This is a genomic window from Rhodococcus sp. 05-340-2, assembly GCF_002258915.1.
Lineage (GTDB): Bacteria > Actinomycetota > Actinomycetes > Mycobacteriales > Mycobacteriaceae > Rhodococcoides.
Genome location: NZ_NOYU01000022.1, coordinates 1 through 56,736, shown reverse-complemented (window position 1 = coordinate 56,736; position 56,736 = coordinate 1). Strand labels below are relative to the sequence as shown.

Genomic DNA, 56,736 nt, shown 5'->3' with positions numbered 1-56,736 from the left:
GACTCCAGATCGATCGGGCTCTTCTCCCAGTACCGGCGCTTCGGCTCGAAGAACAGGACCGGGTCGTCGCTGGCGATGGCCTGCTGAATCATCGAGTAACCGTCGGCGGCATTGCTGCAGGTGACGACGCGAAGGCCTGCGGTCTGCGCGAAATATCCTTCGGGAGACTCCGAATGATGCTCGACGGCACCGATTCCGCCACCGTAGGGCACTCTGATCGTCATCGGGATCTTGACGTTTCCACTGGTGCGGTAGTGCAGTTTGGCGACCTGCGAGACGATCTGGTCGAACGCCGGATAGATGAAGCCGTCGAACTGGATCTCGCACACGGGGCGGAATCCCCGCATCGCGAGTCCGACTGCGGTGCCGATGATGCCCGATTCGGCCAGCGGCATGTCGAGTACACGACCGGGGCCGAAGTCCTTCTGCAGGCCGTCGGTGATGCGGAAGACGCCGCCGAGCTTGCCGATGTCCTCGCCCATCAGCAGGACTTTCGGATCGTTCTCCATCGCTCGTCGCAGACCTGCGTTGATGGCCTTGCCCAACGGAAGACTGGTGGGCCGTTCCAGGGTGGTCATGACATGGCTCCTTCGAATCCGGCTTGGTACGAGGCGAACTGGGCTCGCTCGTCGTCCAGGAGGGGGTGGGGATCGGCGTAGACGTTGTCGAACACCGACATCGCAGCCGGTTCGACTGTCTCCAGGCATCCGCGACGAAGCTCGGCGGCGACGTCGTCGGCCGTGCGCTTCACCGAGGCGGCGAACGCGTCGTCGAACACGCCGATTCGCTTGAGCAGCTTCTCGATTCGGTCGATCGGATCCTTGGCGCGCCATTCGTCGTCGGTGGCACCCGAGCGGTATCGCGTCGGATCGTCGGAGGTGGTGTGCGGGCCCATGCGGTAGGTGACGGCCTCGATGAGCGTCGGGCCACTGCCTTCACGCGCCCGCGCCAGCGCTGCCCTGGTCACCGCCAGAACCGCGAGGACGTCGTTACCGTCGACGCGCACCGATGGTATTCCGTAGCCCTCACCACGAGCGGCGATCGTCGCCTTCGTCTGCACCGTCACCGGTTCGGAGATCGCCCACTGATTGTTCTGACAGAAGAACACCACCGGTGCATGGAAACTGGCGGCGAAGCCCAGCGCCTCGGAGATGTCGCCCTGGCTGGTCGCGCCGTCACCGAAGTAGGTGATGGCTGCGCCCTCGGCGCCCTCGAGCTGCATACCGATCGCGTAACCGGTCGCGTGCAGACCCTGCGATCCGACGATGATCGCCGGTGTAGTCATGCGGTACTCGTACGGGTCCCAGCCGGACAGTGTCGATCCGCGCCAGAACCGCAGCATCTGGGTGGGGTCTACTCCGCGACAGTAAGCGACACCGTGCTCGCGGTAGCTGGCGAACACGAAGTCCTCGGTGTCGAGCGCACGAGCGGATCCGACCTGTGCTGCTTCCTGCCCGAGCAACGGAGCCCACAAGCCCAGTTCGCCCTGTCGCTGCAGTGCGGTGGCCTCGGAATCGATACGCCGGACGACAACGAGATCGCGGTACATCTCCATCATCGCGGCCGTGTCGATGTCGGCGACGAGGGGCGAGTAGGTCTCGTTGCGCACCACTGTTCCCGATTCTTTGATCAGCTGAACCAGCGAGTTGGTGTTCATGGTCGTGGCACTCTCCGTCCTGATGTGATGTCCTTCACAAGGACACCACCGACATCCACACTGCACAAGCGATGACTTCAGAACTGCGCAGCGTGCACAATATTGGGTAACGACCGAGCGACAGGAAGTGCGCAATGACCGATTTGGACAAGACCGACGCCCGGCTCCTGCTCGCCCTCTGCGCGAGGCCACGAGCCACCGGTGTCGAACTCGCCACCACACTGAACCTGTCTCGCAACACCGTCCAGGCACGCCTCGGTCGATGGGACGACAAAGGATCACTGACCCCGATCGATCACCGCATTCCGCCGAAGTCGCTGGGACGCCCGCTGCAGGCATTCGTCACCGCACAGGTCAACCAGCACACCCTGGCGGCGGTCACCGAACACCTGCGCACCATTCCGGAAGTGCTCGAGGTGTTCGGGCTGTCCGGGGCTGCGGACATGCACATCCGCATCGCCGCCGTCGACGCCGACGACCTGTATCGCATCGCAGGTCTCATCCTCGACATCCCCGGCGTCGAGCGCACCAACATGTCCATCGCGATGTCGGAGCTGATCCAGTACCGCACCAAGCCGTTGCTCGAACAGCTCGCCGAGGAGGGCCGACGCTGAGCAGCCAGACCAGCTCTGCCGAGTCGATTCACGCGCCACAGTGCAACATGCACGTTCTCGGTAACGGTGGTTGACCAGCGTGCACGTTCACGGCACTCTTCGACGGACATGTTCCCGGACACCATCCATTTCCGGGTACCGCCGCCTCATCACCGAAAGAGACTGCCTGTGTCCATCGTTGCCGACCACCCCGCCGTCGTACCCACCCCGAACGATCCCCTGCCGACGGGCGTCTTCGATCGTCCCGACATGCCGCGCGACTCCGCACACGAGCGCGTCGTGTTCTGCCAGGATCGCGACACCGGGTTGCGCGCGATCATCGCGGTCCACTCCACTGCGTTGGGACCCGCTCTCGGCGGAACGCGCTTCTACCCCTACGCATCCGAGCAGGATGCGTTGACCGATGTACTACGGCTCTCCCGGGGAATGACCTACAAGGCCGCCGTTGCGGGCGTCGATCTCGGCGGCGGAAAAGCGGTGATCATCGGCAACCCCAACGCCATCAAGACCCCGACGCTACTGGGCGCGTACGGCCGGTTCGTCGAGTCGCTCGGCGGAACATACGTGACCGCAGGCGATGTGGGCACCAACAGCGACGATCTCGACATGATCGCCGAGGAGACGGCGCACGTAGTCGGCAAGAACACCACCGCAGGCGGCACCGGCGACAGCGGCCCCCAAACCGCGCTCGGAGTCTTCCTCTCTCTTCTGGCCGCAGCCGAATCGACCTGGGGCTCCGACGATCTGACCGGCAAGCGCGTCGGCGTCGAAGGTGCGGGCAAAGTGGGCTACAACCTCGTCGCACTGCTTCGCGAGGCAGGTGCCGAGGTGATCGTCAGCGACTCCTACGCGCCCGCCCTCGATCGCATCGTCACCGACTTCCCCGGTGTCACCGTCGGATCCGACATCATCGGTGCCGACATCGACGTCTATGCGCCGTGCGCCATGGGTGCCACTCTCGACGCCTCGTCGGTGGCCCGGCTGTCGGCGTCCATCGTGTGCGGCGCAGCGAACAATCAACTCCTCACACCCGATGTCGAAGCCATGCTGGCTGCGCGCGGGATTGTCTGGGTACCCGACTACGTTGCCAACGCCGGCGGCTTGATCCAGGTGGAAGGCGAACTGCGCGGCAAGGATTCGACCGAGGTGATGGCCACGATCGGCAAGATCCGCAGCACGGTCGCGGGCATCTTCGCCATCGCTCGCGCCGAGGGCATCCTGCTGGGAGCCGCAGCCGATCGCCTGGCCGAGGATCGAATCGCCGCCGCGCAGAACTGACCGCCGGCTCGCACCCTCTCGCTCCACTCCCGGCCGAAAGTCGCGGATTCCCGCGCCCTCGGTCGCGGAGTGGAGCGATACGCGCACCGCTACCTGAGCGCGATGTACTTGGTCTCGAGGTATTCCTCGATACCCTCCGACCCGCCCTCGCGTCCGAAGCCCGATTCCTTGACACCACCGAATGGGGCTGCGGCGTCGGAGATCGCACCGCGATTGACGCCGACCATGCCGGTGTCCAGTGCTGCCGACACCCGAAGGGCGCGGTCGAGGCTCTCGGTGTAGAAGTACGCCACCAACCCGTACCTGGTGTCGTTGGCTGCGGCCACGGCCTCGTCCTCGGTGTCGAATCCGACGATCGCTGCGACCGGGCCGAAGATCTCGTCCTGCAACAGATTCGCGTCGGCCGGGATGCTGTCGAGAACCGTCGGCGCGTAGAAGAATCCGGGCCCCTCGGGTGCAGCTCCGCCGGTGCGCACCCGTGCTCCCTTCGCGACGGCGTCGTCGACGAGGGCGGTGACAGTTCGACGCTGCTTGTCGTTGATGAGCGGCCCGATGTCGGTGCCCTCGCGGTCACCCGGACCGACCGTCAGTGCCTCGATCCGCGCGGTCAGCTTCGCGGTGAATTCCTCACGCACGGAGTTCGCGACGTACAGGCGGTTGGCCGCCGTGCAGGCCTCGCCGCCGTTGCGCATCTTGGCCAGCATCGCTCCGTCGACAGCGGCGTCGATGTCCGCGTCGTCGAACACGATGAACGGAGCGTTGCCACCGAGTTCCATCGACGTCCGCAGCAGTCGATCTGCTGCGTTGCGCACCAACAGCTTTCCGACTCCGGTCGATCCGGTGAACGTGATCTTCCGCAGCCTCGGATCGTCCATCAACGGGCCCGTGACGGAGGCGGCGTCGGAGGTGGGAAGTATCGACAACACACCACTCGGCAACCCTGCGTCGGCGAACACCTGTCCGAGCAGAAGCATCGTCAGTGGGGTGTCCTCGGCCGGTTTGACGATGACGGTGCAGCCCGCCGCCAGTGCCGGGCCGATCTTGCGTGTGCCCATGGCCAGCGGAAAGTTCCACGGGGTGATCGCCAGGACCGCGCCGACCGGCGACTTGGTGACCAGGATCGAGCCGTTACCCGCAGGGGCGGGGGTGAACCGTCCACCGATTCGGACGGCTTCCTCACCGAACCAGCGTAGGAATTCGCTGCCGTACTTCACCTCACCGTGACTCTCCGCCAAAGACTTTCCCATTTCGAGGGTCATCAGCAGAGCGAAGTCGGCAGCACGCTCCTGCAGCAGGTCGAAGGCGCGCCGCAGAATCTCGGCTCGCTCACGAGCGGGCGTTGCCGCCCATCCCGGTTGCGCCTCGGCGGCACGGTCGAGCGCGGTGATGCCATCGGCCGCGGTCGCGTCGGCGACGGTGGTCAACTCCTCGCCGGTCGCCGGGTTCAGCACGGCAAATCGTGCACCCGACGCAGAGGTCGCTTGCACGCCGCCGAGCCACAGATCGGTGGGCAGCGAGGAGATCAAGGCGGAAGCCGACATGTCAGTTCCCCTGTGCGACAGCGCGAAGCGCATCTTCGAGGACGGTGAGCGCCTCGCTCAGCAAGTCGTCGGAGATCACCAGTGGCGGCAGCAACCGGATGACATTGCCGTAGGTGCCGCACGTCAGCACTATCACCCCGGCCTCGAGTGCCGCCGCCGCAACGGCTTTGGTGGCCTCCGCGTTGGGCTCACGCCCACCCGGCAGGACGAGTTCGATCGCAAGCATGGCTCCGCGACCACGCACCTCACCGATGATGCCGATCTCGGTACGCAACGCATTCATTCGCTCGAACACGATGCGTTCGATGTCGCGGGCGCGTGCATTGAGGTCGAGTGTCTCCATCTGCTCGATGGACGCCAGTGCCGCGGCGCAGGCGACGGGGTTGCCGCCGTAGGTGCCACCGAGTCCACCGGGGTGCACGGCGTCGATCAGATCGGCACGGCCGGTGACCGCGGCCAGCGGCATACCTCCTGCGATACCCTTCGCCATGGTGATCAGATCCGGCACGATGCCCTCGTGTTCGCTCGCGAACCACGCACCGGTGCGGGTGAATCCGGCCTGCACCTCGTCTGCGATGAACACGACGCCGTTCTCGCGTGCCCAGTCCGCCAGTGCCGGGAGGAATCCTTCTGCGGGCACGATGAAGCCGCCCTCGCCCTGGATCGGCTCGATCAGGATGGCCGCCAGATTACCCGCGCCGACCTGCTTCTCGATGACGGAGATCGCCCGGGCCGCAGCCTGGGCACCGGTCACCGCGGAACCGTCGGCGTTCAGGCCCTCCCTGAACGGATACGACATCGGCGCTCGATAGACCTCGGGAGCGAACGGCCCGAACCCACTCTTGTACGGCATCGACTTGGACGTCAGCGCCATCGTCAGATTGGTACGACCGTGGTACGCGTGGTCGAACACGACGACAGCCGACCGCCCGGTGGCGTGACGTGCGATCTTGACCGCGTTCTCGACGGCCTCGGCACCACTGTTGAACAGAACGCTGCGCTTGTCGTGATCGCCCGGCGTCAACTCGGCCAGCTTCTCGGCGACCTCGATGTAACCCTCGTACGGCGCGATCATGAAACACGTGTGGGTGAAGTGTCCGACCTGATCCTGCACTGCAGCAACGACTGCCGGGTTGGACGCACCGACTGTCGTCACGGCGATTCCGGCCCCGAGGTCGATCAGCGAATTCCCGTCGACATCGACCACGACGCCACCGTCCGCGTCGGCCACGTACACCGGCAACGTCGACGCCACGCCTGCACCGACGACGGCCTTGCGGCGCTGCGCCAACGCCGCCGACTTCGGCCCGGGGAAGGCGGTGACGATCTTGCGCTCCTGCGGAAGTCGGTACTCGATCGAGGCCATGGTCGCACCTTTCGTGTGGGCTGGTCCAGCAAGTATGCGACCGGTCGACCGCCCAGGCCTGCTGCCAATTCGTCCATACGAAGGGCAGGTTGCACTCCATTTCGTCGACCCGGGGTTTACAGTTCGACAGGTGAGCGTGCAGATGTCCTGGCTGCTGAGGCAACGACACCTTCGACTGAGTCACCGCGGAGGACCCGAACGCAGCGCCGTACCCATCACCTTCGCGCAGGCGACCGAGCTCACCGACCCCAGCCCGTGGCTGTCCGGCGGTGAGCTGATTCTGACGACCGGGCTCGGGTTCGACTCCGACGGCCCCGCGCTGTCCACCTACGTCCGCACCCTCGCCACCGCTGGTGTCGCCTGCCTCGGTTTCGGAGTCGGACTGTCCCACAGCACAATTCCGCGACACATCCTCGAGACCGCCGAGGATGTGGGCCTTCCCGTTGTGGAGGTCCCCTACGACATTCCCTTCGCCGCCGTCATTCGCGCGGTCATGAAGAGAATCTCCGAGCAGGAGTACGAGCAGGTCGTTCGCGCGGCCTCCGTGCAGAACCGCATCACTCGGGCAGCACTGCACGGCGGCGTGAACGCGATCGTCCGTGAACTCGCCGTTGCCACGTCGACATCGGTGGCGCTGATCGGCCGGCGCACCGAGCCGTTTCATCCCGCAGACGCATGCGACCTCGTCGAGCAGGCCCGCGAGATCGCCCGCAGCATCCGGCCGTCGTCCTCTCCCGCCACCGTGTCGGCGAGCGAACCGGGGCGCACAGTGACCCTGCATGCGGTTGCGATCACCGGTGGCGCTCCGACTTTCCTGGCCATTCGCACCACAGGGCCGATGACCGGGGTCGAGCAGATCCTGCTGGGACACGCGGTATCACTGGTGACGCTCGACCTCGAGAAGCCGGCACGACTGCGCGCGGAGCAGTCCAGGCTCAACACCCTCGCACTCGGGTTGTTGCTCGACGGGCACCTCCCGCCCACCGACGACACGGCCCTACCGAGCTATCTCGCCGATGCTGCCGACGACGACTCCCACATCAGGGTTGCGGTGATCCGCGGACCGTCCGAACGCATCGCCGAAGCAGTCGATGCCGAGTGCCGGCTCCGCGCGCGGCCGACCTACGCCCGTCGCACCGACACCGGCTGCGAACTGCTGCTGCGCGGCTCCGACGACACCCGGTTCGTTGCTCACCTCGTCGAATCACTACCGCGGTCGACGTGTGCAGGCATCAGTTCCCGGCTGCACATCGACGAGTCACCTGCGGCGCTGCGGCAAGCCACACTCGCCTGCGCGGCGGCGGGTCCCCACGACCGGATCGTCGAATTCACCGGATCGATGCTGCTGGCCTCCGAACCGGTACAGGAGTCGTTGCGCGCCATGGCTGCAGTGACCATCGCGGTACTGGCCGAGTACGACCGCACCCATTCCGCCGATCTGGTGGGATCACTTCGGGCTTTCCTCGAGGCGAACGGGCATTGGGAAACCGCTGCGGCACACCTGTCGGTTCATCGTCACACGCTGAGAAACCGGATCACGCGGTGCGAGGAATTGCTCGCGGTGGATCTGACGTCGGCGCGGGTGCGAGCCGAATTGTTGCTCTCGCTGCTTGCCGCGACAACGTGAATATCGGCCTTCGTGTCAGGATTTCCCGATGACCACGCCTCGTCCCGAACCCCATACCGCCGTCGCCACTGCGAAGTCGGTTCGGCTCGGAGTACTGCTGGCGGCAGTCGGTGGATTCCTCGACGCGTACACCTACATCACCCGTGGCGGAGTGTTCGCCGGCGCGCAGACCGGCAACGTGGTGCTGCTCGGCGTCGATGTCGCCGGCGGCCGCTGGGTCGAGGCACTGGCGTTCCTACCCCCGTTGGCGGCCTTCGTCCTGGGCGTCGCGACCGCGGAGTTCATCGCGCTGCCCGCGGTTGCGAAGATCGTGCGACGACCGGTGCGGGCAGTGCTGGTGTTCGAGATCCTCCTGGTCCTCGTCGTCGGATTTCTGCCGGCGACCGTGCCCGATGCGGTGGTCTCGGTGATCCTCGCTCACGTTGCAGGCGTGCAGGTGACCACCTTTCGCGTGCTGGTGGATTCGCCGTTCAACACCACCATGACGACAGGCAATCTCCGCAGTATGGCGATGGCTGCATTCCATCGAGTGGTCGAACACGATCTGGAGGCCGGCACCCGCGCCCGACGGTTCGGCGCAGTGATCTCGGGATTCTTCGGCGGGGCGCTGCTCGGCGCAGTCGCGGTCGAGCTGTTCGGGCTACGGGCGATCTGGGTGGTTGCCCTGATGCTGACCATCGCTCTGGCACTGTTCGTGTTCGACGAGCGCACACCCAGGTCGCTGGCCCCGAAAGGTCAGTCGCCCAACCGAAGCGGAGCAATCGACTCGAACACATCGCCCGGTCCCGGGTTGCCTTCTGCCGACGAACCGCCCAAGTGATGCACGACGCCCCACACCGCATTCAGCGCGGTGTGGATGGCACCCTCGGCCCAGCCCGCGGTCCACGAGATGTCGTCACCGGCAAGGAAGATTCCTCGGTGCCTGGGGTCGAGCTGGTGCTGGACGAAGTGGGTGAACAGTCTTTCCTGGTAGCGGTAGTGGCCGGGCAGATTGGCTTTGAAGGCACCCATGAAATCGCGTTCGGTTTCCCAGGACAGTGTCACCGGGGTCGAGATGATGTGGCTGCGGAAGTCGACGCCGGGATAGATCTCCTCCAGTGAGCGCAGCATGATGTTCATGCGCTCGGTCGGGTCGAGGGCCAGAAGTTTGAGCGAATCGTCGGACCACGTGTAGGACAGGCAGATCAGCCCGGGCTTGCCCTCGCCCTGGTCGAGTAGGTAGGTGCCGCGACTCATTCGATCGGTCAGCGTCATGCTGACCAGGTCTCGACCGGTGACCGGATCCTTGTCCTTCCAGAACGGCCGATCGACGAGTGCGAACACTTTGGTCGACCCCATGTAGTGGGTGCGTTCGATGGCGGTCCAGTGGTCGATGGGGAACAGATCGTCGTCACATCTGATGTTGCTGAGCAACATCCAACTCTGTGCGGTCACCACGGCGGCAGCGTAGGTGCGGATGTTGCCGCGGTCGTCGTGGATCGTGGTGCCGCCGTCGGTGCGCCTGATCTCGGTGACTCGCGACATCGTGGTGCCGCCGTTCAGCGAGGCCACCGAGGTACCCGCGGGCCAGTGCGCCATGGTCGCGGGCGGGTCGGTCCACAGCCGCAACGGCAGTTGCTGTGATCCGCCGACGATTCCGCGATGGTGATCGTCCGCTGCGGTGATGACGACACGAAGGATCTCGAGAATGGAGTTGGGATAATCGGTGTCCCATCCGCCCGTTCCGAAGCCGACCTGGCCGAACAACTCTCGCATTCGGAACGACGAGAAGTGCTCGGACGCAGCGAGAAATCCGTAGAAGGTCTGATCATCGAACTTCACGATCAGCTCGTTCCAGATTCGCTTGATCGTCTCCACGTCCCGCCTGCGGATGGCACGTTGCAGGGGAATCAGTTCGGCGTGATCCTCGAGCGTCCTGTTCCACGCCTCGGCCACCTCGGCGAAGATCGGCGGAAGGTCGTCGAGTTTCTGCGCGTAGTGACTCTCGCCCTTCAGATCGATCACCGTACTCGGGGTCACCTCGGCCAGCGGGTTCGGAAACGGCGTCGTTTCGAGCCCGACGGCGTCGAGGTAGTGGAACAGCGCGGTAGACGACGGTGGAAACCGCATCGCGCCCATCTCGGCCACCACACCCGGGTGCCCGTCGAACGGCACCGAACGCATGCGCCCGCCGATCCGATCGGACTCGTACACAACGGGTTTCAACCCGAGTTCGAGCAGCTCGCGCGCAACGACCATACCCGCGAGACCACCCCCGATCACCGCGACCTCGGTACCGAGGGCAGCGTCGGGAACGCTGCCGAGGCCGGCCGGGTGCGCCAGGTAATCGTCGTAGGCGAACGGGAAGTCCGGACCGAAGATCGTGAGCGGCTGATCGTCCTCGGATTCGATTGCGCTGTCCGGGGTGACGGGTGTGGTCATCGGTCGGTCTCCTGCTCGGCCCGCGAGGGTCCTGTCGGGTAGAGGTCGGTTCGGCGATCGGCCAGGTGGGTGTTGACGGCGCGTGATCGTTGGAGTTCGGCCGGATCCAGATCCACCGTCAGCAACTGTTCGTGCGCGCCTGCACGCGCGAGGTCGGTGCCTCCCGGCGCGACGGCGCAGGTCAGTCCGCAGTAGGTCAGACTCGTCTCCGTGCCACAGCGGTTGACGTAGGTGAGGAACAGCTGGCTCTCGTACGCCCGAGTCGGGACGACGTGGGTTGCGATGATCTCGAACGGGGTCATCAGGCCGGTCGGGACGATGAGCCACTGCGTTCCGGCGTCGGCGTGCGCGCGAACGGTTTCCGGAAATTCGACGTCGTAGCAGGTGAGCAGGCCGCACCGCAGTCCACCGAAGTCGAACTGCACCAACAGTTCCGGCCCGGGAGTGAAGTGAGCGCGATCGAGTTCACCGAACAGGTGGGTCTTGCGGTAGCGCGCCACCGACCGACCGGATGCATCGACCACCTGCACCGCATTGAACACCGCCTCGCCACCGAGCTTCGAATGACTGCGTTCGGGATATCCGTAGACGATTGCGACGCGGCGAGATCGAGCAATTGCGGACACCTTCTCGAAGATCGGACCGTCGAACGGTTCGGCTCGTTCGAGCACCAGATCGCCGATGTCGTACCCGCTGACCGACATCTCCGGAGTCACCAGGATGGACGCGCCGGCCGCGGCCGCGCTCCTCGCTGCGTCGTCGAGTGCGGCGAGGTTCGCGTCGACATCGTCGGCGTTCTCCGGCCCTTGGAACAGCGACACAGTGACGGTCATTGCGGCAACTCCTGTTTCCTCGTCGGCAACTCCTCGGGCAGTGCGGGTGCCAACACCCACAGGACCTGAGCACCGCCCCTGCCTTCGGCTCGAAAACTGTGCCTGCGACGCGGCGAGAAGGTGAACGCATCTCCAGGACCGAGCAGCACCTCGTCGCCCGCGAACGTACCGTCCGCTTCGGCCTCGAAGCTCACCCGCAACTGACCCGTGATCACGTGTACGAACGTGACGTCGAGCGGGAGGCTGTACGCCTCGGCTCCACTCCCGCCGCCGGCGTCGATGCGGCTCAGCAGCACCTGCACCCGACGCTCCCCCACCGGTGTCAGCAGGTACTCGGTCATCGACTCTCCGCCGAACATGATGCGCGGCAACGACTGCGCCCGAACCACCTCGCCGGACGGGGCGTCGTCGAACAGGGAGCCGACCGGAAGCTCCAAAGCGGCACAGACCTTGACCAGCGACGCCACCGACGCATTGACCTGGTCGCGTTCGAGCTTGGACAGATACCCCTTGGTCACTCCACAGGTGTCGGCGAGTGCATCGAGAGTCAGTCGCTTCTTCTGCCGCGCCTCCTTGAGCCGCGCACCGATACGCGGCGCATCACCGACGATCGCGGTAGCTACCGACACCGCTCCACCTTTCAGGAAACACGTGTTGACAAGACCGGGCATCAGCGTAACGCTTGGCGGGCGACATGGTCGACCCCACGGTGACCGGTCACCTCGACTTCGGAAGGAATTCTCGATGAACCCGAGCAATCCCGAGCACGGACCGATCGGCCCGGTCGACGCCACGAAGGTGCCCCGGTACGCCGAGCCGACCACCTTCGCACGGCTGCCCAGGCTCGACGAGGTGTCTCGCGCCGACGTGACCATCCTCGGCGTCCCGTTCGATTCCGGAGTGAGCTACCGGCCCGGCGCACGCTTCGGCCCGGGACACATCAGGGCAGCGTCGAAACTGTTGCGGCCCTACAACCCAGCGCTGCAGGTCTCTCCCTTCGCCCGCCAACAGGTGGCGGATTTCGGTGACATCGGCGTCAATCCGTTCGACATCACCGAGGCACTGACCACGGTGCACGACGCGGTGACGGACCTGCGCGCCGACGGTTCGTCGGTTCTCACCCTCGGCGGCGACCACACCATCGCACTACCCATCCTGCGTTCGCTCGCGCGCGATCACGGGCCGATCGCGGTGCTGCACTTCGACGCGCACCTCGACACGTGGGACACGTACTTCGGTGCTCCCTACACACACGGCACCCCGTTCCGACGAGCGAGCGAAGAGGGTCTGATCGATCTGGAACGCTCACAGCACATCGGCATTCGCGGCCCGCTCTACAGCGAGCAGGACCTCGAGGACGATCGTGTGCTCGGCTTCCAGGTGATTCGGTCCGACGACTACGAGGTCGACGGCGTGGCCAGCATCGTCGAACGGATGCGCCGACGTCTCGACGGCGGCCCGGTCTACGTCTCGGTCGACATCGACGTTCTCGACCCGGCACATGCGCCGGGTACCGGCACTCCCGAGGCCGGTGGCATGACGTCCCGAGAGTTGCTCAACACCCTGCGCGGACTCGTCGGCCTGAACGTGGTCGGTGCCGACATCGTCGAGGTGGCACCCGCCTACGATCACGCCGAGATCACCGGAATCGCGGCGGCACATGTTGCCTACGAGCTGTTGTCGGTGCTGGCCCTCAACCGATGACTCGCCCGCATCTCACCGCCGTGGCAGCACCAGGATCGGCACCGGTGAGTGCCGGATGATCTTGGTCGCCCGCGACCCGAGGAACACTCGGGCTATCGGCCCCAGTGGCCCGGACGATCCGATGGCCAGCACTTCGCCGTCCTGCCAGTGAACTTCGTCGAGAGCCTCGCGCCAGCTACTTGCCATGGCCAGTTCGGTTGTCACCTGTTCGGCCGGAAGCCCTACTGCGACTGCGTCGTCCATCGCTGCGGTCAGGGCCTCGCTCAACCCGACGGCGAGTTCGGTGGCGACGTCGTCCTCGACGCGTAGGCCGACTTCGGGCGGATACATCGTCGCCCCGCGGACGACGAACGACGCGAGGCGGAGCGGAATGCCCGCGTCGCGGGCGAGTTCGGCGGTCGGGCCCACGACGCGCGAGGCCTCGCTGTCACCGGAGAACGCGCACGTGATCCGGGTCAGAGTGGCGCGTTCGCGCATCCGATAGCCGCGAGGAGCGAGCGCCACGGTCACCGGGGACGAATGCAGCAGCTTGTCTGCCGTCGACCCGACGACCACCTGCCCCAGAGCGCCGTCGCCCGAGGACCCGAGAACCAGTACCGAGGCCGAGATGCTCTCGGCCGCCTCGGTCAACGCCGTCGACACCGAGCGGTGTGCGAATCGATGGAACGACGCGGCGATGTCGGGTGCTCGATCTTCGAGGTAGTGGCGCGCTTTCGCCTCCGACTCGGCTGCGGTCGTCGCAGCCCAGTCGGCGAACTCCGCATCGACCCGTGCCATCGACGGAGTCGACCACGGCTTGGGAACCACCGTCGCCACATCGATGTCGGTGCCCGTCGACCGAGCGAGCTGGGCACCGAGATCGAGGGCACCGACGCTGCCTTTCCCCGGTGCGAAAGCGATCAGGACGCTCATCGTGCGCCCTGCTCTTCACCACGCAGCGTCGAGTGGTGCCGACCCCAGAAGTAGTAGAACGTCAACACCACCGCGAGCCAGAGTCCGAACCAGAACCACGTGGTCCAGTGCAGTCCGGACAGGATGTACAGGCACGCGAGGACCGACAGCACCGGAGTCACCGGGTATCCCGGAACCTTGAACGGCCGTTCGAGATCGGGCATCGAGCGGCGCAGCACGATCACTCCGATGGACACGACGATGAACGCGACGAGGGTGCCGATCGAGACCAGGTCCGCCAGCTTGTCGAGCGGAATGAACGCGGCGAGGATCGAGATCACGACGGCGACGACGATCGTGTTGTTGACCGGTGTGTGCGTACGAGGACTGACCTTGGCAAAAGCTTTGGGCAACATGCCGTCCCGACCCATGGCGAACAGGATTCGAGTCTGTCCGTACATCGTCACCAGGGTCACCGAGAAGATGGAGATGACCGCACCTGCGGCCAGAATCGTTGCCGGCCAGGCTTGCCCGGTCACGTTGCGCAGGATCTCCGCCAGCCCGGCTTCCTCCTGGCCGGCGAAGTCGGTCCAGGGCTGAGTCCCCAGGGCGGCCACGGCCACGACGAGATAGAAGACGATGACGACGATCAGTGCCGCAATGATGGCTCGCGGCATGGTCTTCTGCGGATCTTTCACCTCGTCGCCCGCGGTGGACACCGCGTCGAGTCCGATGAACGAGAAGAAGATCGTGCCCGCGGCAGCCGTCACACCTGCTGCGCCCAAGGGCATGAAGTCGGAGAAATTGCCGGAGTCGAAGGCAGTGAACCCGACGATCGCGAACAGAGCCAGCACACCGAGTTTGATGACGACCATGACGGCATTGACGGCCGCCGACTCGCTCGCACCGCGAATGAGCAGAACTGCGCACAGCACGATCAGCACAACCGCAGGCAGATTCATGATGCCGGGGTCGGCGTCACCCGGCGCAGCGGACAACGCGTGCGGGATGGTGAAGCCGAAGAGGTTGTTCAACAGCTCGTTGAGGTACCCGCTCCACCCGACGGCGACGGCAGCGCTGGACACTCCGTACTCGAGCAACAGGCATGCGGCGACGCCCATCGCGACCACCTCGCCCATCGTCACGTACGCGTAGGAATAGGTCGAGCCCGAAACCGGCACCGCCGATGCCATTTCGGCGTAACAGATGGCGGCGAGCCCGGCCGCGATACCCGCGGCCAGGAACGAGAGCACCACTGCGGGACCGGCTTCGGGAACCGCGAGCGACAGGACGAAGAAGATGCCGGTACCGATGGTGGCACCGACGCCGAACATCGTCAGTTGGAAGGTGCCGATGGTCCGTTCCAGTCCGCCACTGCTCTGCTGGTCCGGATCCACGATCGGCTTCTTACGAAGCAGTTGCGATCGCAGACTCGATGCAGGTCTGTTCGACGAGGTCATGTAGGCGACTCCCAACCTGGAGAGAAACTCTCGAATCAACCGGTTCGGCTGATTCTGCTCCCCGATCGAGTGATTCGCACACCGAACCGACTCGCACATTTCCGCGAGCACTCCAGGTCGTTCTCAGCTCAGGTGGTGCACCGACGAGCACAGTGCGTCCAACAGATCCGCGTCGTGGCTGATCACGAGGACACCGACCCCCGAATCGACGGCCTGACGCTGCAGCACCCTCGCGATCGACGCCGTCGTCGCCGCGTCGAGCATCGACGTCACCTCGTCGCAGATCAGATAGCGCGGCCGTTGGGCCAACGCCCGTGCGACACAGGCGCGCTGCAGTTGCCCATCGCTGACCTGGTGCGGCCGACGGGTCAGCAGATCGGCGGTCAGACCCACCTGCTCTGCCAGATCCGCGACATCGACTGTGCGCCCGACGATGACCCCCGGTTGCTCGATGATCGATCGCAGGGTCATCCGTGGATCGGTCGCCTGCCGCGGAGACTGGAACAGCAACGCGATCTGTGCACGCGAGCTCGCGGGTGCCGAATATCCGACGCCTCGCACGGCGGTTCCGTCGAGCAGCACCGTTCCGGTGTGGGGTTTCTGCAGCAACGCAAGCACTCTCGCGAGGGTTGTCTTTCCGCTACCGGACGGGCCGGTCAGTCCCGTGATCGTTCCCGGCTCGACAGAGACGGTGACCTCCGTCAACACATCACAGCCACCTGGGTAGCCGGCGCTCACGGCCACCGCATCGAGGCTCATCGGTGCACTCTCGTTCGGTACGACCGCGCGCCGACCGTCACTATTTCCGTGGGTCCACCGGACTGTGAAGACAGTGGACGGCGGAGGTGATAGACGCATTCGTCGGGTAGGTCCGTCAACTCGGGCGGCGATCCCGGTAGTGGAGTCATCCCTCGGGTCGGCAGCGCGCCCAGCAGGTCCCGGGTGTACTCGTGCAGCGGTTCCTCGAGCACCGACGCGGCAGGGCCCGTTTCCATGATTCGTGAGGCGTACATGACGGCGATGCGGTCGGCGACTTTCGTCCTGATCAACGACGACAGGTCGTGGGTGATCAGCAGTACGGCTGCGCCGTCGTCGGCGGCCGCCCGCAGCAGGGCGAGCACGTGGTCGGCGGCGGCGCGGTCGAGGTTCGAGGTGGGCTCGTCTGCGACGATCACCGTGGGATCCGCGGCCAGCGCTCCGGCGAGAGCGACCCGCTGCGCCATTCCGCCGGAGAGTTGATGCGGGTAGCGATCGAGGTGTGCCGGAGCAAGCCCCACCCGCTCCGCCAGCCGATCGGGCGTGGACGAGGCTCCGTGTGCGGCGATCGTTTCGTCGAGTTGCGATCGGGCGGTACGGGTGGGCGTGAGATGCGTTGCCGCGGACTGGGGAATCAGCGCGACGTCTCTGCCCCGAAACCCTGCCGCTCTCGTCACGTCGAATTCTCGCTCCGCGGTGGTGACCACGACCGACCCGCTCACGGTGGTCCCGACCGGCAACATCGCCATCACCGTCGCCGCGAGAATCGACTTGCCACAGCCCGACTCGCCGACCAGCGCGGTCACCGTCCCGGCCGGTACCTCGAGATCGACATCGGAGGCAGCGTGCACCCACCGTCGACCGATCGGAATGCGGACGGACAGGCGTCGGACGGAGAGGCCACGAGTCACAGGCGAAGCTCCGACGGCCGCGCCGGCGTCACCCGCGCCCGTAGTGCCGAGCCCAGTACGGCTACGGACAGCGTGGCGACGAGCAGGATCGCGGCGGGGAACACCAAGGTCCACCAACTCCCCAGCAGCAGTGAACTGCGGGCTTCCTCGAGCAGAGTACCCAGGCTCGGCTCGTGCGGAGGCAGGCCGAACCCCAGGAAGGACAGCGTCGATTCGTGCCATACCGCGTGTGGGAGCAACAGGACGACGGCGATCATGGCCTGGGGCAACACGGCGGGAACGAAGTGTCTAGTCGCCACGTGAAACCGACTGGCTCCGGCCACGATTGCCACGTCGACGAACGCGCGCTCGCGCAGCCGAAGGATCTCCGATCGCACGATGCGAGCCACCTGCGTCCAGTGTGTCAATGCGATCGACGCCACGATGGCGACGACGCTACCGCGAAACATCGCCACGATCACGATGCCGAGCAGCAGGTGGGGCAACGCGTTGACGGCGTCGGTGCTGCGCATGACGATTCGATCGACCCGCCCACCCCACACCCCCGCGGCCAGACCGACGACGCAGCCGAGGACCGTCGCCAGTACCGCGCAGGCCACCGCGACGAGCAACGATGTGCCGATGGCCGATGCACTGCGCACGAACAGGTCTCGGCCGGCCGAGTCGGTGCCGAACGGATGCTGCGCCGAAGGGCCGAGCCTGGCCGACGAGAAGTCGACGACCCGATCGTCCACCCCCGCGAAGATGGGGACGAAGATCGCGTACACGGCCAGAGCGGCGAGGGACCCGCCCGCGATTGCCGTTCGCCTATCCATCCGCGCGCACCCTCGGATCGAGACGCACGACCAGTACATCGGCGAGCAGCGAGCCGAGCATGACGGCAACGGTGGTCCCGAGAGTCAGGACGGCCAGCAACGGCATGTCCAGATCTCGCGCCGACTGCACGACGGCTCCTGCGACCCCCGGCCACCCGAATATCTCTTCCACCAGCACTGCCCCGACGACCAACTCGGGCAACCGAACTCCGACGACGTTGACGAAGGGGGCCGATGCGGCAGGCACGATGTGTCGGCGAGTGATCTGCGCGGTGGGGATGCCGCGAGCTACCGCACCGGCCACGAAGTCCTCACCTCGTGCCGAGACGATCGACTCGCGAACCGACAGCAGCAGCCACGGAACCTGTGAGAGGGCCAGAACCGATGCAGGAAGCAGTAGATGGCGGAGCACTCCGCCGACGGTGGGATCGCTGCCACCGTCGGCGATTCCGGCCACGGGCAACCACCCGAGACCGAGCGAGAACACGGCGATCGCGGCGAGCGAGAGCACGAACGGCGGCACCCCCTGGACGGTGATGCATGCAGTGCCGACGAGGCGGTCCAACCGGCCACCGGCACGGATGCCGGCAACGATGCCGACCGTGAAGGCAATCGCAACTGCAGCCGACAGCGCGACTCCCGCCAACAACATCGTCCACGGAATACGTTCGACGAGAACCTGACTCACCGGTTGTCCATAGGATCGCGACTGCCCGAGGTCTCCTGTGACGACACCCTGCAACCACTGCCAGTAGGCGACGAACCACGGCCGATCGAGGCCGAGGGCAGCCGTCATCGATGCCTTGTCCGCCTCTGTCGTCGTCGTGTATCGGGTTCCGAGGTAGCCGACGAGTGGATCGAACGGGGATACCGCTGCGGCGGCGAAGAGACCGAGCGAGACGACGCCGCACACCGGAATCAGCAGCATCAGTCGACGGCGAACCATCACGCCGATGCCGCGCGAGGTCGTGAAGTGCCGCTGATCGACGGTCACGAAGAGCGAGTCCACGTCTGCAACGACCACCACGGACCCCACGTGACGCCATGGGAATGCGGCTCGAGCACCGGTCCGGACATCGTCCAGTCCGAATCCTTGGATACGTAGGTGTGATCGAGAAAGACGAGGAAGACGTATCCCGGATCGGCCACGTAGGCGCGCTGCATCTCCCGATACGCCTCCGCGCGCACCGCGGGATCGAGGCTGCGCCTGCCGGTGTCCAGGGCGGCGTCGACCGTCGGGTTCGAGTAGTCGGCCGCGTTGTCGTAGATACTTCCGACGCCCGGCGCGACGAACGACGAGTCGAGCGCGCGATAGGCCTGAGTATCGGCATCGTAGGGCTCTTCTCCACCGCCGAGCAGCGTGGAATCGACGCCGATTCTGGGGTCGATCCGGTCCCAGGACAACGCTTCGAGGGTGACCTCGACCCCCACCGCCACCGCATCGGACGCGAAGGCCTGGGCCAGATCTCGCCGTACGGTATCGGTCGAGTTGTACATCACGGTGATCTCCGCGCGCTGCCCACCACGCGCGCGAATGCCATCGGGACCGGGGATCCAGCCGCCGTCGGACAGTATCTGCCGGGCAGCGGCCGGGTCGTACTCGAACACTGCAGTCGGCTCGTAGGACTCGCCGAACACGGACGGTACGGGGGTGGCCGCCGGTCGGCCGTATCCGCCGAGTACCCCGTCGATCATCGCCTGTCGATTCACGGCGAGATTGAGGGCGAGCCGCATGTCTCGGTTTCCGGTGACCGGTGAGTTCGTCGGTAACGACACCCCCCGCCAATCGGCGGAGACGTTGGACGACAACGTCATACCTTCACGTCCGTCCAGACTCTGCGACAGAAGCGGCGGCAGGTTCGTCCCGTCGATGTCGCCTGCCGCCATCCGCTGGGCTCTGGTGTTGTCGTCCGGGACGTACAGCAGGGTGAGTTTCTTCACCTCGGGCGCTCCGCCCCAGTAGTTTTCGTTGGCCTCGAATTCCGCTCGATCCGGTGACAGATCGACCAGGACGTAGGGGCCGGTTCCGACAGGAGCGCGGTTGAGTGGCGATTCGGCGGCGAGCCCGGGCTCCGCGACGGCCTCCGACGGGACGATTCCGATGAGCAACTTCGTCGGAAACGGCGCGTACGAGTACGCAAGTCGAAATTCGACGGTCGAATCGTCGATCGCGACGACGTCGTCGATCATGTCGAACGACGACCGCGCCTCCGACGCCGAAGCCGGATCCAGAATCGCCTCGTAGGTCGCGACGACGTCTGCTGCGTCGAACGTGGACCCATCGGAGAAGACCACTCCATCGCGGAGCGTCGCAGTCCATACCGTGGCATCGTCGTTGGCCGTCGGAACCTCGACTGCGAGTGCGGGTTCGAGCGGTGGCAGACCGTCGCCGCCGCCGATGCGCAACAACCCGTCGTACATCTTCGCCTCGCCGGCAGCGCCGTACCCGGCGACCGGGTTGTACCCGCCGAGTTCGTAGCCGTCGGCCAACACGAGTCCGTCCGAGGACGCGAGTCCCGATTGCGACGGTGCCGAGCACGCAGTCGAGAACAGCGCACACGAGATCGCGACGATGGCTGTCGAGCCGAGCTTGATCATCTACCTGCCTAAGTCGAACGTCGAGTCGAGCGCAACGATGCTTCCACACCCGTGTAACCGATCGGTTTCGGCGGCTTACCATGATGGGAGTCGACGAGGAGCAAGACACCACATGGCCACACAGCGGGACGCGGTACCGCTCGACACGGTCGCCGCGCTCGCCGCGTCGGACGCAGGCGGACTCGACGTCGCGTTACTGGGCAGCTTTCTGCACGTTCTCACCGACGCGGTGGATGCGGGCGTCCCCCTCAGACGCAAGCAGCTACGCGAATTTCGTGCGCAGGGCGATGCCGCGGCGCGGGCGGGAGTCGCATTGCGAGCCTTGCTCGATCTGTATCTGAGCTCCGCGTGGCGGTTGTGGCGCGAGCTGCCCGCCGTCGACGCGGCCGCCGAGGATCCCTCCGGCGTCGTCACCGCGGGCGAAGTGATGCTGCGTGCCGTCGACGACGCGGTGGCCGAACTGGCCGAGGGCTATCAGCTCGCGCGTCGCACTCTGGTGCGCGCCGAGGTGCTCGCCCGACGCGAATTCGTCGACGATCTGCTCTCGGGCACCTCCGATGTGGCCGGGGTGCTCGGGCGTGCACAGGCCTTCGGGCTGGACCTGTCGAGTCCACATGCGGTGGCCGTCGTGACCTCGACCACTCCGTTCACCGACGCCAGTTCCGCGATCGGCCTCGTCGAGCGCACCGTGCAGGGGAGCAAGGGCGATGCCGAACTACTCGTCGCGACCAAGCAGGACCGTTTGATCCTCGTGTTTCCGGCACCCGACCTGGACGCCGTCGACCACGTACTGACCCGGGTGGGACGCGCCCTCGGCACGCCCGCCCTCGCGTCGAACGAATCGGTCGATCTCCGCCGGGCGGGCGAGTACGGCCGGACACAGATCGGGGTCGGCCGCGCTCGAGGTGGAGCTGTCGGTGTTGCGGCGTCCTACCGAGAAGCGCTCGACGCACTCGAACTGGCCTCGGCACTCGGGCTCGACGCACCCGTTGTCGATGCCCGCGATCTGCTCGTCTATCGGGTGCTGATCAGTGATCGCGCGGCTATCGCCGACCTGGTGGACACGTTGCTGACCCCGCTCCTGGTCGCCCGCGGTGGAGCAGGTCCCCTCCTCGAGACATTGCAGGTGTACTTCGACACCGGCGCGAACTCTGCGTCGACTGCGCGCCGCATGCATCTGTCCGTGCGCGCGGTCACCTACAGATTGTCGCGAATAAAGGATTTGACCGGGCAAGATGTGGGCAACCCCGTCGAGGCATTTGCGCTGCACACAGCGGTGCTCGGCGCAATGTTGCTCGACTGGCCGTCCACCCGTCTGTCATCTTGACCTAGCAAAGATGCTTACATTGCCGGAATCCGGCAACCAAATGCGACAGAAGATGTCCGCAAAACGACCATGCCTGCAGGAAAGTGAACAGTCACACTGGAGTAGTCGAGGTCGAAGCCGCACGAGTGGAGCCCGCGGAACGACTTGTCGAGCCGCACCGGGTCCACTCGCGGCCAGTAACACCATCGAATTCGGACGTACGAGAAACGTAAAGGAGCATGTGACAGATGTCGTTGACACAGAAGCTGACATCGTTCGCTCGCAGCCCGCAGGGCAAGAAGATGATCGATCAAGCACGTCGGTACGCGACCAAGCCCGAGAATCAGGCGAAGTTGAAGCAGCTCGGCAGCAAATTCACTAGTAGAGGTGGCCGTTCATGAACGTCGTCCCGTGGTGGGCATGGGCGGCATTCGGTGCCGTCGTCCTGATCCTGTTGGCCATCGACCTGTTGGCGCACCGCGGTGCCCACATCATCGGCTTCAAGGAAGCCGCGTGGTGGAGCGCCCTGTGGGTCGGTGTGGCCATCATCTTCGGCATCGTGGTGTTCTTCACGTTGGGAACCACGGCCGGAGTCGAATACACGACGGCTTGGTTGCTGGAGAAGAGTCTGTCCGTCGACAACCTCTTCGTCTTCGCGCTGATCTTCGGTTACTTCAAGGTTCCGCGTGAGTACCAGCACCGCGTGCTGTTCTTCGGTGTGATCGGTGCCCTGGTCTTCCGTGCGATCTTCCTGGCCGCCGGTGTGGCCATCGTCAGCAAGTTCGCTGCCGTTCTGTTCGTCTTCGCAGCCATCCTCCTCTACAGCGCTTACAAGCTGATGAAGGACGAGGACGACTCGTACGACCCGAGCACCTCGATCGCAGTTCGCCTGCTTCGCAAGATCATTCCTGTCCGCGACGAATACGAGGGCACCAAGTTCTTCGTCAAGGAAGCCGGCAAGCGGGTGGCCACGCCACTTCTCGCCGTCGTGGTGGCGATCGAAGCCGCCGACCTGGTCTTCGCAGTGGACAGCGTTCCTGCCGTTCTCGCGGTGACCGACGACCCGTTCATCGTCTACTCCTCGAACGCGTTCGCCATCCTCGGCCTTCGCGCCCTGTACTTCCTGCTCGCAGGGTTGCTCGAGAAGTTCCACTACCTGTCCAAGGGACTGGCGATCATCCTCGCCTTCATCGGCGTCAAGCTGATCCTGCAGGCCGGACACAAGGTGATCAGCACCTCGATCCCCGAGATCCCCTCGCTGGTCAGCCTGGTGGTCATCATCGTGGTCCTGGCAGGCTCGATCATCCTGAGCCTGAAGAACCCGCCGAAGGAAGACGACGAAGCAGGCAAGATCGACGAGGTCGCCGCCAACAGTCCGATCGTCGATCCGACGGATGGAACATCCACCGCCGGCACGTCGCCGACGGGAACCTCCGGTACGGATTCACCGAGACTCGACAAGTAGAAGCACCGCACGAGACATGCCCCGCCGATCTGTTCGGCCGGGGCATGTTTGTGTTCCGGGGCGTTGGGGCAATCACTGATCATGGCTGAAAAGAACTCGTACACCGTTCCCGGACTCACCTCGGAAAAGGGCGCGCGCGTCGCCGAGATCTTGCAAGATCGACTGAACGCGTACAACGACCTCCATCTGACGCTCAAGCACATTCACTGGAATGTCGTCGGACCCAACTTCATCTCGGTACACGAGATGCTCGACCCGCAGGTCGAGGCTGTTCGTGGCTTCGCAGACGATGTCGCCGAGCGCATCGCGACCCTCGGCTCCTCCGCCAAGGGCACACCGGGCACCATCGTCTCCGAGCGCACCTGGGACGACTACTCGATCGGTCGCGCGACGGCCATCGAGCACCTCGGAGCTCTCGACCTGGTCTACACCGGTGTCATCGAGACCACCCGCAAGAACATCGAAGAGGTCGGCGAGATCGACCCGGTGACCGAGGACATGCTCATCGGCCAGAGCGCGCAGCTCGAACTCTTCCACTGGTTCGTGCGGGCACACCTGGAGAACTCCGGTGGTCAGCTGTCCACCGCCAACGCGACCAGCGAGGTCGACGCGGCGAAGCAAGCAGGCTAGACACTCACACTCCAGCACCGACCTCGCCGTCAACCGGCGGGGTCGGTGCTTTTTCGTGAACCGGCGGTCAGTCGGCCGGCCTCGCTTCGTGCCCGCTGCGGCCGTGGGTTCGACGCTTTTCCTTCATCTCGGCCTCGAAGACGTGGCGACGTCCGTCGAGCAACTCGTCCCGGACGGCCCTCTCGTGCTCGCGCAACGGACTCCAGTACCCGTCGTCGAATTCTTCGACGAGCTGGAACGTCCAACGCCCCGGTGCGATGTTTCGACCGATCATGTCGTCGTCGATTCGCTGCGCGATCGCGTCGTGATCTGCATCGGCAAGTGCCTCGACGGCCTCGCCCAGCAGCAGGTCGGAATGTCCCATCAGTTGGTGGAACGAGTAGAGATGTCCCCGGGCCCGCTCCACGCACTCGAGCGCCTCGGACATCTTTCCCACTGCGGCCACGGTCGCGTCGTCCACGCCGCTCGGGCGCCGATGTTCGGCCGATGGGGTCTCGTGTGACGGCTGTGCACCGATCTCTGTATCCATTGGCGAGGACTACCCCGATCACCCCGGCACTACCCGCGCGCGCTTCGATGATTACTGCGGGCTGTCACGGGTATAGCTCCTCGTGAACGGATAGAACAATCGATTTCGAGGAGTTCACCATGGCTGATTTCATCGACAAGGCAAAGCACAAGGCAGAAGAGCTCGTGGGCGAAGCCAAGGAAAAGATCGGCCACAAGACCGACAACGACGACCTTGCTGCCGAAGGCGCAAAGGATCAGGCGTCGGGCAAGACCAAGCAGGTCGGCGACGACGTCTCGGACGCCGCAGGCAACATCAAGGACAAGTTCACGAACTGATCGTCTCGATCGGTCGTACCGAAACCCCGCACCAAGGCCGAGGCCGTGAAGGTGCGGGGTTTCCTCGTCCCTTGGCCACTCGTCACATCGGCGGATTCGGCAGCGGCATCGGACGGCCGAAGAGCCAGCCCTGACCGAGGGTTGCTCCCAGCGACACGGCTCGACGTAGATGCCTAGGGGTTTCGATTCCTTCGGCCAGCAGAACGGCATCACTCGACCGAACATAGGCCCGCACCTGCCGCACCGCGGCACGTGAGCGATACGGGGACCGGACGATCGACGCGTCCAGTTTGACGATGTCCGGCGCGACCGAGTCCAACAGTTCCAACGTTGCAGGTGTGGCACCGACATCGTCCATGGCCACCGACATGCCGCGAGCGCGGGCTCCTCGAACCAGGGTCATCAACAACGGGACGTTTCGGTCGAGGTCTCGCTCGGTGATCTCGAGGACGACGTCGAGGTCGTCGCCGATCGCATCGAGGTGGACATCGACGTCGCGTTCGTCGACGAAACAGCCCGGCTCGATGTTGATAAAGAAGCGCACCCGACGCGAGTACGCGCGCTCGCGCGCCGCGCGGAGTGCAGCGGCGCGGCACGCGACATCGACGCGACCCACCATCCCGCGCTCTCGCGCCAGCGCGAACACGTCCTCGGGTACGGCCAGACTAGGAGACGGCCACCTGGCCAGAGCCTCGTATCCGACGACTGCCCCGGTGGCCAGTTCTACGACGGGCTGAAACAGAGCCGCCACGGACTCCACCTGATCGAGCGCCGCCGACGCTGCGAGCACCGCGCCGTCCGGCGCGGTCACAGTGATCGCTCGTCCACCGGGCGGCGGGCTTCGAGGCGGTCTGCGATCAGAGCAGCGTGCAGCCTTCGCAGACCGGACGGCTTCATCGGATCGAGTCCGGTGAGCTGCTCCACCCTCTTCAAGCGGTAGTCGACGGTGTTGGGATGCACCGTCAGCCAGGTGGCCGTCTTCTTTCGGTTGGAGTCCGAGTCGACGAACGCTTGCAGAGTCGGCAACAGGTCGACCGAATCGCGCAGCGGATCTATCAGTGTCACAAGATGTTTGCGACCCAGGCCCGGCCTGCTCACCTGGTACTCGAACACGAGATCCGAAATCCGGTACGTCCCGGGTGCGTACCGGAGGCGACGCACGAGACTCAGCAGTTCGTACAGGTGGGGCGAGGTCGTGGCGATGTCGTCGATCGCGGCCGACCCGGTCGTCGCGGTCACCGGCACCTGGCCCGCTTCGGCCAGACGATCGACCAGTTCGCCGATGTCGACACCGGGGACGTCGGGCAGCAGGACGGTACCGCCGGTGGGACCGATGGACGCGATGGGCGCGCAGGTCGCGTCGAACGTGGCCAGCGCAGTGTGGATTCTTCGTAGCTTTCGAGCCGCCATCATCGCGGCGTCGATCCGTCGGCCACCTTCGTCGACGTGGGTCGGAAAGTGCAGGGCGACAACGTGATAGTCCTCGGCGAGCAGCGTACCCATCCGGTCGGCGATCTTGCGGGCCGTGCCGTCACCGGTGAGCAACGCGTCGAGCAGTTCCACGTCGTGACGGGGACCGTTCTGAGTCAGCGTCCTGAATTCGGCCAGGTAGGCGTCGGCCACGGCTGCGGTGACGACATCCAACAGCTCCATGATCAGGACGGTTCCGTCGACGAGCCGATCGTCGGCACCCTCGTCGACCGCGCGCGGTGCCTGTCGCACAGCCAGTGCGCAGCCCTCGTTGATCGCATGTTGAATACGGCCGAGCGGTACGCCGTCACGCGCCCACCGGGTTGCTGCGTCGCGAAAGACGTCCATCGCACCGGGTATCGGCAGCCGACCGGACTCGAGGACTCCGATCGCCAGCTCGCAGCAGGTCGTCGTCATGTCGTCGAGCTCACCGCGGGCGCACTCGCGCGGCGGTGGTGTGTCCTCGGGTTCGCCGAAGTGCTGATCCAGCATGCGTGCGGCCGTCTCTCGCGGCGTCCGCAGACGATCGGACGCCCGTCGCCCACTGACGAACTCCTCCTGCGACACCTGCACGCTCCCTGCTGCCGTCACCGAAGACCCCACCCCTCGAACTCGAAACCTGCTTCAGGTTTGTTTCCCCGCCCCGCCGGCATCGTTCGACGATCGCTCGGCCCCGACCTCGCGTGACTGCATCCGTATCGACCGACGCCGAGCGGGATGCGGACACACGAACAGTAGAACAAAAATCAAACCTGCGGATTGTTTCGACGATTATATCCGGCAGTCCATCTTGAATCGGGACATCAGCTCACTTGTGACGTTCTCTCACATATGAGACATCGGTTGCGGGCGGATTCCAAACGCCTGGCAGGAGAGCGCAATCGACCGAAATCCGCGTTTACTGTTCCGCCTTGTCCAACAACCTCGTCGAAAGTCAGGCTCCATGACCACTTCTCGGACCACCTTCCGCACGACGCGGAAGGCAACGACGGTGCGCGCTGCAATGATCGCGGCAATGGCGTGCTCACTCACCCTCGGTGCCGGTGTTGCAGCACAGGCACAGCCCGCCACCACGCCCGCTCCGCCCGCCACCGTGCAGGGCGACACAGTTGTTCCGCCCGATCCGACCGAGGCATCGCCCAAGGCAGCCGACCAGGGCATCGCCCAGCCGAACATCGAATCCGCCGCTCCCGCGACGATCACCTACGACCCCCGGACCGAGACCAAGGGCTACGGACCGGAACAGAAGAACTTCCTGGCCGGATTCCTCTACAGCCTCGTCAACCCCGACGTCGCGCCTCAGGGTGCGAACGACTGGAACTGCAAGCCGTCCGTAGCCCACCCGCGCCCGGTCGTGCTACTGCACGGCACGTGGGAGAACGCGTACAACAACTTCGCTCGTATGTCGCCTGCCCTGAAGAAGGAGGGCTACTGCATCTTCGCGCTGAACTACGGAGACGGCGACGCCAGCGTCGTCGGCAACCTCCCGTCGCTGCGCGGCACCGCGTCCGTGGCGTCGAGCGCCAAGGAGATCGCCACCTACGTCGATGCAGTACGTACTGCCACCGGTTCCGCACAGGTCGACATCGTCGGCCATTCGCAGGGTGGACTCGTCACCCGTCAGTACCTGCGCTTCGAAGGCGGTGCCAACCCGGCCGACCCGACGAAGAACAAGGTGAACACCGTCGTCAGCGTCGCCGGCTCGAACCACGGAACGACCCTCGTCGGAATCGGCACCCTGGGCCGCACGATCAACAACATCGGCCTCAACGTGCTCGGCGTCGTCGGGGCCATCGCCGGACCCGCAGCCTCGGATCAGGTCATCGACTCGGACTTGGTCAAGGGATTGGCAGTGGGCGGAGACACCGACCCCGGCATCAAGTACACCGTGATCGGCACCAAGTACGACGAGGTCGTCACCCCGTACAAGACGACGTTCCTCACCGCAGGCCCCGGCGCCACGGTCAACAACATCACCCTGCAGGACGGCTGCGGAATCGATCTGTCGGACCACCTGTCGATCTCGGTCTCGCCTCGCGCGATCGGCATCGTGAAGAATGCACTGGATCCGAAGGGCTTCCCCACGAAGTCGATCCCGTGTGCATTCAACTCACCGATCACCGGCGGCTAGTTCACCTCGGTGAGGGCGATCGGCCATCGACGCCGGTCGCCCTCACTGCTGCGCGGGCACCCATCCGAGCAGGGGCCCGAGCGTGTGTGCCATGTCGGTCAGGATCTGTACGTAGTCCTCGTGGTCGAAGCTGAACGGCAATGCGAACGCCACCTCGTCCACCTCACGAAACGACCTGTCGGCGTACAACTTCTCGGCGATCCTGTCCGAAGTCCCGACGAGGTCGGGCGCGAACAACATCCGAGCCGGACCCTGCGGCTCTAGCGTGCGCGCGAATCGCCCACGCGCGTACTCCTCGTACTTGGCCGTTTGCGAAGGACTCGCACTGTCGGTCGGAATCACCACCAAACCCTGCGAGACCCTCGCATCGCCCCCGGCCGGGTGGAACTCCCGAAAGCGCCGAATGTGCGAGAGCTGGATGTCGTCGAAATCGGTCGACTCCTCTGCGCGCACCACACTGCTGACCAGAAGATTCATCTCGTTCTCACCGGCCCACTGCGCCGACCGCAGGCTCGCTCCCCCGTACCACATTCGACTGCGCAGACCGGGTGAATACGGCTGCACGCGAGCGGAATACGACTCGATACCCTCCGTCCCCGACCACGCCGACGCCGGCTCTCCGGCAACGAACCCGAGCAGCCTCGATACCCGTTCGTACCCGAAATCCTCGCTATCGGCGGTGTCGGGATAGAGCGAATGTTTGACCCGCTCGAACTGCATCGGTTGTCCCACACTGACTCCGGGATTGATCCGCCCACCGGACAACACGTCGACGGTCGCCAGATCTTCGGCGAGCCGCAGGGGGTTCTCCCAACCCAGCGGTGTCACCGCCGTACCGAGCGCTATCCGGTCGGTACGCTGCGATGCCGCAGCCATGACTGCGATGGGTGAGGAAATTCCGAACTGCAGGTGACGATGCCGAAGCCACGCGCTGTCGAAGCCCAACTGCTCACCGAGTTCGATGATGTTCAGCGTCGATTCGTGGCCGCGTGCCGGATCGGACTCGTCGAACAGCCCGATCGTGAGAAATCCGAGCGACCGCAACGGACGAGAAGGCGTAGGCACGTCGAGACTCCATTCGGCCGAATTTCGACCCAGCCTAAACGAATCGGTCGGCCGTGCGGCGAATCCCGGAGCCGTCGAACTCGACGAGGCCGCGAGCGGCGAAGGCGTCGAGCCAGCCGATCATCGGCCACCGACCCCATCGATCGAAGAACGTGCGCGCATTGGCGACGATGTCGTCGAGATGTTCCACCGGAGGATCGGAGACCGGATGGAACTGGTGGTAGGCGTGCGCCCCGCCGACCCACCGCAACCCCATGCCCGACGCCTCCGCAGTGGCTGCGAAATCGGTGTCCTCACCGCCGTAGCCGGTGTAGTCCTCGCAGAAGCCGCCGAGTTCGGTCCAGGTCGCTGCCCCGACCGCGAAAGACAGCGACCAGAAGAGATCGAAGTTGTCTCCGTGCTCGACGGTGTCGACCGGCGGGTTCGGCCGCGCCGGATGCGGTGAGGTCAGCGACGTCAGAGCCTCGCCCTCGACACCGATGTCCTTCTCTTTCAGGTAGGTCACCGGACCGCAGAGCAGGGATCGTTCGTTGCCTGGCAGCGTTACCGTCCGGCGGTATCGCTCGATCATGTCGGGGCCAGGAATGCAGTCGACGTCCAGGAACACCAACAGTTCTCCGCCCCGTTCGAGGGCTGCGGCCGCGCCCCGATTGCGGGCGCGAGCCAGCGGGAGCGGACTCTGTGCGGACAAGTCGATACACGTCGCCGCCGAACCCGATCGAGCGAGCACGTCGACGATCGCGTGGTCGCCCATAGAGACGACGACGTGCTCCACCTGCTCTTCCGTCGATGTGCCCAGACCGCGCACCTGAGCGGCCAGGTGCTCGTGTCGACCGGACACCACGGTGACGACGACGGTCTTCACTGTCGCACCGTTCGAGGTGCTGCCAGCTCGATCGCCCTGGCGGCACGGGCGGGCGCTCCCTCGGTACGCAACGCGGACCACCCTCGGCCACCGATCTCGCGGGCGCGATTCGCCGTGGCGTGCCACCGAGCGACGGAGGGCCACGAGTCGAGAACTTCGGCGAACGGTCCGCGCGCCAGTGCCGCCGCGGTGGCCGACTGCTCGCCGAAGGGTCGAGCCTGCGGCACGACGATGGCGGGCGCGCCCGAGGCGGCGACGTCGGCAACAGCGTTCTGGCCGGCGTGCGTGACGACGAGTGCTGCCGAACACAACACCGGCCACACGTCGTCCACCCAGTCGCCGCCTGCGACGCCGAGTGCGCGGAACTCGAAGCGGGCGTCCACTGCCGACCACGAGTCCACCAGGTCTCGGGTCAGCGCCGTGCCACCGGCGGCACCGAGAACCACCACCGTCGGATCGGCGTGGGCGCCGACGCGCTCACGTTCGGCGAACCGGCTGATCGAGCCTGCATAGGTGGTCTTCTCGGCGAAGGGGCGCAGCCAGGCCGGGTCGTAGACCTCGCGGGACCACGGCGCGACGATGCGGGTCGCTGCCCGATAGGCAAGATTGTGGATCGGATCGTCCCGCTCCCCCGGAATTGCCATCACGATCACGCGAACGCCCATGAGCCGCAAGAACATCGCGACCTCCACCGAGACGTCGACCACCACTGCCCGCGGCCGCTCGCGCGCCACCCAGTCCGCGATGATCGCCATCCGCTCGGTCAGACCGTCCACGCCGTGAGGAGCCCAGTGCAGCACTCCGCCTGCCGAACTATCCTGTGCCACAGCGTCCGTGGAGTCGTCCACATCGAGTGGTAACGAGAGCCATTCGGCCGCCGCATGCCCCGGAGGTCGAGTTCTCGAGGACAGCACGGTCACCGGTTCCGACATCGAGCGTGCGATGGCGTCGGATCGGGTGATATGACCGACCCCATGGTGATGCGCGTAGTAGCCGATCACGCGATCGCGAGTCGTTCGTCGACGGAGTCGGCGGACGCGGCCAGTGTCGAGTGGTAGAGCGCCTCGTACTCGTCCACCATCCGATCCATCGAGCACACCTTCTCCGCCCGCGCCCGGACGTCGGACCTCTTCAGCGCTGCCGCCGCGGGGATCGCTGCGGCGAGGCCATGAACGTCGTCGGCCGCCACCAGAACTCCCGACAAGCCATCGACGATCTCCGGTATGCCGCCTCTGGCGAACGCGGCGACCGGAGTGCCACAGGCCAGTGCTTCGGCCACCACCAGGCCGTACGGTTCGGACCAGACCGGCGAGACCAGCGCGACCTCGGCACCCGCCACCAATGCCGCCAGGGCGGGCTGATCGAGGTGCCCGACGTACTGGATGTTTTCGTCGAGCATCGGCTCGACGCACTCGTGGAAGTACTCGAGATTGCTCAGCGGGCCGGCGATACGCAGCGAGCGGCCCGCTTCCTTCGCAGCCGCAATGGCCAGGTGCAACCCCTTCTCCGGGACCACCCGACCCGACCACACCACGTAGTCACCGCCGGTGCCGAACGGCCAGTCCGCCAACGAGATTCCGTTGCGAATGACGACGGTTCCGTCGGTGACATCGGCCCACTGCGAGGCAGCGAACTCGCTGACCGCGGCAAATGTGTTGGCACGGGGAGGGGCCAACGCAACTGCGGACTCCAGCCACGCGAACGGAGGTGTGTGCAGTGTCGTCACCATCGGTACCGACAGCGTCGCCGACATCGCCAGCGGAAGGTAGTGCAGGCTGTGGTTGTGCACGATGTCGAAGGACCGAGACAGCGTCCCGGCGAGTTCCAACATGACCGCCAGGTACGCGTGATGCTCGCGGATCGCGGTGGGAGTGATCGAAACGTCGGCGACGGAGATCGGCGTCAGATCCAGCGTTCGGACCGGCAACAGCGTCGCGTCGAGGTCGACGCTCGATCCGTCTGCAGCGAACAGACTCACCTGATGTCCACGCTCGGCGAGCGCGCGCACCAGGTTGTAGACGTGTGCCTCCAGACCGCCTGCGAATGGCTGGGCCACCGGAAAACTCGACGACGCCAGCACCGCGATGCGAAGTGGGCTCTCGTTCAACGCATCTCCTTTGTCACTGCTGAATAGATCGCTGCATGAGTTGCGGCGATTCGTTGTCGTTGCTCCGCGCGAACGTCGGAATCGACTGCCGGCGTTCGATCGGCGTGCGATGCCCGCACGGCAGCAACGAGGGTGTCGGGATCGAACGAATCGATTCCCATTCGGAAACTGTGCACCCGGGCCTGATCTGCATAGAAGCCGCAGTCGGACGCGACAACGGAGGTACCGAGATCGCGGCAGGCCTCGAGCCAGCCCGAGTGTGTGCCGAATCGGTACGGCAGCACCGAGACGTCGATCGAGGACAGATAGTCCCACAGCGCATCGTCGTCGAAACGTTGGTGCACTCGCACGTCGACATCGGGAAAACTCGTGTAGTCGAGCAACTTTGCGCCGACCGTCGGGCTGTACCAATGGCTGGAGGACTCGAACACGGCCTCGTCGATGTCCAACCGGACGGTGGCGTCGGGCAGAGATCGAGCGGCCTCGACCACCGCATCCATCACAGCCAACGGATCCATGTTGGACCGCAGGTTCTTGGCGTGTACGCCGATGACGAACGAGTCCGACGCCGCGCGCGGTAGAGCCATCCGCTCGAGCGGCACGACGTGCGGATGGTCGACCACCGTTGCCTCGACGCCCCACCGCTCGCGAATCCAGGCAGCGGCTCCCGCGGTGAGGGTGATGACGGCGGCGGCGGCGCGAACCAGTACGTCCAACTGTCGCAGGTGATCGGCGTTGTCGGCGAAATGGGGATTGTGCAGGTCGTGGACGGTCAGAACCAACGGCTGACGGTGGGCGCGCAGATGGTCGACCGTACGGGTGAGCTCGTCCGGCGCGAAGGACTCGAACCCGAAATGCACGTGTAGAACATCGAAGTGCACGTCGGTCTGCTCGGCGAGCCACTGAGCATCGAGCAGTCGTGGGGGCCACCACTGGCCGGGTACGTCGACTCGGGCGGGGGCCGGATCGGGCAGCACGACCACCGATGTGTCGCCGGACTGCGCGGCGTTGCCGACGACGGGCTGCAGGTGCCGGACATAGGCGTGCGAGGACGGAACCGATGCGACGCGAATCATGAATTCCTTCGGGTACGAGCAGGCGGATCGTGCCTGGTCCCGACACGCGATACGTTGCCAGTACCCAGTTGCACCCGGATTCAATCGGGGTTGGCGAAGCCCGTTCACCGGGTCTACGTTGACGAGAGAATGGTCCAACACGAACGAGCACACGACGTCGGGGCAAGCATGGACGGTCGCACCCGCCACTACGGCGACTTCTACGAACTGGTGGACAACCCGGGTCTCCGCGCCCAGGACGACAGACCGCTTCTGCTCGTCTGGGGAAATTGCCAGGCCGAGGCGCTGCGTATCCTCCTCGCTTCCGATCCGGCCATGCCGCTGCGCACGGTGCGCATCCCTCCTGTGCACGAGCTGGAATCCTCGGACCTGCCCCACGTCGACCGCCTCGTGCGTCAGGCGTCGGTGCTGCTCACCCAGCCGGTACGAGCCGGCTATCGGTCACTGCCGCTGGGGGTGCCCGACCTCACGGAAGCACTCGCACCCGACGCCACCGTCGTCCGGTGGCCGGTGCTCAGATACGCGGGGCTGCACCCCTTCCAAGTCATCGTTCGACACCCGAGCGACCCCGCTGCGGTCCCGAACATGGTGCCGTACCACGACTTACGGACGATTCTCGCCGCCCGTCGCGGCCTCGGCGGCGACGAGGACTGGGATCGATCGGTCTCGGACGACGGTCTGCGACAGGCAGCCGAGGCGAGCCTCGACGAGTTGCGGCGACGCGAACGCCGGGACACCGACATCGTCGCCTCCGATCTGTTCGGAGGTGCCGGGAGCAACGCCACCCACACGATCAATCATGCGACCAATGTGGTGCTCTGTGCCCTTGCCCAACGGATACTCGATCAGTTGGATACCGGCAGCACGGTCCGGGATCCGGGACGCGAGTTGCTCGGAGGTGTTCGCGCGCCAGTCGAGAGACGAGTGTTGAATGCTCTTGACCTGCAGGGTGATTCGCGGCCGAATTGGTCGGTGGACGGCGCTCCTCTGTCGCCGGATTCCGTTCACCGCGCTCACCTGCAGTGGTACGCAGATCGTCCCGAATTCGTCGGTGCGGCGCTCGAACGTCACGCGGAGCTGATCCGAACACTGGAGCTGACACCGTGACCGGCACGGTACATCATCTGGCGATGGGGCCGAACGAGCACGGTGTCGTCCGCTGCGCACGCGAATTGGCCTCCGCAACAGCGAGTCCGGTGGTGTCGGATCTCGAGCATCCTCCGCTCGACACTCCCCTCCACGTGCACTTCACCGACCGGCTGTTCGGCCGAACTGCAGGGGAGGCAGCGGATGCTTTCGTCGCCTTCGCGCAGCGGCATCGTGCACCGATCACCGTCACGGTGCACGATGTTCCGCAGGCATCCGACGGCCACGCGTTCGAGGCGCGGAAGGACTGCTATCGACGGGTGGCACACTGCGCCTCGGCCGTCGTCGTCTCCAGCATGCACGAGCGGCTGCTGCTCGAGGACGTCCTGGATCGTCGGCACGACGTTCGGGTGATCCCGCTCCCGATCGGACGCGCGGCGGCGCGGACCGAGGACCGCGTCGCCCCGCGAAGAATGGTCGGAATACTCGGATTCGTCTATCCGGGCAAGGGGCACGAGGAGGTCCTCGATGCCATGACGTCGCTGGACACCGATGTCGACGTTCTCTCGATCGGGTCCGCGTCACCGGGCCACGAATCCATGATCGGCGAACTCGGTCGTGCTGCAGAGCAACTCGGGCGATCGTTCACCTCGACCGGTTTCGTTCCCGATGTCGCGCTGAACGAGCTCCTGCGGTCGGTTGCGATTCCCGTCGCATTCCACCGACACGTATCGGCATCGGGTTCGATCAATTCCTGGATCGCGGCAGGCCGTCGACCACTCGTCCCGCGCGGTCGATACGTGGAGGAAATGGAGGCCAACTCCCCCGGCGCGCTGTGGATTCACGAGAATTCGGTCGAGGGTCTCGCCGCTGCGATGGCAGAGGCTCTGCTCCATCCCGACAGGACATGGCAGCGGCACGACGTGGTCACCTACCCCACGCTCGAGCAGGCCGCCGCGCTGTACCGCGGATTGTTCGACGAACGATGTGCGACAACGGCGACGGAGCTACCCGACGGCCGGTGGGTGGTACCGAGCAATCGGTGGGATCTCGCCGAGCCCGTCGATCGGGATCCGCGAGTGTCCGTGGTGATCCCGTACTTTCGCCAGCAGCGTCAGCTGGAGTTCGTACTCACTGCGCTCACACTGCAGAGCTACCCGGCCTCCCTGCTACAGGTGATCGTGGCCGACGACGGGTCCCACGAAGCACCGGACGTCGATGCCTTTCGGCCCGCTCTCGACATCACCGTCGTTCGACAGGAGGATCTCGGCTTTCGCGCAGCGGCTGCGCGCAATCTCGGCGCATCGGTCGCCGACGGGGAGATCCTGTGTTTTCTGGACGCGGACACCGTCCCCGAACCCGGGTACATCGCGGAATCGGTACGGCTGACAGGGGCCCTTCCCGATGCCCTCACCGTGGGTCGGCGACGGCACGCCGATCTGACGGGCTGGTCCGCCGAGGACGTGGCCGGATGGTTCGGCGGCGGATCGTCCGGGCCGCCGGAGTTGTCCGAGCCTGCGTGGCTTCGGGACGGGTATTCGCACTCGCGAGACTTGCTCGATGCCGATCGACGTTCGTACCGGTACATCATCAGCGCCGTCATGTCGTGCAGCCGTCAGCTGTTCTCCGAGATCGGTGGATTCGACGAGACCTTCGTCGGATACGGCGGAGAGGACTGGGATTTCGCACATCGCGCGTACGACGCAGGCGCCGTCCTCGCGCACCTGCCCCGAGCGGTCGCCTGGCACGACGGACCCGAATGGGCCGAGCGGACGGGCGGGGATCGCGAACGCAAGAATCTCGAAGCCCTGATGCTGTCCTCGCGCATCACCGACCCTGCCGCTCGCACGCACGGCCTCGTCTACGCCGTGCCCGAGATCGTCGTGATCGTCGATTCCGCCGGACACAGTTCGGCTTCGCTGCTCGCCACCGTCGGTTCCGTTCTGCGCGAGCGAGATTGCGCGGTGTGGATGGACGGTCCGGACGCGGCGACGTTACGAGAGCCGTGGGGCGACGTCGACCCACGCATTCATCTGGGTCGCCCTGCCGACACCGGTCGCAGCCACGTCGTCGTGCACGTGCGCGGACTCGTGTTGTTCGGTGATCACGCTCTGCGCCGAATGCTGGCAACCGGCGCCGATCGCATGACCGTGGACGTCGGCGGCAGCGGTGTCGTCGAGTGTCGCAGTTCGCGTTCGAGTGCGCGTGCGGCGCGGTGGGCCGATGCGCTCGGTCGCGATCCGCTCGACGTGGCCGGAGAGCTCTTCGGGCACATGCACCGCACGGCCGTCGAATTCGGGATCTCGACCGGTGAACATCAACCGAATCTGTCCTGGTGATGGCGAATACGGTGTGGTGGCCACTGATGGAAGAATGGGAGTCCGCGCTCGTCGGGGACGACGTAACAGCAAGGTCGGGTGGACAATGAACAGAACGCTGTATTCGATGATCTGGATGATGGCGATCATCGCCTTGGTTGCATTGATCTGGGGCACAGTCGGATACGTGTATGCCGACGAACATCCGCTGCGCCGAGCGGCGTTCGTCGGTGGCGGAGTGTTGATCTCGGGATGGCTGCTCGTGTTCGCTGCCGTCGGCATCAAGATCTCGCGACTGAAAGCACGCAGGAGAGCAAGCAACTCCGAAGACGACTGAGGACTCGGCCGGGGTGCGGATTGAGAACGCTGTGGGCGGGTACTCCGCCTCGAAGTCTCGACGCGCACACGCCGGTCACCCGCTCGTCGAGTTCCTACCAGTCAGTGCCGAGCAAGGGTCCTCGATGGTCAATCAGCGCAGTACGTCGAAGCAGCAGCGTATTCCGGCACGGCCGGCGACTCGCGAGGAGTATCTGTCGACGTGGTCGACGCTGCACAACCACATCGATCCATCCTCGTCCGCGCTGGTCTCGGGTTGGCTCCGTGTCGTCTACTCGTTGAGCGCGCCGCTGGTGCGCGCGTCCGTCTCCGCTCACGCCGTCACCCTCACCGCCGTCGTCGTGGCAGGAGCGGCAGTGGCTCTGTCGCGACCCGGCACCTCGGCACCACTGATCGCAGCTGTACTGATCGTGATCTCCGGCCTGCTCGACGGTATCGACGGCGGAGTCGCGATGATCGGCCGTTCCCAATCCCAATGGGGGTACCTGCTCGACACCGTCGCCGATCGCTGCAGCGACCTGCTGCTACTGGCCAGCGGTCTTGCTCTCGGAGCCCCGATGCCGCTCGTCGTCGCGGTGGGCGTGACGACGTTGCTACACGAGATGGCCCGTGCCCGCGCAGTGGGTTCCGGCATCGAGGATGTCGGCTTCCTGACGGTGTGGGAGCGTCCCTCGAGGGTGATAGCGGCTGCGGTCACGGCGACTGTCGTCGGTGCCGCCCCGGCTGCTGCCGGAACATCGGCGACCATCGGAATGTCGGTGACGTGCGCACTCGCGGTCGTCGGGTTCACCCAGTTGATGTTCGGGTTGCATCGTCGAGCCGATCGAACTCGGCAGTGACCAGCCAGCCGGCGAGAGCCAGCACATGGAACACGAACATCCACAACATGATTGCCACCCCGCCGCCGATAGCGGTGAGGCCTCCGAACGGCGCACCCAGGTCCACCGGAATCGCCAGGAACAAGATGAATCCGTGTACGAATCCGGTGACGATGGACGAGGTGACGAGTGATCCGACGATCAACGCCCGCCAGCCCACCGCGCGAGGCGCGATCACGCGATAGGTCCACGCCAACGGGACCGACAGGATCAACCACAGGCAGTTGAAGCCGAGGAACACGCGCAGCGTCATGGCACCGATTCCGCCGCCCCCGGTCAATGCGTCGAGCAACCGCGCAACGCAGAGGACGCCGGCCAGTAGGACCGGTGCCGCGGCGAAGAACGGCACCATCGCAAGCCGACCGCGCCAACCGGTGAACGATTCTCGAGTCGGTGCGAACCGCACGATCGCCCGTCGCAGACCCTCACCGTAGAACGTCGCGGGAAATATGGCGATCAGGACGCCGATCGGCCCGAGTTCGACTCCGGCCGTAGCCAATCCATCCACTGCCGCGCGCGCACCGAGGGCGTCGGGCAGCAACGCCGACATGGCGTCGAATCCGCCACGGACCCAGTCCGCCGACACCAACAGGGTGCAGGCGCGGATGGTGAGAAGCAGCAGCGGCACCACGGCGATGACGGCGTAGAAGGTGAGTCCGCCCGCGATCAAGGTGGTGTCCTCGCGGGCGAATCCAGCTTTGATCGCGCCGACTCCCCGCGCTGCCCGGGTGCGTATCGAGGTCATCACGCGGTCATCTCGCGCGGGCACCGAAGTACACGCCGACCGTCACGGCCTCATTCAAGGGTGATGTCCACTCCGTCGATGACCTTGAGAAACGGGCAGATCGACTTTGCCTGCGCCAACACTGCTTCGGCGTCGTCGGTGCCCGGAAGAGAAACCGCGAGGGCGAACCTCGCGTCGTAACCGGATGCGTCGGAGTCGGTGAGTACGACGGTGCCCTTCACCGCGAGATCGTCGACGCTGCCTCCGACGGTTCCGAGCGCGATACGCAGAGATTCGACCAGGCAGCTCGACAGTGCGGCGGCCATCAGCTGCTCGGGGTTGGTGCACTGCCCCGGCCCACCGAGTTGCTCGGGTTCGCGCACACCGAGCGAGAGGACGCCGTCGTCGGAGGTGACTCCCGTTGCGGTGGCAGAGACAGTTGCTGTGTACAGCGCGGTGTTCATCGATGTCGGATGTCCAGTCGGCAGCCGATCGAAACCGCCGGAGCAGGCGGGCGCGAGACGAGACCGAAGGGTACGTGTCGATGTTCACATATCGCACACATCAGTTTGACCGAACCTACTCACGGGTAACGCAGCTGTCAGGGCCGAGCATCACGCTGTGACCCACAGGCATCGGCCAGAAAAAATCGACCACCCGACCGAAAGGGGAGCACCATGAGCACATCCACGTTGATCGCGCAGTTGCGCATCGCACTGCAGCTGACGAACACCGAAATTCAGATCGCGGAAACTCGCGTCGTTCAGGCGCGCACCGAGGCGGTACGCAGGGAGCTGACTCAGAACGCCGCGAACGGACGCGAGCGCGCAGCAGCCATCGAGGAAGCCCTTCGCGGACTCGGCGGACTGCCCGAACTCGTCGCGCCGTTCCTGGGCCGCACACTCGCTGCCGTCAAGACGGTCGCGGAGCAGGCACAGCCGTTCGACGAGGCCCTGCTGGGCGATCTCGCACTCGAGCAGCAGCTCCTGGGCCGCGCCAAGTACATCAAGGCACTGGCCACGGCAGCCGACGAGCCCACCGTCGTCGCACTGGCGTCTCGGCTGGTCACGGCGCACAGCGCAACGGTGGAGTGGCTCGAGACCGTGCTCGCGGAAGACGCCCTCGGCGGACCCGCAGCGCTGCGTCGTACTCCGTTCCAGGCCGCCGCAGGCACCGCAGTCAAGATCGTCAACGCACCGGCAACCTGGTCGGCTCGCGGTCTCGATCGCGCACTGGACGCAGCTCGCGCCACCCCGGACCGCCTCGCAGCGCTTCTGGGCCGCGGCGCTCATGCCGGTGACGTGGCTGTCAGGACTCTGACGGCAAGTCGCGACGCGGCACTCGAGGCAGCCGAGGACGTCACCCGCAGCGAGGGAGTCGATTCGGTCGCCGACGCGATCCACACCGCACGGTCGGCCGGCGGAACCCTGGACGCCGACGAGTTGCCGATCGCGGACTACGACGACCTGAACGTTTCGGACGCCGTCGCCGCCATCAAGGACCTCACGAACCCGGCCGACGTTCGCACCGTCGTGACGTACGAGGAGGCACACAAGAACCGCCACGGAGTCGTGTCCGCAGGACAGACGCGCGTGGCAGCAATCGCCAAGGATGTCATCTCCGTCGACTGACGACGATCGACCGATCCTTCTGCGAATACCGATGCGGCCCGTGAACTTCCGGGCCGCATCGCTGTATTCGAAGCACTCGACTAGGGCTTCAGCAAGACCTTGATCGCTCCGTCCTGCTTCTTCTGGAAGATCTCGTATGCATGCGGAGCTTCCTCGATCGAAAGCTCGTGTGTGGCGAACGAGTCGACACCGAGAGGATCGTCGTCACCGAGCAACGGCAAGATGTCGTCGACCCACTTCTTGACGTTCGCCTGCCCCATGCGGAGCTGAATCTGCTTGTCGAACATGGTCATCAGCGGCAGCGGATCGGCCATACCTCCGTACACCCCGATGATCGAGATGGTTCCGCCGCGGCGGACGATATCGATCGCCGAGTACAACGCGCCGAGCCGATCGACACCGGCCTTCTGCATCATCGGCGCGGCGACCGCGTCCGGGAGCATTCCGACGATCTGCTGCGCGAGTTTGCCGACCGGAGATCCGTGCGCCTCCATGCCCACCGCATCGATGACCGAGTCCGTGCCCCGACCGTCGGTCATCTCGCGAATGACGTCGCCGACGCCACCGCTGTGCTCGGCCAGGTTCACCGTCTCGATTCCCCGTGCCTCGGCGCGGGCGAGTCGCTCGGGAACGAGGTCGACGGCGATCACTCGCGCACCCTTGTGCTGTGCGATGCGTGCTGCCATGTCTCCGATGGGCCCGAGACCGAGAACCGTCACCGATCCTCCGTCGGGAATTGCCGCGTATTCGACGGACTGCCATGCGGTCGGCAACACATCGGAGAGGTAGACGAATCGCGAATCCGGCGGACCCTCCGGCACTTTGATGTGGGTGAACTGTGCCTGCGGGACGCGGAGATACTCGGCCTGACCGCCGGGAACCTGCCCGTAGAGCTTGGAGAAGCCGAACAGTGCTGCGCCCATTCCCTGCTCACGAACCTGGGTGGTCTCGCACTGGGTGTACAGGCTCGAATTGCACATGTAGCAATGCCCACAGGAAATCTGGAACGGAATGACCACTCGGTCTCCGACTGCCAGATCGCCTGTCTGCGAACCGACTTCCTCGACGATGCCCATCGGCTCGTGGCCGAGGATGTCACCTTCGTCCATGAAGGCACCGAGTGTTTCGTACAGATGCAGGTCCGAACCGCAAATGTTGGTGGTCGTGATCTTCACGATCGCGTCCGTCGGCAGTTCTATCCGCGGATCGGGAACGGTGTCCACGCTGACTTTCCTCTTGCCTTGCCAGGTCACTGCGCGCATGTGGTCCTTCCGATGGAACGACTCCGAAGTTCGATGTCGTGCACTGCGCATTGCCTGTTGTGACAGGTGACAAACCCAGACGCCGTGAGTGGTTGGTACCGCCCCGCAGCGGGTAGCCACCACTATGACCGCGCTGTTCTCAGTCGACCCGTCCACCGCTCGCTCTCCCGCACTGCCCACCCCCTGTGGGCCGATCTCCGAGGCCATCACCCGATGCCTGACCGCGGGTGAGCCGAACGGGACTGCGATCGCGCCGGCACCGACCGAGGTCGATCCCACGTCACGAGACGTGCAACTGTCACTCCTTATCTGCTACGAGCTGCACTACCGCGGGTTCGAGGGTGTCGCAGACGCCTGGGAATGGGACCCCGAACTCCTTCGACTCCGAGCCGCGCTCGAATCTGCCTTCCTGACGTACGTACGGGAGAACGTGGAACCCGGCACGGACGCGGTTGCGGAGATGGATGCGCTGTCCGTCGAGGCGACCTCGGGAACCGGTCCGTCATGGTTCCTGCGCGACGAGGGGACATGGGAGCAGATGTGCGAGTACTTCGTGCACCGGTCCGTCTACCACCTCAAGGAAGCCGATCCGCATGCCTGGGCCATCCCCCGATTGACGGGTCAGACCAAGGCGTCGTACGTGGCAGTCGAATTCGACGAGTACGGCGGCGGCAAGGGCGACCGACTGCACCAGCATCTGTGGGCCGAATCGATGGTGGCCGCAAACCTCGATGCGTCGTACCTCGGCTACGTCGATCGCGTTCCGGCGCAGACACTGGCCTGGGTCAATCTCATGTCGTTGTTCGGTTTGCACCGGGGTCTGCGCGGTGCCACGGTCGGCCACCTCGCCGCGACCGAGATCACCTCGTCGCCCGGCTCGCAGCGCTATGTCGAGGGGCTGCGGAGGCTCGACGCCCCCGCGGCATGCATTGCGTTCTACGCCGAGCACGTCGAGGCCGACGCCGTGCACGAGCAGGTGCTACGTCACGACGTGGTCGGAAGTCTTCTGCGCCACGAGCCCGAACTCGCGGAAGACGTGGTGTTCGGAATGCGTGCATTGGATTTCGTCGAGAACGAACTCGCCGACCACGTGATGAGGCGATGGTCTGCCGGTCAGTCCTCGTTGGACTGAGAGGGTCGCCTCTTCGCTCGGTGGCTCGTGTCGCACAGTGGATAGTTCTTGCTGCGCCGACACGTGCACACCGCGACGACGAAGCGATCGGACTCCACTCGCGTACCGTCGTCGAGTTCGATATTCACCGGTCCGTCGATCAGCATCGGTCCGCCGCGAACGATTCTCACCGTGGTGCGAGCAGCTGCCGAGTCATCGTTTGTCGCCACGAACAACCACCAACTCCTCTGTTCGACGACCGGCAGCCAGTACGCCACGAGCTTCGAGCCACTGTGCGCGACGATGCATCACCGGTCCGAAGTCGATCCTTCGTCTGCTGACCTCCGCCACCGAGAATCCGTTGTCGGCGAGCATGTTCACGGTGCGTCGCGGTCCGGAGAACTCCGAGTGGACGACGAGCAACACCCCGCCCGGAGCCAGCAAGGAGGCAGCGGCTCGGCACAGTGGATCGAGCACCATCCGGCCGTCCTCGCCTGCGTCCCAGGCACGGTGCAACCCCATTCCGGTCGGCACGACCTCGGAGGGAACGTACGGAGGATTGCAGAGCACCACGTCGAACGGTTCGAGTTCGGCAGCCTCGGCCAAGGATCCCACTCTGACGTCCACCTCGACCCCGACCGAGCGCGCGTTGCGCTGGGCACAGTGGACTGCACGGGGTGCGATGTCGAATGCCACCACCTCACGTGCACCCAACAGTGCAGCGGTGATGGCCACCGCACCACTTCCGGTGCACATGTCCAGTACTCGCGCACCGGGAACAACACCCGTCGTGGCCGCGATTTCGCACAGCAGAAGCGAATCCTCCTGCGGTTCGTACACGCCGGGATCGGCGTGCACCGACGTCAGGGTTCGAACGGAATCGGATTCGGCTGTCGTCATCGGCATGCCTCCCACGGTGTAGCGATCGTTGTCGTATTCCCGTCGGGCCCGCAGTCAAACCCGTTGCCGTTTCGAGGCTTACGAACGCCCAACCCCGGGTAGTCCTGTGAAGCGTGGTTGAGGAGTAGCCCGCGGTCCCCGTATGTCGACTGTCGACTCCCCCGCGCGCTGGGCAAGAGTTCGGCTGCTCAGGAGAGTGTTCATGATCGTCGTACCGTCCATCACGTCCCCGCTCACGGAAGTGATTCCGTCACTGACCGACTCGCAGAGCCTCGATTCCGAGATGACGCTCTCGGTCGACGAGAGCGCAGGTGCCGACATCGTCGTGCGAGTGATCGGCACGATCGGTGACTCGGACGTTCCTGTTCTGGCCGAGACGCTCGGTGAGGCCGCCGAGCGCGGGCGAGCGTTGATTCTCGACCTGTCGTCGGTGGCAGGCGTTGCCGCCGGTGTCCACTCCGTGCTCGACGCCACCGCCATTCGACTCGGACGATGGAATCAGCAACTGACAGTGATGCTTTCACCAGCTCTGCAGCAGTCCGGCATCGATCTCGTACCGGATCGCGTCGAGGTGCGTCGATCGACGACCAAGTCCGTGATCGCGCCGACAGCAGACCCCAGGTGATCCGATCGGTGACGGTACGGGCACCCGTCGATCCGCGAAAGGTGTTGCTGTGACCACCCCTGACACGACCTACGACGTGCTCGTCGTCGGCGGCGGCAACGCGGGCATCAGTGCGGCAGCGCGGCTGTTGAAGAAGGGCATCACCGACGTCGCGGTGCTCGAGCCCAAGCAGGTGCACACCTATCGCCCACTGTTGTCGTACGTGGGCTCCGGTCAGGCGGCGCTGGCCGAGGCCGAGCGCACCCAGCGTTCGGTGATTCCGACCGGATGCGTGTGGCTGGAAGACTCGGCGACAGCGATCGACCCGGTGAACCGTCTGGTGCGATGTGCTTCGGGCACGGTATACGGCTACCGCGATCTGGTGCTCGGTCAAGGCCTGGACGTCGACAACGACGCGCTGCCCGGGGTGTGGGCTGCTCTCCGATCCCCCAGTGTCACCAGCAATTACCTCGACCGAGCCGAACGCACCTGGCAGCTGGTACGCGATCTGCCTGCCCGCAGCAGCGCGGTGTTCACCGTGCCGCGCCCACCGGTCGGGTGCACCGGCACCACGCTCAAGCCGTTGTTCCTCGCCGCAGACCACTGGACCCGCACCGGCCGCATGCCGGGAATCGACATCACGCTGGTGGTGGACCGCGATCGACTACTGGGTGTCCCGCAACTCGACGAATCGGTGCTCGCACGGCTCCGCGAGCTCGGCGTGCGAATCCTGACCCGCACTGCGGTGACGGCATTGCACCCGGACAGCGGACACATCACCGTCACGGACCACGACGGCGTCGACGAGCGCCTCGGCTACGACATGCTGCACCTCGTACCGCCGTTCCGCGGTCCGAAGTGGCTGCAGGAATCGAACCTGAGCGGGTCCGCGCCGCACGGTGTCGTCGACATCGACGGACGGACTCTGCGCCACCGGGTGTATCCGGAGGTCTGGGCCGCGGGTGACGGCGCAGCCATCGACACCGACTCCTCGGGTGGCGCACTGCGCAAGCAGATTTCGATTCTCGTCGACAATCTGATCGCGGCCCGCAGCGGGCAACCGTTGTCGGAGTACAACGGCTACACCGTCGCGCCCATCGCGGTCGGCGCACACAGCTTGATCGCCGCCGAGTTCGATCGCACCGGAACGCTGACGCCATCGTTGCCGTCGTTCGTCGATCCGCTCAAACCCAGGCGCTCCGCCTGGGCGTTCGACCGATACGGTCTACCGCTGTCCTACTGGAACATGATTCTCGCCGGCCGACTCTGACCGGTCGGGCGACTCCATGAACCCGTCGGGGTCGCGGACGACGACCCGGTGACCGTCGTCCTCCAGCGCACGAAACGCATCGCGCAGGAGCCGTCGAGCCGAGCCGTCGGTAGCACGGACCTCACTGAAATCGACCGTCGTACAGGTGGTTTCGCCGAAACCTTCGACCAACCGAGCAGTGACCGCCTCTGCACCCGCGAATCGAAGATCGCCCTGCAGCTCGACGGTGGTCACGCCCTCCGACTCGGTCACGCTACGGACGGCCGATTCACCGCTGGGTGCGACATGCATCATGTGCAGACCCAGATCGCGTGACAGCTTCTCGAACACCGCCACCCCACGCACGCTGTTGCCGTGCTCGTTCAGTCTCGGCGACAGCACGGCAATCCCCACCTGCCCCGGCAACACACCGATGATCGCCCCGGCCACTCCGCTCTTGGCCGGGATACCCACGGTCGCAAGCCAGCTGCCACTGCCGTCGTACATTCCACAGGTCGCCATGACCGCCAGCACGTGGCGATCGATCGCTGGGTCGAGTACTTGTTCGCCCGTCTCGGGATCCTTCCCGCCGTTCGCCATCACCGCGGCGATCCTGGCGAGGTCGTTGCAGGTCACGGTCACCGCACACTGACGCGCATAGCCGTCGACGACATCGGCGGGCTCGGCTCCGAGATGGCCGACCGACTTCAGTAGGTGCGCGATCGCGGTGTTCCGATCGTCGGATTCCAGTTCGGCCTCGTACACCTGACGGTCGACGGAGAGTTCGCGTCCGGCCATCCTGCTCAGAAGGTCCGTCATTCGCCCCGCCCGCTCTTCGCTCCCGCGGCCTCGGATCATCGAATGCACCGCCAGCGCACCGGCATTGATCAACGGGTTCCGCGGTCTTCCGGTCTCCGATTCCAGCGATATCTCGTTGAACGAGTCGCCCGACGGTTCGACGTCGACGGCCTCGAGCACCGCCTCGATGCCGTTGTCCTCGATGGCGACCGCGTACGCGAGGGCTTTGGCTATCGATTGGATCGAGAATTCGGTGTCGGTATCACCCGCTCCGTGCAGCGATCCCCCGACGGTGGCGAGGGCGACTGCGAACGTGTCGGGATCCGCCGCGGCCACAACCGGGTTGCCCTCGGTCACCGTCCCCCCGTCGAACTGTCGACAGTCCTCCAACACGGACGCGAGATATTCGGGAACAGGCGATCTCATGTGTCCACGCTAGTCCTCGACGAGGAGGTCTTGACATCACGGCCGTGCTGCCGCTTACACTCCTGGTTCCTCGACTGTTGTAGGGCCCCCTCCCGCAGAGATCGGATTTCCTGACGTGCGATTGCGACGCCTGATCGCTACCGATTCGACAGATCGCCTGGCCGTGTACGCACCCGAGTCGGGGGTGTGGGTCGATCTCGATGCCGCCGTGTCGACGTTGGGTGCCGACGAGTCTCTACGCGCACTCACCCGCACCGTGCTCGGGTTTCTCGATGCCGGCGAACGTGCGCGCGACGCGGCCTCGGCCGTGGTTCAGCGCGCGGTGTCCGAGGCAGTCGCGGTGATCGACCGACCGGCACCGACACTTCCGGTGGTTCCGGCGTCGCTTCGCTGCTTCCTCGGTTGGGAGGCTCACTGGGATCTGGCTGCGCACAACCTGGTTCGTCGCAACCTCCCGAAAGCCGTTCCCTTCATCCGCGGATTCGAAGCCGTCACGCGATCGACGTTTCCAGCGCTTCGACCGGGGCCGGGATTCGAGGATCATCCGGTCTACTACACCGGCAACCACCTCACCGTCGTAGCCGACGAGGCTCCGGTCGAGTGGCCGTCCTACAGTCGGGCGCTGGATTTCGAGCTCGAGTTCGGAGCCGTGGTGACCAGGCCCGTCCGCGACGCCTCCGAACGTGAGGCCACCGCGGCGATCGGCGGCTACGTGGTGTTCGACGACATCAGTGCCCGCGATACCCAGTGGGAGGAGCAGCGCCGCACCCCGTTCGGTCCGGTGGTCAAGACCAAGACGTTCGCCAGTTCCATGGGAGCCGACATCGTTACCGCCGACGAGGTGACGCCGCATCTGGACTCGTTGACGGCTACCGTCACGGTCGACGGCGAACTGTGGTCGACGACCGGCACCGCAGGCATGCGGTACTCGGTCGGCGAATCTCTCGCGTATGCCTGTCGCGGCGAAAACGTCTATCCCGGTGAGCTGTTGACGTCCGGCACGCTTCCTCGCGGATGCGGCCTCGAACTCGACCGCTGGATCGACCCTGGCGATCGCGTCGAACTGAGTATCGAGCGAATCGGATCGGTCGCCAATACGATCGGGACTCGCTGAATTTTTCGTTGACTCAGCGCTCGAGATCGGACTTGTCGGTCGATGCGTCCTGGAACATCTCCAGGAACGACCCGAATCCGGATGCTCCCTTGCGTGATTCGTCCATGTTGTGGTCGACGGCTCCCGCCGCCCCCTCGTCGTGTGTCATGTCTTGTAGCCTGCCGCTCGGAAATTGCAGCGAGTCGGGGACGAAGGACACGAATTGGCAACGAAAGGTAACGGACCGATAACGACGAACTCGAAGCTATGGATGGATCGAGCACGGTTTCCATCCATAACTTCGAGTTCGGTAGAGAGAACTAGGAGAGCTCGAACCGATCGAGCATCATGACCTTGTCCCAGGCAGCGACGAAGTCCGCAACGAACTTGTCCTTTGCGTCGTCGCAGGCGTAAACCTCTGCGAGAGCACGCAATTCGGAGTTCGATCCGAACACCAGGTCGTTACGGGTTCCGGTCCACTTCTTCTCACCGGTCGCCGCGTCCTTGGCCTCGTAGATGCCGTCCTCCGCGGTGGGGACCCATTCGGTTCCCATGTCGAGGAGGTTGACGAAGAAGTCGTTGGTGAGCGTTCCGACCTTGTCGGTCAGGACGCCGTGCGACGACTTGCCGAAGTTGGCTCCGAGCACACGCAGTCCGCCGACGAGCACGGTCATCTCGGGTGCGCTGAGCGACAACAGGTTCGCCCGATCGACGAGGGAGTACTCCGCCGGAAGCTTCTGGCCCTTGCCGAGGAAGTTACGGAAACCGTCGGCCTTCGGCTCGAGATCGGAGAACGAATCGACGTCCGTCTGCTCCTGCGTCGCGTCCATGCGACCCGGGGTGAACGGCACGCTGACACCGGACGCCTGCTCGAGCGCGGCAACGCCACCGAGCACGACGAGGTCGGCGAACGAGACCGTTCCGGAGAACGACTGCTGGATTCCTTCGAGCACACGGATGATCTGTGCGAGCTCGTCGGGCTCGTTGACCTCCCAGCCTGCCTGCGGCTGCAGGCGCAGACGGCCACCGTTGGCTCCGCCGCGCTTGTCGCTCACGCGGAACGACGATGCCGCGGCCCAGGCAGCCGAGATCAGCTGGTCCTGAGTCAGTTCGGAACCGAGGATCGCCTGCTTGAGCTCGGCGATCTGAGCGTCGTTGATCAGCTCGTGATCGACGGCCGGGATCGGGTCCTGCCAGAGCAGTGGCTCCGCCGGAACCTCGGGGCCGAGGTAACGCGAGACCGGGCCCATGTCACGGTGGGTGAGCTTGAACCAGGCCTTCTGGAATTCCTCTGCGAGCTCCTCGGGGTGGTCGAGCCAGCGACGGGTGATCTGCTCGTAGATCGGGTCGACGCGCATCGCGATGTCGGAGGTCAGCATCGACGGGTGGCGACGCTTGGTGGGATCGGCGGGATCGGGAACGAGATCTGCGCCCTCGCCGTTCTTCGGGCGCCACTGGTGCGCACCTGCGGGGCTCTTGTGGAGCTCCCACTCGAATCCGTACAGCGTCTCGAGGAAGCTGTTGTCCCACTGGGTGGGCGTGGGGGTCCAGATGACTTCGAGGCCACTGGTGATCGCGTCCGCACCGACACCGCTCTGGTAGCTGTTCTTCCAGCCGAGGCCCATCTGCTCGATGGGTGCACCCTCGGGCTCGGCACCGATGTGCTCGTCGGGATCCGCTGCACCGTGCGTCTTACCGAAGGTGTGTCCACCGACGGCGAGTGCCGCGGTCTCGATGTCGTTCATGGCCATCCGGCCGAACGTCTCGCGGATGTCCAGTGCGGACTGCACCGGATCCGGGTTGCCGTTGGGGCCCTCGGGGTTGACGTAGATCAAGCCCATCTGCACTGCGGCCAAGGGGTTTTCGAGACTCGTGCGGTCACCGTTGTAGCGCTCGTCTCCGAGCCAGGTCTGCTCCGGGCCCCAGTAGACGTCCTCGTCCGGCTCCCAGGCGTCGACGCGGCCGCCGGCGAAACCGTAGGTGGGCAGGCCCATCGACTCGATGGCGACGTTACCGGTGAGCACGATGAGGTCGGCCCAGGAGAGCTTACGGCCGTACTTCTGCTTGACCGGCCAGATCAGACGACGAGCCTTGTCCAGGCTGGCGTTGTCCGGCCAGCTGTTCAGGGGTGCGAAGCGCTGCATGCCCGCTCCGGCACCGCCGCGTCCGTCCTGCTTGCGGTAGGTGCCCGCTGCGTGCCATGCCATGCGAATGAAGAAGGGGCCGTAGTGACCGAAGTCTGCAGGCCACCAGGGCTGCGAGTTGGTCATGAGGGCTTCGATGTCGCGCTTGACCTCGGCGAGGTCGAGGGAGTTGAACTCGGCTGCGTAGTCGTAATCGGCACCCATCGGGTCGCCGACGGCCGGGTTCTTCTTGAGAATCTTGAGATTCAGAGCCTTGGGCCACCACTCACGGTTGCCGCCACCCTCGACGGGCATCGGCATCGAGTCGTGCATGACGGGACACTTGCCACCCGACTCCTGTGGCTGGTCCTCGTTCATCTCTTTTTCGCGTGTTACGTGATCTTCTGACACGTGCTTCCTTCCAGGGTGTGACGATCGGGCTGTGATCGAGGTCGGTTCACGAACTCTGCTGTATCCGAGAACCGGGAGGGAACGAAACAGGAGCTGTCGACTGCCCCCGAGCAGTCGAACACTGTGCGCAGAAGCCCCAGTAGATGACTTCCGCCTCGTCGATCGTGAAACCGACGGAGTCCGATGCGGTGAGACACGGCGTTTCGCCGACCGCGCAGTCCACGTCTGCGATGACGCCGCAGGAGCGGCACACCGCGTGGTGGTGGTTGTCGCCGACACGAGATTCGTACCGGGCGGGAGATCCTGCCGGTTCGATTCGCCGTACGAGGCGCGCCGCGGTCAACGCATTGAGCACGTCGTACACGGTTTGCCGAGACACCTCGGGCAGCACCGATCGCACGAGTCCGAGGATCGTGTCGGTGTCTGCATGAGGATTGGATCCGACGACCTCCAGCACCGCGACCCTGGGTCGGGTCACGCGCATATCGGCGGTGCGTAACAGCTCCGCGTACGGTGAGATCGGCATCACAGTAATACTATCCTCCGCTTTTCTGGACAAAGTCAAGTATGCAGCCCAACTCACCGGATGTCGACCGCAACGCCGCCCCGGAGCGAACACGACGCCCACTGTTCGCTCTCCCGTCGCTCCCTCGTGGGATTCGACCCGACCTCAGGCCAGTGCCAGGAACAGCTTCTCCAGTTCGGCCTCGGTCATCGGCTCCTTTTCGCCCGCACTCTCACCCGTCATGCATTCACGCAGACCGGTGGCCACGATCTTGAATCCGGCCTTGTCCAGTGCGCGGGAGACCGCGGCGAGCTGAGTGACCACATCCTTGCAATCGCGTCCGTTCTCGATCATCCCGATCACGCCGGCAAGCTGACCGTGCGCACGCTTGAGCCGGTTCAATACCAGTGCGATGCTGTCTTCGTCGCCGATCATGTCGATCCCCTCGATGGTTGTGGTAATGAACCCGATGGTACCCCCGGGGGCATCAAGGGTGATCGGATCCGGTACCGCCCAGTGCCGCAATCGCTGCCTGCAGTTTCGCGGTGGCCTCGGAGGCGACCGCACCCAACTCGGGCTCACCGGTGACCTCGACCATGATTGCCGGGTTCATCGCCTCGACGACGACGGATCCCACCACTGCCGTGTTCTCTCGGACCACCACGTTGCACGGCAACAGCAGACCGATCTGCTTCATCACTCCGACGGCGCGATGAGCCAGTCCCGGGTTGCAGGCGCCGAGGATCACGTAGCGCTCCATGTCCTCGCCGAGCTTGGCTTTCAGGGTGGCCTGCATGTCGATTTCGGTGAGAACACCGAATCCTTGCTCCGACAACGCCTTCCTCGTGTTGTCGATCGCAGTGTCGAAATCGGTGTCGGTCAATGTGGTGGACAATGCGATGTTCATGGTGACTCCTCGGAGATTGTTGTATCAGTGCGAAAAGCGGATGGAGGGCAGCACCGCGCGCAGCCACGCCGGCGACCACCAGGCACCGTGCCCGGTCAACCGCAACAGGACAGGAAGCAGCACGAGCCGAACGAGAAATGCGTCGAGCAGTACAGCGACACCGAGGATGATGCCCATCTCCTTGGGTGGCAACGGTTCGGACAGTGCGAACGTGAAGAACACTGCCACCATCACCGCTGCTGCGGCAAAGATGACCCGCCCCGAGTGGGCCAACCCGTCGACCTGAGCAACCTTGGAATCACCCGAGCGCTCGTAGTGTTCCTTGGCGGTGGCCAGCAGGAACACCGTGTAGTCCATGGCGATGGCGAAGATCATCGCGAAGAAGAACACCGGGCCCCAGCCGTCGAGGAATCCTTGCGGCGTGAAGCCGAGCAGTGACGCGCCGTGGCCGTCCTGGAAGATCAACTTGGCGACTCCGAAGGCTGCGGCAGTCGACAGCAGGCTCACCAGAGTGCCGAGCAGCGCGATCAGCGGGGCCTGCAGCGCCACCAGAAGCAGCACGAAACCGAGGACGAGGATGATCCCGACGACGATCGGCAGGTAGTCGTTCAAGGCCTGCTGAAGATCCAGGTTCTCGGCAGGTGCTCCTCCGACGAGTGCCGAATCGGGCAGCGCGGCGCGCAGATCCGCGAGAATCGAGCCCATCGCTTCGTCGGACGGATCCACCGACGGAATTGCCTGCAGCAGTGCATATCCGGATCCGTCGGTCGCGGTCTGTGGCGGCGTCACCATCGAGATCCCGTCGACCCCCGCAGCGGCAGTCGCGGTGTCGAGAGCATCGGCGTCGGGAACCACGATCTGCAGCGAACCCGGTGCGCCCGGGCCGAATTGAGCCTGCACCAACTCGTAGCCCTGCCGCACCGGCGCATCCTCCGGCACCACGGCGATGGACGGCATCGCCACCTTCAAGCCGAGCACCGGAAGTGCCAGGGCGATCAGAATCCCCACGGAGACGACGGCGAACGGCCACGGGTGCTTGTGCAACAACTCGCCCCATGCTGCGAACTTCGGGGATCGATGCTCCTGACGCTTGGCGTACGGCAACGATGCGGCGTTGACCTTCGGTCCGAGCGCCCCCAATGCCGCAGGCAGCAGCGTCATGGTCGCCAGCAACACGAAGGCGACGGCCAGCATGATCCCGACAGCCATGGTGCGCACCGCAGGCGCAGGGACGAGCAGTACTGCGGACAGACTCACCAACACCGTCAGACCGGACAACACGACGGCTTTGCCTGCGGTGTCCATGGTTTCGGCCACTGCCGCCCGAGGGTCGGCGTTTCGCAACGCATCACGGAATCGAGCGACGATGAACAGCGCGTAGTCGATTCCGAGCGCGAGGGCGAACATCATCGCGAAGTTCATGGCCCACACCGAGATCGGCGTGACGCCGTTCAGCAGGACGAGACCACCGGCGGATGCGACGAGCCCGGCGACGGTGAGCAGCAGCGGCAATCCCGCGGCGACGAGTGATCCGAAGGCAAGCACCATGATCGCCAAAGTGACCGGCCACGAGAACAGTTCGGCTTGGATCATCGCATCGTGGTTCGCCTTGTTGAAGTCCGACCACAGGGCCGAGGAACCGGTGGGGTACACCTCGATTCCGTCGCTCGAGAGCGCGGTCAACCGTTCCTTCACATCGTCGACGGCTTTGACCATCTCGTCGGTCGTGCCGTTCGCGCCGGCGATGACGATGCCGGTTCGGCCGTCCGGGCTGATCGTCATACCCGGTTGCGGGGCGACGACGTCCCCGAATCTGGAGTCACCGGCGAATACGTCGGACACGTCGGCAATCACATCTTGGACGGCGGCATCGGTGATGGGTGCCGTGTAGGAGTGGACGACCACCTGCACCGCCGCCGAGGAATTGCCGCCGAAGTGCTGCTGGGCCAGCTCTCGAACCTGTACGGATTCGGATCCGTTCGCCTGCCATCCCGCTCCGGCGAGAGACGAGAACACCGAGGGCGCAAACGAACCGAGGGCCACGAGCACGATGAGCCACACGCCGAACACCCATCGACGGTGCGTCACCATCGAGCCGCCCGCGCGGCCGAGCAGGCCCGGCTCGGCCACAGGCCGATCATCCGGTGGACGAACAACTTCGGCATCGCGCAGCGACATGGTGCTCCTATACGGGTGGGGGTATCGAACGAGGCAGACGAAACCCCGGAACGATCGAACGTGCCCACCCTCGCACATACCCAAGGGGGTATGCAAGTACCCCTGGGGGTATCACCTCCAGGGGTACTCGAATGTCAGAGTCGACGGACTGCTGTTGTCATCCGCCGGTCAACGCCTGCCGTTCCACTGTTTCTCGATGCCGCGCAACACCTCGAGCGTCCGAGCCGAATCGGCATCGACTGCCATCCTCGACCGAGCGCGCTCGAGCGCACGCTCGGCACGAACGACCGCACGGTGCCCCGAGTCGGTGGCCTCGACCATGTACTGCTGCCGATTTCGCGGATTGACGCTCCGCACCAGCAGCCCCGACTCCACGAGACTGGCCGTCGTGGCGGTGATACTCGTCCGGTGCCGTACCAACTCCCGCGACAGCGCACTGTAGGACATCGGCCCTCGCCTGGACACCAGTTCCAGCACCTCGTACCTCGCCCAGCTCAGCCCCTGTGCGTCCAGTGCCTCCGCCAGACGAACGCGCGCGGCCGACGCCATGCGCAGCACTGTGGACACGATTTCGAGCTCGGTGGAATGGACCGGCGAGGTACCACCGTCGAACGATTCAGCGAGGGCAGTCATCGGACACTCCCCTACTTGATCTCTGCGAGGACGGTGCCTTGGGTGATGGCGTCGCCTGCGGTAACGGTCAGGCCGGTGATGGTGCCTGCTTTGTGGGCGTTGACGGGGTTTTCCATTTTCATCGCTTCGAGGACGGCGATGAGGTCACCGGCGTCGACGGTTTGGCCTTCGTCGACGGCGACCTTGACCACGGTGCCCTGCATCGGTGCGGTCACCGCATCACCGGATGCCGCGCCTGCTCCGGCTCCGCCGCGGGTGCGGGCTTTGGGTTTACGGCGCACCGCACCTGCAGCACCGCCGCCACCTCCGTTACCGAGGGACAGTTCCCCGGGCAGGGACACCTCGACACGGCGGCCGCCGACCTCGACGACCACGGACTGACGCGGCAGGACCTCGTCGTCGTCGAGCGGTTGCCCGGCGGTGAACGGGGGAACCTGGTTGTCCCACTCGGTCTCGATCCAGCGGGTGTGCACCGAGAACGACTCCCCGTCGCCGATGAACGCCGGATCGGAGACCACTGCGGCGTGGAACGGAATCACCGTCGCCAACCCTTGGACATCGAATTCGGCCAACGCCCGACGCGACCGCGCGAGCGCTTCCTCACGGGTCGCTCCGGTGACGATGAGCTTGGCGAGCATCGAGTCGAACTGGCCACCGATCACCGAGCCGGATTCGACACCGGAATCGACGCGAACACCCGGTCCCGACGGCGCGGTGAAGGTGGTGACCGGTCCGGGGGCGGGCAGGAACCCGCGTCCGGCGTCTTCGCCGTTGATCCTGAACTCGAACGAATGCCCCCGCGGCTCGGGATCTTCGGTGATGGACAGTTCTTCGCCGTTGGCGATGCGGAACTGCTGCAGCACCAGGTCGATGCCCGAGGTTTCCTCGGTGACGGGATGCTCGACCTGCAGACGGGTATTGACCTCCAAGAAGCTCACGAGCCCGTCCTGGCCGACGAGGTACTCCACCGTGCCGGCACCGTAGTAGCCGGCTTCGAGGCAGATGGCCTTCGCCGACGAATGGATCTCCTTGCGTTGGGCGTCGGTGAGGAACGGGGCGGGTGCTTCCTCGACGAGCTTCTGGAAGCGGCGTTGCAGGGAGCAGTCGCGGGTGCCGGCGACGACGACGTTGCCGTGGGTGTCGGCGATGACCTGCGCTTCGACGTGGCGCGGCTTGTCGAGGTACCGCTCGACGAAGCACTCCCCGCGCCCGAACGCGGCGACGGCTTCGCGGGTGGCGGAGTCGAACAGTTCGGGGATTTCCTCGCGGGTGCGGGCCACTTTCATGCCGCGGCCGCCGCCACCGAACGCGGCTTTGATCGCGATCGGGAGGCCGTGTTCGTCGGCGAAGGCGAGGATCTCGTCGGCGTCCTTGACCGGCTCGGACGTGCCGGGGACCGACGGGGCTTTGGCGCGGGCGGCGATGTGGCGGGCGGTGACCTTGTCGCCGAGGTCGCGGATCGACTGCGGGGACGGTCCGATCCAGATCAGGCCGGCATCGATCACGGCCTGCGCGAACTCGGCGTTCTCGGAGAGGAATCCGTAGCCGGGGTGGATGGCGTCGGCCCCGGACTTGGCGGCGGCGTCGAGGATCTTGTCGATCACCAGATACGACTCCGCCGATGTCTGCCCACCGAGCGCGAAGGCTTCGTCGGCAAGGCGTACGAACGGGGCATCGGCATCGGGCTCGGCATACACAGCGACACTGGCCAACCCGGCATCGGCGGCCGCCCGGATCACCCGCACCGCGATCTCACCACGATTGGCGACAAGAACCTTCGAGATTTTCTTATGGGAAGTCGAGGTGGTCATGTACTGAAATTCCTTTACTGGCCATATCGGGCATTGACGAAAAGAGCTGGGGCACTTGCAAGTCCGTATCGATGCAGATCCTCGGGGCGACCCCACAGATCCAATACCACCGGAGCTTCGGCGACAACGGACGACTGCGCCGCGGTCAGAACAGCAACAACGGCCGCGATGTCGGTGTCGGTCGGAGATCCGCGAAACGACCAACCAGACGACGCAGCAACATGATTCGCTTCGCTCATAGTGGGATGTTTCCGTGTTTCTTGGGTGGGAGGGTGACTTGTTTGCGTTCGAGCAGTCGTAGGGCGGTGACGATCTGGCC

Annotated in this window: 57 protein-coding genes (1 of these 57 only partly in view); 20 read left to right on the top strand and 37 right to left on the bottom strand. The window is 65.2% G+C overall.

Features of this window, described 5'->3' with window-relative positions; translation table 11 throughout:
• Both CH271_RS11100 and pdhA read right to left on the bottom strand, forming a co-directional pair.
• Positions 1–578 carry the 5' portion of an alpha-ketoacid dehydrogenase subunit beta gene (locus tag CH271_RS11100; protein WP_037188505.1) on the bottom strand. 427 nt of this gene lie to the left of the window's left edge, so only the first 578 of its 1,005 coding nucleotides appear in the window; the start codon lies at positions 576–578; the stop codon falls past the left edge of the window.
• Positions 575–1,657 carry a pyruvate dehydrogenase (acetyl-transferring) E1 component subunit alpha gene (gene pdhA / locus CH271_RS11095; RefSeq protein ID WP_037188508.1) on the bottom strand — a complete coding sequence of 361 codons (1,083 nt, stop codon included), beginning with the start codon at positions 1,655–1,657 and terminating at the stop codon, positions 575–577. Before pdhA ends, CH271_RS11100 begins: the two co-directional genes overlap by 4 nt.
• Before the next feature lie 134 nt (positions 1,658–1,791).
• On the opposite strand from pdhA, the gene CH271_RS11090 reads away from it, so the two are divergent.
• Positions 1,792–2,271 (top strand): Lrp/AsnC family transcriptional regulator, encoded by a 480-nt coding sequence (locus CH271_RS11090; protein ID WP_037188511.1) that lies wholly within the window; start codon positions 1,792–1,794, stop codon positions 2,269–2,271.
• A gap of 249 nt (positions 2,272–2,520) precedes the next feature.
• Positions 2,521–3,549, top strand: coding sequence for a Glu/Leu/Phe/Val family dehydrogenase (locus tag CH271_RS11085; protein WP_256986392.1), 1,029 nt, complete (start codon positions 2,521–2,523; stop codon positions 3,547–3,549).
• Positions 3,550–3,638: 89 nt separating this feature from the next.
• Here the strand turns inward: CH271_RS11085 and CH271_RS11080 are convergent, their stop codons facing one another.
• Together CH271_RS11080 and gabT are read right to left on the bottom strand one after the other, a co-directional pair.
• Positions 3,639–5,090 carry an NAD-dependent succinate-semialdehyde dehydrogenase gene (locus CH271_RS11080; protein WP_094633620.1) on the bottom strand — a complete coding sequence of 484 codons (1,452 nt, stop codon included), beginning with the start codon at positions 5,088–5,090 and terminating at the stop codon, positions 3,639–3,641.
• A 1-nt stretch (position 5,091) separates the two neighbouring features.
• A complete protein-coding gene (gabT, locus tag CH271_RS11075) occupies positions 5,092–6,456 on the bottom strand; it encodes a 4-aminobutyrate--2-oxoglutarate transaminase (protein ID WP_094633619.1) in 1,365 nt (454 codons plus the stop codon).
• Between the two features lie 130 nt (positions 6,457–6,586).
• Here gabT and CH271_RS11070 point away from each other — a divergent pair, with 130 nt between their 5' ends.
• Together CH271_RS11070 and CH271_RS11065 are read left to right on the top strand one after the other, a co-directional pair.
• On the top strand, positions 6,587–8,083 hold the full coding sequence (locus CH271_RS11070) for a PucR family transcriptional regulator (protein WP_094633618.1): 1,497 nt from the start codon (positions 6,587–6,589) through the stop codon (positions 8,081–8,083).
• A 28-nt stretch (positions 8,084–8,111) separates the two neighbouring features.
• Positions 8,112–8,903: a YoaK family protein gene (locus tag CH271_RS11065; RefSeq protein WP_094633617.1), complete on the top strand. Its 792-nt coding sequence runs from the start codon at positions 8,112–8,114 to the stop codon at positions 8,901–8,903.
• Here CH271_RS11065 and CH271_RS11060 read toward each other — a convergent pair.
• From CH271_RS11060 to CH271_RS11050, 3 genes are read right to left on the bottom strand one after another with little or no spacing between them, the layout of a single operon-like run.
• Complete coding sequence (locus CH271_RS11060; RefSeq protein ID WP_094633616.1) at positions 8,819–10,504, bottom strand: flavin monoamine oxidase family protein; 1,686 nt, start codon at positions 10,502–10,504, stop codon at positions 8,819–8,821. The genes CH271_RS11065 and CH271_RS11060 overlap by 85 nt on opposite strands.
• Positions 10,501–11,337: a carbon-nitrogen hydrolase family protein gene (locus CH271_RS11055; RefSeq protein ID WP_094633615.1), complete on the bottom strand. Its 837-nt coding sequence runs from the start codon at positions 11,335–11,337 to the stop codon at positions 10,501–10,503. Before CH271_RS11055 ends, CH271_RS11060 begins: the two co-directional genes overlap by 4 nt.
• Positions 11,334–11,966, bottom strand: coding sequence for a helix-turn-helix domain-containing protein (locus tag CH271_RS11050; RefSeq protein ID WP_256986362.1), 633 nt, complete (start codon positions 11,964–11,966; stop codon positions 11,334–11,336). Before CH271_RS11050 ends, CH271_RS11055 begins: the two co-directional genes overlap by 4 nt.
• Positions 11,967–12,081: 115 nt before the next feature.
• On the opposite strand from CH271_RS11050, the gene speB reads away from it, so the two are divergent.
• The gene (gene speB, locus CH271_RS11045) at positions 12,082–13,041 is read left to right on the top strand and encodes an agmatinase (RefSeq protein WP_037190678.1); all 960 of its coding nucleotides are present in this window, start codon (positions 12,082–12,084) and stop codon (positions 13,039–13,041) included.
• 12 nt (positions 13,042–13,053) lie between these two features.
• On the opposite strand, the gene CH271_RS11040 is transcribed toward speB, so the two are convergent.
• The 7 genes from CH271_RS11040 to CH271_RS11010 all read right to left on the bottom strand — a co-directional run bounded on the left by CH271_RS11040 (position 13,054) and on the right by CH271_RS11010 (position 20,472).
• Entirely contained in the window at positions 13,054–13,953 is a 900-nt protein-coding gene (locus CH271_RS11040) for a universal stress protein (protein ID WP_094633613.1), read from the bottom strand.
• On the bottom strand, positions 13,950–15,392 hold the full coding sequence (locus tag CH271_RS11035; protein ID WP_094633789.1) for an amino acid permease: 1,443 nt from the start codon (positions 15,390–15,392) through the stop codon (positions 13,950–13,952). The genes CH271_RS11040 and CH271_RS11035 overlap by 4 nt, the downstream gene beginning before the upstream one ends.
• A 123-nt stretch (positions 15,393–15,515) precedes the next feature.
• A complete protein-coding gene (locus CH271_RS11030; protein ID WP_094633612.1) occupies positions 15,516–16,151 on the bottom strand; it encodes an ABC transporter ATP-binding protein in 636 nt (211 codons plus the stop codon).
• Positions 16,148–17,059 carry an ABC transporter ATP-binding protein gene (locus tag CH271_RS11025; protein ID WP_094633611.1) on the bottom strand — a complete coding sequence of 304 codons (912 nt, stop codon included), beginning with the start codon at positions 17,057–17,059 and terminating at the stop codon, positions 16,148–16,150. The genes CH271_RS11030 and CH271_RS11025 overlap by 4 nt, the downstream gene beginning before the upstream one ends.
• Positions 17,056–17,874: an ABC transporter permease gene (locus CH271_RS11020; protein ID WP_094633610.1), complete on the bottom strand. Its 819-nt coding sequence runs from the start codon at positions 17,872–17,874 to the stop codon at positions 17,056–17,058. The genes CH271_RS11025 and CH271_RS11020 overlap by 4 nt, the downstream gene beginning before the upstream one ends.
• Positions 17,867–18,910 (bottom strand): ABC transporter permease, encoded by a 1,044-nt coding sequence (locus CH271_RS11015; RefSeq protein ID WP_373453609.1) that lies wholly within the window; start codon positions 18,908–18,910, stop codon positions 17,867–17,869. Before CH271_RS11015 ends, CH271_RS11020 begins: the two co-directional genes overlap by 8 nt.
• On the bottom strand, positions 18,865–20,472 hold the full coding sequence (locus CH271_RS11010) for an ABC transporter substrate-binding protein (RefSeq protein WP_094633609.1): 1,608 nt from the start codon (positions 20,470–20,472) through the stop codon (positions 18,865–18,867). Before CH271_RS11010 ends, CH271_RS11015 begins: the two co-directional genes overlap by 46 nt.
• Positions 20,473–20,584: 112 nt before the next feature.
• Between CH271_RS11010 and CH271_RS11005 the strand changes: the two genes are divergently transcribed.
• The 4 genes from CH271_RS11005 (at position 20,585) to CH271_RS10995 (ending at position 23,873) form a co-directional block, all read left to right on the top strand.
• The gene (locus CH271_RS11005; protein WP_094633608.1) at positions 20,585–21,799 is read left to right on the top strand and encodes a PucR family transcriptional regulator; all 1,215 of its coding nucleotides are present in this window, start codon (positions 20,585–20,587) and stop codon (positions 21,797–21,799) included.
• A gap of 227 nt (positions 21,800–22,026) precedes the next feature.
• Positions 22,027–22,179, top strand: a complete 153-nt coding sequence (locus CH271_RS28810) for a hypothetical protein (protein WP_170945704.1) — start codon at positions 22,027–22,029, stop codon at positions 22,177–22,179.
• On the top strand, positions 22,176–23,243 hold the full coding sequence (locus tag CH271_RS11000) for a TerC family protein (RefSeq protein ID WP_037190659.1): 1,068 nt from the start codon (positions 22,176–22,178) through the stop codon (positions 23,241–23,243). Before CH271_RS28810 ends, CH271_RS11000 begins: the two co-directional genes overlap by 4 nt.
• 81 nt (positions 23,244–23,324) lie before the next feature.
• Complete coding sequence (locus CH271_RS10995) at positions 23,325–23,873, top strand: Dps family protein (protein WP_037190670.1); 549 nt, start codon at positions 23,325–23,327, stop codon at positions 23,871–23,873.
• A 67-nt stretch (positions 23,874–23,940) separates the two neighbouring features.
• Here the strand turns inward: CH271_RS10995 and CH271_RS10990 are convergent, their stop codons facing one another.
• Positions 23,941–24,402 (bottom strand): hypothetical protein, encoded by a 462-nt coding sequence (locus tag CH271_RS10990; protein ID WP_037190657.1) that lies wholly within the window; start codon positions 24,400–24,402, stop codon positions 23,941–23,943.
• 119 nt (positions 24,403–24,521) lie between these two features.
• Between CH271_RS10990 and CH271_RS10985 the strand changes: the two genes are divergently transcribed.
• Entirely contained in the window at positions 24,522–24,719 is a 198-nt protein-coding gene (locus CH271_RS10985) for a CsbD family protein (RefSeq protein WP_027496220.1), read from the top strand.
• Between the two features lie 82 nt (positions 24,720–24,801).
• Here the strand turns inward: CH271_RS10985 and CH271_RS10980 are convergent, their stop codons facing one another.
• Positions 24,802–25,530, bottom strand: coding sequence for an EAL domain-containing protein (locus CH271_RS10980; protein ID WP_256986361.1), 729 nt, complete (start codon positions 25,528–25,530; stop codon positions 24,802–24,804).
• Complete coding sequence (locus CH271_RS10975) at positions 25,527–26,780, bottom strand: PucR family transcriptional regulator (protein ID WP_143546043.1); 1,254 nt, start codon at positions 26,778–26,780, stop codon at positions 25,527–25,529. The genes CH271_RS10980 and CH271_RS10975 overlap by 4 nt, the downstream gene beginning before the upstream one ends.
• A 352-nt stretch (positions 26,781–27,132) precedes the next feature.
• On the opposite strand from CH271_RS10975, the gene CH271_RS10970 reads away from it, so the two are divergent.
• Positions 27,133–28,320, top strand: a complete 1,188-nt coding sequence (locus CH271_RS10970; RefSeq protein WP_094633606.1) for an esterase/lipase family protein — start codon at positions 27,133–27,135, stop codon at positions 28,318–28,320.
• A gap of 42 nt (positions 28,321–28,362) precedes the next feature.
• On the opposite strand, the gene CH271_RS10965 is transcribed toward CH271_RS10970, so the two are convergent.
• Genes CH271_RS10965 through CH271_RS10945 form a run of 5 tightly spaced genes read right to left on the bottom strand, consistent with a single transcriptional unit; the run spans position 28,363 to position 33,433 of the window.
• Positions 28,363–29,385, bottom strand: coding sequence for an LLM class flavin-dependent oxidoreductase (locus CH271_RS10965; protein ID WP_094633605.1), 1,023 nt, complete (start codon positions 29,383–29,385; stop codon positions 28,363–28,365).
• Between the two features lie 34 nt (positions 29,386–29,419).
• Positions 29,420–30,250, bottom strand: a complete 831-nt coding sequence (locus CH271_RS10960; protein WP_094633604.1) for a galactosyltransferase-related protein — start codon at positions 30,248–30,250, stop codon at positions 29,420–29,422.
• Positions 30,247–31,251, bottom strand: a complete 1,005-nt coding sequence (locus tag CH271_RS10955) for a glycosyltransferase (RefSeq protein WP_094633603.1) — start codon at positions 31,249–31,251, stop codon at positions 30,247–30,249. Before CH271_RS10955 ends, CH271_RS10960 begins: the two co-directional genes overlap by 4 nt.
• Positions 31,248–32,357 (bottom strand): glycosyltransferase, encoded by a 1,110-nt coding sequence (locus CH271_RS10950; protein ID WP_037190648.1) that lies wholly within the window; start codon positions 32,355–32,357, stop codon positions 31,248–31,250. The genes CH271_RS10955 and CH271_RS10950 overlap by 4 nt, the downstream gene beginning before the upstream one ends.
• A complete protein-coding gene (locus CH271_RS10945; protein ID WP_094633787.1) occupies positions 32,354–33,433 on the bottom strand; it encodes a glycosyltransferase in 1,080 nt (359 codons plus the stop codon). The genes CH271_RS10950 and CH271_RS10945 overlap by 4 nt, the downstream gene beginning before the upstream one ends.
• Before the next feature lie 168 nt (positions 33,434–33,601).
• On the opposite strand from CH271_RS10945, the gene CH271_RS10940 reads away from it, so the two are divergent.
• From CH271_RS10940 to CH271_RS10925, 4 genes are all read left to right on the top strand, one after another.
• A complete protein-coding gene (locus CH271_RS10940; RefSeq protein ID WP_256986360.1) occupies positions 33,602–34,540 on the top strand; it encodes a WcbI family polysaccharide biosynthesis putative acetyltransferase in 939 nt (312 codons plus the stop codon).
• Positions 34,537–36,858 carry a glycosyltransferase gene (locus CH271_RS29290; RefSeq protein WP_256986359.1) on the top strand — a complete coding sequence of 774 codons (2,322 nt, stop codon included), beginning with the start codon at positions 34,537–34,539 and terminating at the stop codon, positions 36,856–36,858. Before CH271_RS10940 ends, CH271_RS29290 begins: the two co-directional genes overlap by 4 nt.
• An 85-nt stretch (positions 36,859–36,943) precedes the next feature.
• Positions 36,944–37,174 (top strand): hypothetical protein, encoded by a 231-nt coding sequence (locus tag CH271_RS10930; protein ID WP_230596266.1) that lies wholly within the window; start codon positions 36,944–36,946, stop codon positions 37,172–37,174.
• 13 nt (positions 37,175–37,187) lie between these two features.
• Entirely contained in the window at positions 37,188–38,012 is an 825-nt protein-coding gene (locus CH271_RS10925; RefSeq protein WP_094633601.1) for a CDP-alcohol phosphatidyltransferase family protein, read from the top strand.
• On the opposite strand, the gene CH271_RS10920 is transcribed toward CH271_RS10925, so the two are convergent.
• Together CH271_RS10920 and CH271_RS10915 are read right to left on the bottom strand one after the other, a co-directional pair.
• On the bottom strand, positions 37,960–38,796 hold the full coding sequence (locus CH271_RS10920; RefSeq protein WP_037190646.1) for a YihY/virulence factor BrkB family protein: 837 nt from the start codon (positions 38,794–38,796) through the stop codon (positions 37,960–37,962). The genes CH271_RS10925 and CH271_RS10920 overlap by 53 nt on opposite strands.
• 50 nt (positions 38,797–38,846) lie before the next feature.
• Positions 38,847–39,239 (bottom strand): OsmC family protein, encoded by a 393-nt coding sequence (locus CH271_RS10915; RefSeq protein WP_037190645.1) that lies wholly within the window; start codon positions 39,237–39,239, stop codon positions 38,847–38,849.
• 213 nt (positions 39,240–39,452) lie between these two features.
• Between CH271_RS10915 and CH271_RS10910 the strand changes: the two genes are divergently transcribed.
• Positions 39,453–40,406 carry a hypothetical protein gene (locus tag CH271_RS10910; protein WP_094633600.1) on the top strand — a complete coding sequence of 318 codons (954 nt, stop codon included), beginning with the start codon at positions 39,453–39,455 and terminating at the stop codon, positions 40,404–40,406.
• Between the two features lie 80 nt (positions 40,407–40,486).
• Here the strand turns inward: CH271_RS10910 and CH271_RS10905 are convergent, their stop codons facing one another.
• Positions 40,487–41,668: a zinc-dependent alcohol dehydrogenase gene (locus tag CH271_RS10905; protein WP_037190642.1), complete on the bottom strand. Its 1,182-nt coding sequence runs from the start codon at positions 41,666–41,668 to the stop codon at positions 40,487–40,489.
• Between the two features lie 124 nt (positions 41,669–41,792).
• On the opposite strand from CH271_RS10905, the gene CH271_RS10900 reads away from it, so the two are divergent.
• Positions 41,793–42,800: an iron-containing redox enzyme family protein gene (locus tag CH271_RS10900; RefSeq protein ID WP_037190641.1), complete on the top strand. Its 1,008-nt coding sequence runs from the start codon at positions 41,793–41,795 to the stop codon at positions 42,798–42,800.
• Here the strand turns inward: CH271_RS10900 and CH271_RS10895 are convergent.
• Positions 42,782–42,946, bottom strand: coding sequence for a CDGSH iron-sulfur domain-containing protein (locus tag CH271_RS10895; RefSeq protein ID WP_082323658.1), 165 nt, complete (start codon positions 42,944–42,946; stop codon positions 42,782–42,784). The genes CH271_RS10900 and CH271_RS10895 overlap by 19 nt on opposite strands.
• A gap of 46 nt (positions 42,947–42,992) precedes the next feature.
• The gene (locus CH271_RS10890; protein WP_037190639.1) at positions 42,993–43,679 is read right to left on the bottom strand and encodes a HemK2/MTQ2 family protein methyltransferase; all 687 of its coding nucleotides are present in this window, start codon (positions 43,677–43,679) and stop codon (positions 42,993–42,995) included.
• A gap of 202 nt (positions 43,680–43,881) precedes the next feature.
• On the opposite strand from CH271_RS10890, the gene CH271_RS10885 reads away from it, so the two are divergent.
• Positions 43,882–44,304 (top strand): hypothetical protein, encoded by a 423-nt coding sequence (locus CH271_RS10885; protein WP_143546042.1) that lies wholly within the window; start codon positions 43,882–43,884, stop codon positions 44,302–44,304.
• A 49-nt stretch (positions 44,305–44,353) separates the two neighbouring features.
• The gene (locus CH271_RS10880) at positions 44,354–45,553 is read left to right on the top strand and encodes an NAD(P)/FAD-dependent oxidoreductase (protein ID WP_037190637.1); all 1,200 of its coding nucleotides are present in this window, start codon (positions 44,354–44,356) and stop codon (positions 45,551–45,553) included.
• Here the strand turns inward: CH271_RS10880 and glsA are convergent.
• Positions 45,509–46,756, bottom strand: coding sequence for a glutaminase A (glsA, locus tag CH271_RS10875; RefSeq protein WP_094633598.1), 1,248 nt, complete (start codon positions 46,754–46,756; stop codon positions 45,509–45,511). The two genes, CH271_RS10880 and glsA, sit on opposite strands and share 45 nt — an antisense overlap.
• A 115-nt stretch (positions 46,757–46,871) precedes the next feature.
• Between glsA and CH271_RS10870 the strand changes: the two genes are divergently transcribed.
• Positions 46,872–47,870, top strand: a complete 999-nt coding sequence (locus tag CH271_RS10870) for a fumarylacetoacetate hydrolase family protein (RefSeq protein ID WP_179274854.1) — start codon at positions 46,872–46,874, stop codon at positions 47,868–47,870.
• 13 nt (positions 47,871–47,883) lie between these two features.
• Here the strand turns inward: CH271_RS10870 and CH271_RS29285 are convergent, their stop codons facing one another.
• The 9 genes from CH271_RS29285 to CH271_RS10825 form a co-directional block, all read right to left on the bottom strand.
• On the bottom strand, positions 47,884–48,018 hold the full coding sequence (locus CH271_RS29285) for a hypothetical protein (RefSeq protein ID WP_255138680.1): 135 nt from the start codon (positions 48,016–48,018) through the stop codon (positions 47,884–47,886).
• A gap of 151 nt (positions 48,019–48,169) precedes the next feature.
• On the bottom strand, positions 48,170–50,350 hold the full coding sequence (gene katG, locus CH271_RS10860) for a catalase/peroxidase HPI (protein ID WP_218828547.1): 2,181 nt from the start codon (positions 50,348–50,350) through the stop codon (positions 48,170–48,172).
• A gap of 79 nt (positions 50,351–50,429) precedes the next feature.
• Positions 50,430–50,909, bottom strand: a complete 480-nt coding sequence (locus CH271_RS10855; RefSeq protein WP_094633595.1) for a Fur family transcriptional regulator — start codon at positions 50,907–50,909, stop codon at positions 50,430–50,432.
• Between the two features lie 144 nt (positions 50,910–51,053).
• On the bottom strand, positions 51,054–51,323 hold the full coding sequence (locus tag CH271_RS10850) for a metal-sensitive transcriptional regulator (protein WP_032397635.1): 270 nt from the start codon (positions 51,321–51,323) through the stop codon (positions 51,054–51,056).
• Between the two features lie 52 nt (positions 51,324–51,375).
• Positions 51,376–51,795, bottom strand: coding sequence for a DUF302 domain-containing protein (locus tag CH271_RS10845; RefSeq protein ID WP_094633594.1), 420 nt, complete (start codon positions 51,793–51,795; stop codon positions 51,376–51,378).
• A gap of 24 nt (positions 51,796–51,819) precedes the next feature.
• The gene (locus CH271_RS10840) at positions 51,820–53,973 is read right to left on the bottom strand and encodes an MMPL family transporter (RefSeq protein ID WP_256986358.1); all 2,154 of its coding nucleotides are present in this window, start codon (positions 53,971–53,973) and stop codon (positions 51,820–51,822) included.
• Positions 53,974–54,141: 168 nt separating this feature from the next.
• Positions 54,142–54,606, bottom strand: coding sequence for a MarR family transcriptional regulator (locus CH271_RS10835; RefSeq protein ID WP_052047656.1), 465 nt, complete (start codon positions 54,604–54,606; stop codon positions 54,142–54,144).
• Positions 54,607–54,617: 11 nt separating this feature from the next.
• Positions 54,618–56,417, bottom strand: coding sequence for an acetyl/propionyl/methylcrotonyl-CoA carboxylase subunit alpha (locus tag CH271_RS10830; RefSeq protein WP_094633593.1), 1,800 nt, complete (start codon positions 56,415–56,417; stop codon positions 54,618–54,620).
• A gap of 14 nt (positions 56,418–56,431) precedes the next feature.
• Positions 56,432–56,656 carry an acyl-CoA carboxylase epsilon subunit gene (locus CH271_RS10825; protein WP_094633592.1) on the bottom strand — a complete coding sequence of 75 codons (225 nt, stop codon included), beginning with the start codon at positions 56,654–56,656 and terminating at the stop codon, positions 56,432–56,434.
• Positions 56,657–56,736: the final 80 nt, after the last annotated feature.

Coding starts and splice junctions, on each gene's coding strand:
- pdhA (WP_037188508.1), bottom strand. CDS start 1,657: ATGAACACCAACTCGCTGGTTCAGCTGATCAAAGAATCGGGAACAGTG.
- CH271_RS11090 (WP_037188511.1), top strand. CDS start 1,792: ATGACCGATTTGGACAAGACCGACGCCCGGCTCCTGCTCGCCCTCTGC.
- CH271_RS11085 (WP_256986392.1), top strand. CDS start 2,521: ATGCCGCGCGACTCCGCACACGAGCGCGTCGTGTTCTGCCAGGATCGC.
- CH271_RS11080 (WP_094633620.1), bottom strand. CDS start 5,090: ATGTCGGCTTCCGCCTTGATCTCCTCGCTGCCCACCGATCTGTGGCTC.
- gabT (WP_094633619.1), bottom strand. CDS start 6,456: ATGGCCTCGATCGAGTACCGACTTCCGCAGGAGCGCAAGATCGTCACC.
- CH271_RS11065 (WP_094633617.1), top strand. CDS start 8,112: ATGACCACGCCTCGTCCCGAACCCCATACCGCCGTCGCCACTGCGAAG.
- CH271_RS11060 (WP_094633616.1), bottom strand. CDS start 10,504: ATGACCACACCCGTCACCCCGGACAGCGCAATCGAATCCGAGGACGAT.
- CH271_RS11055 (WP_094633615.1), bottom strand. CDS start 11,337: ATGACCGTCACTGTGTCGCTGTTCCAAGGGCCGGAGAACGCCGACGAT.
- speB (WP_037190678.1), top strand. CDS start 12,082: ATGAACCCGAGCAATCCCGAGCACGGACCGATCGGCCCGGTCGACGCC.
- CH271_RS11040 (WP_094633613.1), bottom strand. CDS start 13,953: ATGAGCGTCCTGATCGCTTTCGCACCGGGGAAAGGCAGCGTCGGTGCC.
- CH271_RS11035 (WP_094633789.1), bottom strand. CDS start 15,392: ATGACCTCGTCGAACAGACCTGCATCGAGTCTGCGATCGCAACTGCTT.
- CH271_RS11030 (WP_094633612.1), bottom strand. CDS start 16,151: ATGAGCCTCGATGCGGTGGCCGTGAGCGCCGGCTACCCAGGTGGCTGT.
- CH271_RS11020 (WP_094633610.1), bottom strand. CDS start 17,874: ATGGATAGGCGAACGGCAATCGCGGGCGGGTCCCTCGCCGCTCTGGCC.
- CH271_RS11010 (WP_094633609.1), bottom strand. CDS start 20,472: ATGATCAAGCTCGGCTCGACAGCCATCGTCGCGATCTCGTGTGCGCTG.
- CH271_RS11005 (WP_094633608.1), top strand. CDS start 20,585: ATGGCCACACAGCGGGACGCGGTACCGCTCGACACGGTCGCCGCGCTC.
- CH271_RS28810 (WP_170945704.1), top strand. CDS start 22,027: ATGTCGTTGACACAGAAGCTGACATCGTTCGCTCGCAGCCCGCAGGGC.
- CH271_RS11000 (WP_037190659.1), top strand. CDS start 22,176: ATGAACGTCGTCCCGTGGTGGGCATGGGCGGCATTCGGTGCCGTCGTC.
- CH271_RS10995 (WP_037190670.1), top strand. CDS start 23,325: ATGGCTGAAAAGAACTCGTACACCGTTCCCGGACTCACCTCGGAAAAG.
- CH271_RS10990 (WP_037190657.1), bottom strand. CDS start 24,402: ATGGATACAGAGATCGGTGCACAGCCGTCACACGAGACCCCATCGGCC.
- CH271_RS10985 (WP_027496220.1), top strand. CDS start 24,522: ATGGCTGATTTCATCGACAAGGCAAAGCACAAGGCAGAAGAGCTCGTG.
- CH271_RS10970 (WP_094633606.1), top strand. CDS start 27,133: ATGACCACTTCTCGGACCACCTTCCGCACGACGCGGAAGGCAACGACG.
- CH271_RS10945 (WP_094633787.1), bottom strand. CDS start 33,433: ATGATTCGCGTCGCATCGGTTCCGTCCTCGCACGCCTATGTCCGGCAC.
- CH271_RS10940 (WP_256986360.1), top strand. CDS start 33,602: ATGGACGGTCGCACCCGCCACTACGGCGACTTCTACGAACTGGTGGAC.
- CH271_RS10930 (WP_230596266.1), top strand. CDS start 36,944: ATGAACAGAACGCTGTATTCGATGATCTGGATGATGGCGATCATCGCC.
- CH271_RS10920 (WP_037190646.1), bottom strand. CDS start 38,796: ATGACCTCGATACGCACCCGGGCAGCGCGGGGAGTCGGCGCGATCAAA.
- CH271_RS10915 (WP_037190645.1), bottom strand. CDS start 39,239: ATGAACACCGCGCTGTACACAGCAACTGTCTCTGCCACCGCAACGGGA.
- CH271_RS10910 (WP_094633600.1), top strand. CDS start 39,453: ATGAGCACATCCACGTTGATCGCGCAGTTGCGCATCGCACTGCAGCTG.
- CH271_RS10905 (WP_037190642.1), bottom strand. CDS start 41,668: ATGCGCGCAGTGACCTGGCAAGGCAAGAGGAAAGTCAGCGTGGACACC.
- CH271_RS10900 (WP_037190641.1), top strand. CDS start 41,793: ATGACCGCGCTGTTCTCAGTCGACCCGTCCACCGCTCGCTCTCCCGCA.
- CH271_RS10895 (WP_082323658.1), bottom strand. CDS start 42,946: ATGCTGATCGACGGACCGGTGAATATCGAACTCGACGACGGTACGCGA.
- CH271_RS10890 (WP_037190639.1), bottom strand. CDS start 43,679: ATGACGACAGCCGAATCCGATTCCGTTCGAACCCTGACGTCGGTGCAC.
- CH271_RS10885 (WP_143546042.1), top strand. CDS start 43,882: ATGATCGTCGTACCGTCCATCACGTCCCCGCTCACGGAAGTGATTCCG.
- glsA (WP_094633598.1), bottom strand. CDS start 46,756: ATGAGATCGCCTGTTCCCGAATATCTCGCGTCCGTGTTGGAGGACTGT.
- CH271_RS29285 (WP_255138680.1), bottom strand. CDS start 48,018: ATGACACACGACGAGGGGGCGGCGGGAGCCGTCGACCACAACATGGAC.
- katG (WP_218828547.1), bottom strand. CDS start 50,350: ATGAACGAGGACCAGCCACAGGAGTCGGGTGGCAAGTGTCCCGTCATG.
- CH271_RS10855 (WP_094633595.1), bottom strand. CDS start 50,909: ATGCCGATCTCACCGTACGCGGAGCTGTTACGCACCGCCGATATGCGC.
- CH271_RS10850 (WP_032397635.1), bottom strand. CDS start 51,323: ATGATCGGCGACGAAGACAGCATCGCACTGGTATTGAACCGGCTCAAG.
- CH271_RS10845 (WP_094633594.1), bottom strand. CDS start 51,795: ATGAACATCGCATTGTCCACCACATTGACCGACACCGATTTCGACACT.
- CH271_RS10840 (WP_256986358.1), bottom strand. CDS start 53,973: ATGTCGCTGCGCGATGCCGAAGTTGTTCGTCCACCGGATGATCGGCCT.
- CH271_RS10835 (WP_052047656.1), bottom strand. CDS start 54,606: ATGACTGCCCTCGCTGAATCGTTCGACGGTGGTACCTCGCCGGTCCAT.
- CH271_RS10830 (WP_094633593.1), bottom strand. CDS start 56,417: ATGACCACCTCGACTTCCCATAAGAAAATCTCGAAGGTTCTTGTCGCC.
- CH271_RS10825 (WP_094633592.1), bottom strand. CDS start 56,656: ATGAGCGAAGCGAATCATGTTGCTGCGTCGTCTGGTTGGTCGTTTCGC.